A 54,782-nucleotide genomic window follows, 5' to 3' on the forward strand; every position below is an offset into this window, starting at 1 on the left:
GGTGGCGGGTCCGGCGGCGGTGGCTTCAGCGGTGGCGGCGGCAGCTTTGGCGGCGGCGGTTCCTCCGGCGGCTGGTAACTCAAAATAAAAAGCGGAAATCCTACGACATGGCATTACTCAGTGAATACGAACAACGGCAAGTGGCCGAAGCCATTGCCCGGGTGGAGCAGCAGACCGACGCCGAACTGGTGACAGTGCTGGCCGCCCGGGCCGACGACTACGCCTACATCCCGCTGCTCTGGGCCAGCCTGCTGGCGCTGGTGGTGCCGGGGCTGGTGCACTACGCCACCGGCTGGCTGAACATGCACCTGTTGCTGCTGGCGCAATGGACAACCTTTATCGTGCTGTGCCTGGTGTTTCGCCTGCCGCGGATCACTACCCGACTGATCCCGCGCTCGGTACGCCACTGGCGGGCCTCCAACTTGGCCCGGCGCCAGTTCCTCGAACAGAACCTGCACCACACCGTGGGCGGCACCGGGGTGCTGATCTTTGTCAGCGAGGCTGAGCGCTACGTGGAAATCCTCGTGGACGAGGGCATTTCCAAGCGCCTGGATAACAAACAGTGGAGCGGCATCGTGCGCAACTTTACCCGGCAAGTCCGGCAGGGCCAGACCCTGCAGGGCTTCCTCGACTGCATTGAAGCCAGCGGCGAACTGCTCAAGGCCCATGTGCCCCTGACCCAGGTGCGCAACGAATTGCCCAACCGCCTGGTGGTGCTCAACTGAGCCGCCGTAGGAGCCGGCTTGCCGGCGAACAGGCCCTTGAGCCTTGTACCGCCCTCGAGCGACGTTTTTTTACCGTCGGGTGAATAACTTCGTGCCCCGACGGAGCTTGCTCCCTAAAATACCCGCCACTCCCTGATTCACACCCCGCATCGCCCGAGGCACCTGCCCCCCATGTCCGTTACCGCATCTTCCGCCCGCCCCACGCCGGATCATCACGCCCAGTTCCTGCAATTGCTCGACACCAGCCTCGCGCAGAACGCCTTTATCAAGCTGGTACTGGCCAAGCACGTGGGCCCGGAGGCAGAGCTGCAGCGCCTGATCATCAAGCAGCTGACGGTCAAGGAGCAGCCGTGCCTGTCCTTCGTCTATCGCTACAAGACCCGCGACATCACCAAGAACTTCTCTCTGGCCGAGGGCATGGCGAACATTGCCGGCTTGCTGCCGGCCTCGTTCAAGAACGCCCACTTGCTGACCCTGACCGATGAAGTGCAGCTCGAATACAGCAAGAAGGGCAAGAGCTCACTGTTCAAGGGCAAGTCGCAAACCCAGCGCGATGTGCCATCGGCCGAGCACAACCGGGAGAAGAACCGCTTCCTCGATCTCAGCCGGCCGTTTCTTGCCGACCTGGGGGTGACCAACAAGCAGCACGAGCTGATTCCGGCGATGTCGCGCAAATGGAAGCAAATCAACAAGTTCATCGAAGTCTTCAGCCATGCCCTGAGCAGTTCGCCAATCAAGCTCGACCAGCCGGTACGGGTGGCGGACTTCGGTTCCGGCAAGGGCTACCTGACCTTCGCCATCCACGACTACCTGCGCAACACCCTCAAGGCCGAGGGCGAAGTCACCGGCGTCGAATTGCGCGAGGACATGGTGAGCCTGTGCAACGCCGCCGCGCAGCGCCTGGAACACCCGGGCCTGGTGTTCAAGTGCGGTGATGTGCGCAGCGTGGCCCCCAGCCAGCTGGATGTGATGATCGCGCTGCATGCCTGCGACATCGCCACCGACTACGCGATCCACACCGGCATCCGCTCCGGCGCGGCGATCATCATGTGCTCGCCGTGCTGCCACAAGCAGATCCGCCAGCAGATCCAGAGCCCGGCGCTGCTCAAGCCGATGCTGCAGTACGGCCTGCACCTGGGGCAGCAGGCAGAAATGGTCACCGACAGCCTGCGAGCGCTGTTCCTCGAAGCCTGTGGCTATGAAACCAAGGTCTTCGAATTCATCTCCCTGGAGCACACCAACAAGAACAAGATGATCCTGGCGGTCAAGCGCGACGAGCCGGTTGATCCGACGCTATTGCTGGCCAGGATCGAAGAGCTCAAGGCCTTCTACCAGATCAGCGAGCACTGCCTGGAAACCCTGCTCAAGGCAGACCAGCCGTTGTAAGCGACAAGCGACAAGCGACAAGCGACAAGCGACAAGCGGCCAGCCGCCAGCCGCAAGCGAGAAACCTGCAGCCAGCCACTTGCAGCTATCCACTTGCAGCTTGCCGCTGTAGTACCTGGCTATTACCCGGCCCGGTGGAATGGGGCTACCTTGAATAGTCCTTCTGCCCCTGTATTTCCCTGAAAGGAGTCCACTCCATGGCCGCGAAAAAGATCCTCATGCTGGTTGGCGATTACGTCGAAGACTACGAAGTGATGGTGCCGTTCCAGGCCCTGCTGATGGTCGGTCACCAGGTGCACGCGGTGTGCCCCGACAAGAGTGCCGGGCAGACCGTGCGCACGGCGATCCATGACTTCGAGGGTGACCAGACCTACAGCGAGAAACCAGGGCACCTGTTTGCCCTCAACTTCGACTTCGCCCAGGTCAGCTCCGCTGATTACGACGCGCTGCTGATCCCCGGCGGACGTGCTCCGGAATACCTGCGGCTGAACGCCAAGGTGCTGCAACTGGTCAAGGAATTCGACCAGGCCGGCAAGCCGATTGCCGCGGTGTGCCACGGCGCGCAACTGCTGGCGGCGGCGGGCATCCTCGAAGGCCGCGAATGCAGCGCCTACCCGGCCTGTGCCCCGGAAGTGCGGCTCGCCGGCGGCACCTACATCGATATCCCGGTGACGCAGGGCCACGTCCAGGGCAACCTGGCCACTGCTCCGGCCTGGCCGGCGCACCCTAGCTGGCTGGCCGGTTTCCTGGGCCTGCTGGGCACCCAGATCACCCTGTAAGCGAGGACCACGTCATGTGCGAGCTGTACGTCAAGGCCGACCCGATTCTCTACGAGTCCCGCTCTCGTTCGCTGCGCATCTGTGGCGTGGTCACCACCTTGCGCCTGGAAAACCAGTTCTGGGACATCCTCAGCGAGATCGCCGAAGCCGACGGCATGACCACCAACCAGCTGATCGCCAAGCTGTATGAAGAGGTCATGGACTACCGCGGCGAAGTGGTGAACTTCGCTTCCTTCCTGCGGGTCAGTTGCACCCGCTACCTGAGCCAGCGACGGGCCGTCACCGCCGACCTCAGCCTGGTGCGGCGCAACGCACTGTAGCCGCTGCCGCAGGCTGCGAACGGCCCGCAGGGACGCGGGGGTCCGAAGGCCGCCGGAGGTTTGGCGGGCGATCGCCAAGCAAGGTCCTGCGGACCTTTGCGCAGCCTCGCAGGCTCAGCAGCGGCTACAGGGCTCAGCTGATTTTGCTGAGGAAGCCCGGGAGTTCCGGTTCCGGGAGCACCGAGAGCACCTTGAGGCGTTGCAGCATGCGCTGGCCGGCGCGTTGCAGGTGTTCGCGAAGGTTCAGGGCGGCGGCGTCGAAGGCGCCGTGCAGCAACAGTTCGAGGATCAGTCGGTGTTCGGCAAGCATCGCCGGGTCGGCGCCGATGCCCAGCAGACGGTAGAAGATCCGGTTGATGATCATCGGGCTCTGGGCCTGGCGGATCAGCGCCGCCATCTTGCGGTTGTGCAAGCCGCTCAGGCAGTGCTGGTGCAGGTCTTCTTCCAGGCGCTCCAGCACCTGCAGGTCGCAATGCTCGGCCTGTTGTGCCTGGGTTACCCGTTCCAGCATCTGTTCCAGCCATTCACGGCCCAGGCCCTGCGCGCTCTGGCGCAGGGCTTCGGGTTCCAGGCAGGCGCGCAGTTCGTAGTCTTCGGTGACTTCGCGGGCGGTCAGCGGCCCGGCCAGCCATTGGGAGTAGGGCTCCTTTTCCACCAGGCCGCGGTCGCGCAGGCGCATCAGCGCTTCGCGGACCACCGCGCGGCTGACGCCGTAGTGCTCGGCGGCGGCCTGTTCGTCGAGGCGGAAGTGGCCGAAGGCGATGCAGGTGGAGAGGGCGCTGCCCAGTTCTTCGTAGATCCGTTCCCCCAGGGGCCGGGTGTCCACCAGTTCTTCGTCGCTGGCCAGTCCCAGGTGGGCATGGCTGAGGGGCAGGCGCAGCGGTTCGATTTCCAGACCCTGGGGGTTGATCAGGTAGCCGCGACCGTCAAAACGGCTGATCAAGCCTTCGCCATGCAGTAGGTCGAGGGCCTTGCGCACCGGCACCCGGCTGGTGCCGAACAGTTCCGCCAGCGGCGCTTCCAGCAACACCAGGCCCTGCAGGGCGGTGCCCTGGAGGATGGCGTCGCGCAATACCTGACGGATCATGGCGTAGCGCGATGCGGTGCGCGGGTCCTCTGCTGACACTGCTTTCATCGGTTCCTCTAGGGGCTGGGCGGCGATGGCCGGGGATTCTCTCACAGTTGCCGAGTGTCACTGAGTGCCACGTTTGGCTGCCCCGTCCTGGGGCCGTCAGGGCTGAGTTGTTACCTTTCTGCACCAAAATGTACTTTTTAATAAAAGATACATTATTTCATTGATGGAACCAGGCGCGAGGATTTTCTCCGTCGGTCGCCTCGTGGTCTGTGTCAGCAACCCACTCTGGCTCGATATTGCAGAGGGGTTTGCGAGTTTTCAGAGTCGCTGGAGCGGTGCGCGTGCTCCTGAGCTGGCACGGAATCTGCTCTGGATAAAATGTATATTTTAAAAATTAGTACATTTTTAGATTTGCGGAGTGAACCATGCACGCTGATTCGTTGAACGATGCCACGGCCATGGCCCGAGCCTTTGCCCAGGGCCGCACCGATCCGGTCCAGGTTCTGGAGCAGGCCCTGGCGTTGGCCGAGGCGACGCCCCATGTGTTCATTTCCCTGTGTCCGGCCCGGGCCCGGCGCGAGGCCGAGGCGGCTGCCGCCCGTTGGCGCGATGGCCAGCCGCTGAGCCTGCTCGATGGCGTGCCCCTGGCCTGGAAGGACCTGTTCGACCTCGCCGGCAGCATCACCTCCGCCGCCGCTCAGGTGCGTCGCGAGGCACCGCCGGCCAGCATCGATGCGCCCAGCGTGCGGCAGTTGTGCCGCGCCGGGCTGGTCAGCCTGGGCAAGACCAACCTCAGCGAATTCGCCTATTCCGGGCTCGGCCTGAACCCGCACTTCGGCACCCCGATCAACCCCCACAGCGATGCCCAGCCTCGGATTCCCGGTGGCTCCTCGGCAGGCTCCGCGGTGGCGGTGGCCGCGGCTATCGTGCCGATCGCCATGGGCACCGACACTGCCGGTTCGATCCGCATTCCCGCGGCCTTCAATGGCCTGGTGGGCTACCGCGCGACCTCCCGCCGCTATGACCGCGAGGGGGTATTTCCCCTGGCCGAAAGCCTCGACAGCCTCGGGCCGCTGACCCGCAGCGTGCGTGATGCTTGGCTGATCGACGGCTTGTTGCGCGGTGGCGATCCCCGGCAATTGCCGGCGCCCCGCAGCCTGGCCGGGCAACGCTTCTGGGTCGATTCGCAAGTGCTTGACGACAGTCGTACCCAGGCCGCGGTGCGGGCCAATCTGCGGGTGGTCATCGAAAGCCTGCAACAGGCCGGGGCGCTGGTGGAGCAACGGCCGCTGCACAGCCTGCAAGCCACCCTGCAACTGATTCAGGAGCACGGCTGGCTGGGCGCCGCCGAGGCCTTCGCCCTGCACCAGCCGTTGCTCGACAGCGAGTACGCCGAACAGCTCGATCCACGGGTACGCCGGCGCCTGGAAAGCGCCCGGCAGATGCCGGCCAGCCAACTGCTGCGGCTTTACCAGGCGCGGCGCCAGTTGCAGCAGCAAATGCACGACGAACTGGACGGCGCCGTGCTGATCACCCCCACCGTGGCCCATGTGGCGCCGCCCCTGGCGCCCCTGGAGCAGGACGACGAGCTGTTTGCCCGGACCAACCTGGCTACCCTGCGCCTGACCATGCCCGGCAGTTTTCTCGATATGCCCGGGGTGGCCCTGCCCAGCGGCCGTGATGCCCAGGGCCTGCCCACCGGGCTGTTGCTGAGCCTGCCCCAGGGCCATGACCGGCAGTTGCTGAACGCGGCCCTGGCGCTGGAGGCGCTGTTGCCGCGCTAAGCCCCGACGACTTTTTTCCAACAACAAGCAATCACTGGAGGCCGCTCATGGCTAAAGAAATTCTCTGTGCATTTGGTGTCGATGTGGACGCGGTGGCCGGCTGGCTCGGCTCTTACGGCGGCGAGGATTCGCCGGACGACATCTCCCGTGGGCTGTTCGCCGGGGAAGTCGGCGCGCCGCGCCTGCTCAAGCTGTTCGAGCGCTATGGCCTGCGCACGACATGGTTCATCCCCGGGCACTCCATGGAAACCTTTCCCGAGCAGATGAAGGCCGTGGCCGACGCCGGCCACGAGATCGGCGTGCACGGCTACAGCCACGAAAACCCCATCGCCATGACCCCGGAGCAGGAAGAGATCGTCCTCGACAAATCCATCGAGCTGATCACCCAGGTCACCGGCAAGCGCCCCACCGGCTACGTCGCGCCCTGGTGGGAATTCAGCAAGGTAACCAACGAGCTGCTGCTGAAAAAAGGCATCAAGTACGACCACAGCCTGATGCACAACGACTTTCATCCCTACTACGTGCGGGTCGGCGACAGCTGGACCAAGATCGACTACAGCCAGCACCCCGACACCTGGATGAAACCTCTGGTGCGCGGCCAGGAAACCGACCTGGTGGAGATCCCGGCCAACTGGTACCTGGACGACCTGCCGCCAATGATGTTCATCAAGAAAGCGCCCAACAGCCACGGCTTCGTCAACCCGCGGCACCTGGAAGAAATGTGGCGCGACCAGTTCGACTGGGTCTACCGCGAGCACGAACACGCGGTGTTCACCATGACCATCCACCCCGATGTCTCCGGCCGCCCGCAAGTGCTGTTGATGCTCGAACGCCTGATCGAACACATCCAGAGCCATGCCGGCGTGCGTTTCGTCACCTTCGACGAGATCGCCGACGACTTTATCCGCCGCCACCCGCGCAACCGCTGATCCCGGCCACTTCATCGAGGCGTAATTGATGTCTATCTATAACAAGCTCGACCTGACTGGCTGGAAACCCCAGCAACTGACCCCGGACCAGGTGCGCTTCGCCACCTGGATCGCCTTCTTCGCCTGGGTCTTCGCGGTGTATGACTTCATTCTGTTTGGCACCCTGCTGCCGGAGATCGGCCGGCACTTCGGCTGGGGCGAGGTCGAGCAGGCCGAGATCGCCACCTGGGTGGCGGTGGGCACCGCGGTGGTGGCCCTTGCCATCGGGCCGCTGGTGGACAAGCTGGGGCGGCGCATGGGCATCATTTTCACCGTCAGCGGCTCGGCCATCTGCTCGGCGCTGACCGCTATCGGCGGCGCCTGGGGCAAGTCGCCGCTGATTCTGATCCGCTCCCTGGGCGGCCTGGGTTACGCCGAGGAAACGGTGAACGCCACCTACCTTAGCGAGCTGTACGCGGCCTCCGATGATCCGAAGCTGGCCAAGCGCCGGGGCTTTATCTACAGCCTGGTACAGGGCGGCTGGCCGGTGGGGGCGCTGATCGCCGCCGGGCTGACCGCGGTGCTGCTGCCGATCATCGGCTGGCAGGGTTGTTTCATCTTTGCCGCAATCCCGGCCATCGTCATCGCGGTGATGGCGCGCAAGCTCAAGGAGAGCCCGCAGTTCCAGATCCATCAGCGCATCAGCCAACTGCGCAAAAGCGGTTCGGTCAGCGAGGCCCAGGCGGTGGCGCTGACTTACGGCGTGGACTACGACGAGCACAGCAAGGCCGGCCTGGCCGCGGCCTTTCGTGGCCCGGCGCGACGCGCGACCCTGGTGATCGGCGCGGCGATCCTGCTCAACTGGGCGGCGATCCAGGTGTTCAGTGTGCTGGGCACATCGGTGATCGTCAGCGTGCACCACATCTCCTTCGAGAACTCGCTGATCATCCTGGTGCTGTCCAACCTGGTGGGCTATTGCGGCTACCTGAGCCACGGCTGGATGGGCGACAAGATCGGCCGGCGCAATGTCATCGGCCTGGGCTGGATGCTCGGCGGCCTGTCGTTCGCCGGCATGCTCTACGGCCCGAGCAACCTGCCGATGGTGGTGGGCCTCTACAGCCTGGGCCTGTTCTTCCTGATCGGCCCGTATTCGGCGGCGCTGTTTTTCATCAGTGAGAGTTTTCCCACCAGCATCCGCGCCACCGGCGGCGCGATCATCCATGCCATGGGGCCGATTGGCGCGGTGGTGGCGGGTTTCGGCGCCACCCAGGTGCTGTCCGCCGGTGGCGACTGGCAGACCTCGGCCCTGTATTTCGGCGCGCTGCCTTGCTTTCTCTCCGGTGCGCTGATGTTCGCCGCGCGCCATGTGCGTCCTGAAACCGTTCAATAAGGAAAGTGATCCATGACTCAAAAAGTCGCCTTGATCACCGGTGCCGCCAGCGGCATCGGTCAGGCCCTGGCCGTGGCCTATGCGCGAGCCGGTGTGGCGGTGGTGGGCGGTTATTTCCCCGCCGACCCCCATGACCCGCAAGCCACCCGCGAGCTCGTGGCCGAGGCAGGCGGGCACTGCCTGATGCTGTCCCTGGACGTGACCGACAGCGCCTCGGTGGACGCCCTGGCCGAGCAGGCCGTGGCGCACTTTGGCCGCCTCGATTACGCCGTGGCCAATGCCGGCCTGCTGCGCCGTGCGCCGTTGCTGGAGATGACCGACCAAGCCTGGAACGCCATGCTCGATGTCGACCTGACCGGGGTCATGCGCACCTTCCGCGCGGCGGTCAAACACATGGAGGAGGGCGGTGCCCTGGTGGCGATTTCCTCGATTGCCGGCGGCGTCTATGGCTGGCAGGAGCACGCCCACTACGCCGCGGCCAAGGCCGGGGTGCCGGGGCTGTGCCGCTCGCTGGCGGTGGAACTGGCGGCCCGGGGCATTCGCTGCAACGCGGTGATCCCGGGGTTGATCGAGACCCCGCAGTCGCTGGACAGCCAGAACTCCCTGGGCCCGGAAGGCCTGGCCAAGGCGGCCCGGGCGATTCCCCTGGGCCGGGTCGGGCGGGCCGATGAAGTGGCGTCGCTGGTGCGCTTTCTCACCAGCGACGAATCCAGCTACCTGACCGGGCAGAGCATCGTCATCGATGGCGGCCTGACGGTGCGCTGGCCGGACTGAGCTGCGGTTGCGACCTGTAGCTGCCGCCGAGGCTGCTCATCGCTCTACCGCCAAACCTTTAACGTCCGCAAATCAGCCGCGCCCCTTCGGGGGCGTCCAGGGGCTGAGCTTTTTCAGGAGTGCTGCACATGCAACACCTGCACAACCGCCGCGCCGGGACCACGGGTGCCGGCAGCGCCATCGGCGCCGCTATCGCTCGGGCCTATGCCGTCGCTGGCGCTCGCCTGCTGCTGGCCGACCGCGACCCCGCGCGCCTGGCCGAGAGCGCCCAAGCCTGCCGCGAACTGGGTGCCGAAGTCGTCGAATGCCTGGCCGATGTCGGCAGCGTCGAAGGCGCCCAGGCCGGGGTCGATGCCTGCGTCGAGCATTTCGGCGGCATCGATATCCTGGTGAACAACGCCGGCATGCTGACCCAGGCCCGTTGCGTCGACCTCTCCATCGAGATGTGGAACGACATGTTGCGGGTCGATCTGACCAGCGTTTTCGTCGCCAGCCAGCGGGCCCTGCCCCACATGCTGGCGCAGCGTTGGGGGCGGATCATCAACGTCGCCTCGCAACTGGGGATCAAGGGCGGCGCCGAGCTGACCCACTACGCCGCGGCCAAGGCCGGGGTCATCGGTTTCACCAAGTCCCTGGCCCTGGAAGTGGCTAAGAACAACGTACTGGTCAACGCCATTGCCCCGGGGCCGATCGAGACGCCGCTGGTGGCCGGCATCAGCAGTGCCTGGAAAACCGCCAAGGCCGCCGAATTGCCCCTCGGGCGTTTCGGCCTCGCCGATGAGGTGGCGCCCACCGCGGTGCTGCTGGCCAGCGAGCCGGGGGGCAACCTGTTCGTCGGCCAGACCCTGGGCCCGAACTCCGGGGATGTCATGCCATGAAGGAGGACTGAGCATGTGCGGCTTATGCGGGCTGCTGGGCGAAGACGTGCACTGGAGCGATCCGCTGGGGGATCAACTGCCCCGGCGTCGCGAACGCTTGCGCAGAATCGCCGCGATCAATCGGGTACTGGCGCCGTTGCGGCTCAAGGTCGAAGACTTCCAGGGCTCGGCCTACTTGCTGCTCGGCGCCACTGGCCGCCAGGAGCTGGCCAGCGGCCTGGAGCAGCTGTGGAGCCTGGCCGAATCCTTGCTCGGCCGGCCCCTCGATCCTCTCGACCCCGTGCTTCTCAAACACCTGGAGCAACAGCCATGAGCATGCCGCTGAACGTCATCACCGGGTTTCTCGGCAGTGGCAAGACCACCTTGCTCAACCGCCTGTTGCAGGACCAGAGCCTGGGCGACACGGCGTTGCTGATCAACGAGTTCGGCGATATCGGCATCGATCATTTGCTGGTGCAGGAGGTGGCGCCGGACACCGTGCTGCTGCCCAGCGGTTGTGTCTGCTGTTCGGTTCGCGGCGAGTTGAAAGAGGCGCTGCTGGCGCTCCTGGCGCGGCGCAGCCGGGGCGAGGTCCTGGCCTTTCGCCGGGTGCTGCTGGAAACCACCGGGCTGGCCGACCCGGCACCGATCCTGGCCACGGTGAACAACGATCCGCAATTGCGCGGGCGGGTGCACATCGGCCTGCTGGTGACCCTGGTGGATGCCAGCCACGCGGCGTTGCAGGAGCGCCTGCACCCGGAGTGGCTGGCCCAGGTGGCGGCCGCGGATCGCTTGCTGCTGAGCAAGACCGATTGTGTCGACGAGACGACCCAGGCGGTGTTGCGCGAGCATTTGCAGCGGCTCAATCCCGGGGCGCCGCTGTTGTTGACCCAGCAGATCCAGGGCGGTGACCAGCTGTTGCTCGGTGAAGGCCTGCGCGGTGCGACGGCCGAGCGGGAAGTGGCGCGCTGGCAGTTGCAGCGGCCACTCAAAGCGGCTGCGCCACAGCATGGCGCGGCGCGAGTGTGCAGCCTGGAGTTCGAGCAAGCGCTGGATTGGGTGGGCTTCGGGGTCTGGTTGTCGATGCTGCTAAGATGCCACGGCGAACGAATTCTGCGGGTGAAAGGATTGCTCAACATCAACGCCAGCCAGGCCCCCATCGTCATTCATGGCGTGCAGCATTGCCTGCACGCTCCCGTGCATCTGCCGCGCTGGCCCAGTGCCGATCATCGCTCGCGGCTGGTGTTTATCCTGCGCGGGCTGGAGCCTGAGCAACTGCGTCGTTCTTTCGAGGTGTTTGCCCGCAGTTTCGCTCCGCTCGCCGGGGAGAGTGCCTGATGGCGGCGACGCAACCGGTCACCCTGCGGGTACTGGGCACCTCGGTGACCCTGCTCGAATCCCTGCGGCGGCGCGCCGAGCAGGACCTGGGCATTCGCCTGGTGTATCAGGTGCACGATGTGGAACAGGCCCAGCGCATCGCGGTGATGCAGCCGGACAGCTACGACCTCTATGACCAGTGGTTTCACAACGTCGATTTCGTCTGGCCGGCCCAGGCGATTCAGCCCATCGATACCCGGCGCATTGCCCTGTGGCACGAGATCAACGACCTGCCCAAGCGCGGACGTTTGTCGCCCAGCGATCGCCTGGGCAGTGGCAGCGTGCCCAGCGAACGGCTCTATGTGCAGCACGACGGCAGCCTGGGCAGCACGGTCAGCGAGCGCATCAGCATGCTGCCGCTGACCCACAACGCCGACAGTTTCGCCTATCGACCGGAGCGCCTGCCGGCGGGGTTTTCCAGCGCCAACGAGAGCTGGGGCTGGTTGCTGGAACCGGCCTGGAGCGGGCGCATCGCCTTGCAGAGTGACGCCGCGATCGGCGCTCTGGACGCAGCCCTGGCGGTGCAGGGCTGTGGCCTGGAGTCGTTCAAGGACATCGGCAACCTGAGCATCGAGGAGATCGACCGGCTGGCGCAGATCCTGGTGCGCAAGCAGCGCGAAGGGCATTTCGCGGCGTTCTGGTCGGATGACGAAGAAGCTGCGCAACTGATGCTCAGCCCGCGCATCGATATCCAGAGCCTGTGGTCGCCGACCCTGATGCGCTTGCACCGCGCCGGGGTCAAATACCGTCTGGCGGTGCCGCGCGAGGGCTACCGCGCCTGGTTCGGCGGCCTGTCGTTGTCGCGCCATGCCCAGGGTGCGGTGCTGGACGCGGCCTACGCCTATCTCAATTGGTGGCTGTCGGGCTGGCCCGGAGCAGTGATGGCGCGCCAGGGCTACTACATCGGCAACCCGGCGCGTACCCGCGATCACCTGAGCAGCGCCGAATGGGATTACTGGTACGCCGGCAAGCCAGCCCGGGAAGAGTTGCCGGGCAGTGATGGCGCGCCGCTGATCGATATCGGCGAGACTCGCGACGGCGGTTCCTACCCGCAGCGCATGGGGCACATCGCCGTGTGGAACTCGGTGATGGACGAGCACAACTACCTGGTGCGCCGTTGGGGCGACTTCCTGCGGGCGGGCCGTGCGGCGGGCCGCGGCAAAGGCTGAGGGCTAGAGCCCCAGGCGTGCCAGCTGGCGCAGCTCGGCGATCACCGCCGGGTTGCCGCCTTCGAGCACATCCAGGCGCATCTGCGCGATCAGCGATTTGAGCAGTTCGGTCTGGGTCATGCGGGTGGCTTGCAGCAGGCGCGCAAGATCCTCGGCCACATAGTGGTTGACCTTCAACGACAGGCGTTTCATCGCCTGCACGGCAGGCAACTGGCGGGCCTCGGCCTGTTCGGCCAGGTACGCGGCGAAGCCCTCGTGCACCTGCTCCAGGGAAGACGCCGGGGGGGCGCTGAAGTAGTAGCCGAAGAACAGTTTGCGCAGTTGCACTCCGGCATCCGGGGCCACGCAGTGCATCGTCGCATCCAGCACATCGAGGTAGACCGCCGGCAGCCGTGCCTCGATGGAGGTCAATGACTGCTTGCGGGTTTCCTTGATCGCGGGCGTCGACTGGGGCGGGATGGCCACGGTGGTGGCGCATTGGTCGCAGACTCCCACCAGGATGTCCCGGGCCAGGCCGTTGCCGTCGCTGAAGGGGACGTCACGCCGCAGGTAGGTGATGCCGACGATCTGTTGGCAATGCTCACAGAGCGCCTTGCCCCGGTCGCCTTGCAGAAAGAGTTTCATGGGTTGCCCCTCATCGGTGAACGCTGATGAACCACACATCGGGCTCGATAAAGTAGAACTTGATGTACCAGCCGGCCTTTTTCAGCACGTGGACCGCGATGCCCGGGACGCTGTGGTGGGCGCTGCAACTGTGGTCCTGGCCCTTGCAGGCGCCTATGACTTCGATCAGGTGGCCAGCCGAGACCTCGCCGGTGGCCAGCAGGTTCTTGACCTCGATCGAGCCGCGCGCGGCATGCAGATAGTTGCCGTCCTGTAGTGCATTGATCAGGTCCCGCCTGACCTTTCTGAAGCCTCTGTCCATGATGCTTCCTCGTTTGTACGATAGCCGTCGTACAAAATCAATAAGGCGTTGACTGAAAGCGCCCAAAGGCCTTTCAGCGGTTTTCAGGGGGGGGCGTCGATCTTAGCCCGGCAGGTGCGGGCAGGAGGGTTTGGCTAAAGGCTTGCAATACATCGGTGATGGCCAACGGCTGGCCTGCTGCGGTGCGTCCGATGCACCGCAGCCAGGTGCCGTCAGAAGAAGCGGGTCACGCTGATCTTGGCATTGCGTCCGACACTGTAGGCGTTGTCGCCGCTGAGGGCCGGGCGGTAGTCGCGGTTGAACATGTTATCCAGGGTGAAGTTGACTTCGGTGCCTTTGAGGTAGGCCTGCTGGGGCTTCCAGTTGGCGAACAGGCCCTGCACGTTGTAGCGATCATTGCCGTACTGGTCCCAGTAGGAGTCACCCAGGCTGCTGGCCGGGCCACTGGGGTATTTGTCGCTGGGCAGGCGGTCGGTCTGGCGCACCCACTGGCCCTGCCAGCCGACCTGGGCATCCCACTGGGGAATCTTCAGCCCCAGGGTCGCCACCCATTTGCGCGGCGGAATGTCCCGGGCCCAGACGTCCGGCCCCCAGGGGTTGGTGTAGGCACCCTGGTGCTTGCCGGTGATCCACGAGTAGGACAGGGCGCCAAACAGGTAGTTGGAGTCGTAGTAGCTTTCGACTTCGAAGCCCTTGATGGTCAGGTCGCCGATGTTGCGATACACCGACATCGGCGACTCCTTGCACACCTGGGCGATGCTCTTGCCGGTGCTCAATTGCTCCGCGCAGCCGATCCCGGTGGCCTTGAGGATCTCGTCGCTGATCTTGTTCTGGAACACCGTGGTGCGGATCTGCAGGTTGTCGTTGTCGGCCAGCACCTTGGAGAAGTTGTGGAGGGTTCCCGCGCGCAACGCGGTGATGCGCTCCGGATCCAGGTTGCGGCTGGTGGCCGAGCGTGTGCTGCCGGGGGCCTGTACTTCGTACTGTTCGTCGATCACCGGCGCGCGCCAGGTCTTGCTGTAGTCGGCGAACAGCGCCAGGTTCGGATTGAGGTTCCAGAACGCCGACAGCCGTGGCGACCAGCCGGTGTAGGTCTTGTCGCCGTAGTCATGGCCGTCCTTGGGGCTGGTGCTGTTGTACAGCGGGGCGTCGTTTTCCTGGCCACGGTTGCGCACATGGTCATAGCGCAGCGACGGGGTCAGGGTAAAGTCCCCCAGGGTCACCGCGTCCTGGATGTAGAAGGCGTTGTTGTCGACCTTGCCATGGGGCATGAAGCCCGGCTGGTAGTGGCCATAGTTGTACTTGGGCACTTCATAGGTCTTGCCCGGCATCCACATGTCGACCTCGCGGGTGTGCTTGCGGATCTGCGTGCCGAGGGTCAAGGCATGGTCCAGGGGACCGCTGCTGAAGCGGCTGATGTTGGTCACTTCGAGGATCCTGTCCTCGTAGCCCACGGTGATCTTGCGACCGCCGGTGACCGGTTGATAGAAGGCGGTCGGGCCGCGCTCGTCGGTCTGATCGGTCGTGGAGTTGGAGTACTGGACCTTGAGGTCGATCCAGGGGTTGTCCAGCGGCTGGTACTCGTACTTGGTCAGCCAGGTGGTGTCGATGGTGTTGCGCTGGGCCAGGTAGCGCTTGGTGGCACCTTCATAGCCGTACTTGGCGATGTTGGCCTTGCTGGGGGGCGCCGGGTAGCTCTTGGCCGAGAAGGGCGCCCAGATGTCGCTGTCGGAGCGCATGTAGCTCAGGCCCAGGCGCTGCTCATCGGTCAGTTGCATGTTGAACTTGAACAGCTCGCCTTCCAGGTCCTGGGCGGTGTTGGGCTGGCGCTTGGGGTTGATCAGGTACTCATTGCGCGGGTCGGGAACGGAGCTGGCCAGCTTCATGTCGTCGCCGTCGCGCTTGGTCCAGTAGGCCAGGGCGTCGAAACGATGATCGTCGGATCGGCCATACACCGCCGAGGTGTAGGCCTGTTGATGGTCGTTGCTGCTGTAGCCGTACTTGACCATGGCGCCGGTGTTGCGCCCGTCCTGCAACAGGTCCGGGGCATCCTTGGTTTCGGTATGCACGGTGCCGCCGAAACCGCCGTTGCCGGTCTTGGGCGAGTGCGGGCCCTTTTCCACTTCCACCCGCCGGATCAGCTCCGGCTCGATGAAAATCACCCCCTGCTGGTAGCGCTCGAAGCCGCTCTTGGTGGCGCCGTCGACGGTGATCGGCACGTCCTCGGCGTCCCCCAGGCCCCAGATGTTGATGGTCTGGCCACCGGGTTTCAGCGAGCCGCCGAGGCTGACGCCGGGCAGGGTGTCGATCAGGCTGGCGACGTTGTTGGACTGGTGGCGGTCGATTTCCGCCTGGTTCAGGGTCGACCGGCCGACACTGGCGGCGTCGACCTCGGTGCCGGTGCCGATCACGCTCATGGCCCCCAGTTGCAAGGCCGAGCCGCTGCCGACGCTGGTTTCGGCGGGGCGCACGACGTAGGTGTTGTCGACCTTCAGCAGATTGAACGGGCCACCCTGGAGCAGGCTGCGGATTGCTTCTTCGGGGCTGAAATCCCCTTGCAGGGCCGGTGCCTTGGCGTTGCGCAGCAATTGCTCATCGAACAGCAGCTGGATCTTCGCCTGCTGGGCGACCTGGCTCAGGGACGCGGCCAGGGGCTGCGCCGGCAACTGGAAATGCAGCGGCCCGGCCTGGACCTGCAGGCTGAAGGCCAGGCAGGCGGCGAGCAGGGTTGGGCGGGTACGGACTAACGGAACAGGCAAGAACGCGCGAAACATGACTTCCCCCAGTGCGGCTTAAAGGCCAGAAAGACGCTGCGTACAGAGCGCAGACAGGAGGAAGACGCGGTAGTGAAAAAATACCTCATATGCGAATGCAAAATATTCTCATGTATCGCTCAGCGGGCTTCGATCTTCAGCTGACCGTTGGCCTGAACCCGGGTTTTCACCGGAATCAGCGCGGGCAGGGCCTTGACCAGGGCATCCGGGTCGTGGACGTCGAGGTTGCCGGACACCTTGTAGGCGCCGATGGCGCCCTCGGCCAGTTGCACCGGCTGTTGTCGATAGAGGTTCAGCTCGTCCACCAGGCTGGCCAGGTCGCGGTTGCGAAAGGCCAGGCGCCCGCTGCGCCAGTCGGCCACCTCGTCGCGGTCCAGGGACTGTTGGCGCAAGGTGCCTTTTTGCAGGTCGTAGGTGGCTTGCTGGCGGGCGCCGAGCAGAGTCAGATCGCCGGGCCGGCCATCCGGACTGAAGGCCACCTGGCCGTGGGCCACGCTGACCACCAGTTGGCGCTGACCGCGGCGCACATCGAACGCGGTGCCCACCACCCTGACCTTGGCCGCGCCGCTGTGCACCCACAGCGGCCGCTCCCGATCGGCGGCAACCTCCAGGTACAGCTGGCCCTGCTGCAGGTAGATATCCCGTTGCCGGCCGCTGAAATCCACCTTCACCCGAGTATTGGCATTGACGTAGAGCGTGCTGCCGTCCGGCAGCTTGAAGGTTCGCGCGCCCTGTTCCTGGGCTGCGATCTGCTGCCGGTAAGGCGCCTGGGGTGTCCCCAGGTTGAGCGCCAGCACCGCGCACAGCAGCGCGGCCGCCACTGCCAGGGCCGGCCGCCACAGCGGTGTCTTGCGCCGGGGGAGCGGCATTGGGCGGTTCAGTTGCTGCAACTGTGCCAGGTCGACCCACAACTGCTCGAATTCGGCATAGGCCCGGGCATGGGCCGGCTCACTGATCCAGCTGTCGAACGCCTTGCGCGTGGCCCGGTCCGGATCATTGCGGTTACGGGCGAACCAACTGGCGGCCTGGGCATCGATCTGCTCGCTGTCGAGGTCGTCCTGGGGGCCGGTAAAGCGGGTCATTCAGGCTGCTCCTTGCCATTTTCTCGTTGTAGGTGTTGCTTGCAATGCAGCAGGGCAAAGGCGATGTGTTTTTCCACCATGCTCACGGAAATCCCCATGCGCTCGGCGATCTGCGTCTGGCTCAGCCCCTCGAAGCGGTGCAGCATAAGGGCTTCGCGGCGCCGCGGCGAGAGCTGGGCGAGGACTTCTTTCAATTGTTCCAGGCGTTGCAGGCGCTGGGCGGCGGGCAGTGGTTCGTGCCGTTCGTCGGCCAGGGGCTCAGTGTCCAGGCCTGGCTCGGGATAGACCGGGTGATGCACCCTGGAGCGCACCTGCTGACGCCGCCAGTGATCGCGGAGCAGGTTGCGTGCCATCTGGAACAGGAAGGCCCGGGGCTGTTCGACCTGGTCCCGGTCCCGGTAGTCGAGCCATTGGGTGAACACGTCCTGGGTCATGTCCGCCGCGTCGCTGGCGTTATCCGTGCGTTTGCGCAGGAAATGCAGGATGTCCGCATAGAACCCGCGGACAGAGTCCGCCAGCGCAGAGTCGGGCTTGGAGCGAGACATGGATATCCTTCTTGACGACGCGTTGAGCACAAGGTCGCAAATGATATCGATAATTATTGCTATTTGTCACTTGGGCCGATTGGCCGCCTGCCTCTGCCGTCTGCGCGCCTGAGGGCTTTGCTTGGCTGGCTGGCCGATTCGCCGGCAAGCCGGCTCCTACGGAGGCGGCGATCAACCCGGTTTTGTAGGAGCTGGCTTGCCAGCGAAGGCCTCCCCGCAAAGGCTCAGATCACGAAGAAACCATGGGTGCCGTCGCGACGCAGTTGCTCCACCAGGCCGAATTCCCAGTCCAGATAGCCCTGCATGGCCTCCCGGGGATTGTCGGTGCCTTCATAGGGCCGGCGGTAGCGGTCGATCCGCGGCGAGGCCAGTTGCTGGCGGCTTTCCTCGACGGGCAGGCCAGCGTCGATCCAGGCCGTGGTGCCGCCGCTGAGCAGGAACACCGGGCGCTGGGTCAGGGCCTGTAACTGAGGCACCACGAAACGCGCCAGCAGGCTGCTGCCGCAGGTCAGGACATAGCGTTCGGGCTGGGGCAGCCGGGCCAGGGATTCCTGCAACTGGCTGGGCAGCACCCACCAGGCCCCGGGGATGTGACGCTGCACGTAGTTGGCGCTGGCGGTGACATCCAGCACCAGGGTGCCGGGTTGCTCCAGCCAGGCGGCCAGGGTCCGCGGGCTGATTTCTTCGGCCGGCGTGGTGTCCGGCAGCGGCGCCTGCCAGGGCCCGCGCACGCTGAAGTCGCTGGCGCGCAGGCCGTCGAGCACCGCCACTTGCCAGCCCATCTGGGCCAGCCAGGAGGCGCTCATGTTGGCCCGCACACCGTCGTCGTCCACCAGCACCAGGCGCGCGCCGCGCACGCTGGCAAAGTGATCGGTTTCCTGCACCAGTTGCCCACCGGGCGTGGAACGGGCGCCGGGCAGGTGGCCGGCGGCGAATTCTTCCGGAGTACGCACATCGAACAGGTAGTTGGTGCGCCGGGCATCGGCTTGCCAGCGCCGCCACTGGGCCAGGTCGATGCGCGCCACATCGGCCCGGTCCGCGACCGCCCGTGCCGCCGTTTGCGCCTCGGCCCGCTGCTTCTCGTCGACGGCTCGAAAGCGCCGGTTCTGCCCGTGTTCCAGTTTCTGTCCGGCCAGGGTCCAGCCGATGGTGCCGTTGCGCAGGGCCGCCACCGGGTTGGGGATGCCGGCGTTGACCAGGGACTGGGTGCCGATGATGCTGCGGGTGCGTCCGGCGCAATTGACCACCACCTGTGTCCGCGGATCGGGGGCCAGCTCGCGCACCCGCAGCACCAGTTCGGCGCCGGGCACGCTGGTGCTGCCGGGAATGCTCATGGTCTGGTATTCGTCGAAGCGCCGGGCATCGAGCACCACCAGGTCAGCCTGCTGGTCGAGCAGCGCCTGGAGTTCCTCGGCGGCCAGGGACGGGGTATGGCGCTCGGCTTCCACCAGCTCGCCAAAGGATTTGCTCGGTACGTTGACGTCCTTGAACAGCTCGCCACCGGCGGCGCGCCAACCCTCCAGGCCGCCTTCGAGCAGGGCGACATCGCGGTAGCCCAGTTGTACCAGACGGGTCGCGGCGCGCTGTGCCAGCCCTTCGCCCTGGTCATAGAGGGTGATCGGGGTGTCGCGCCGGGGGATGCGCGCATAGACCTCCAGCTCCAGTTTCGACAACGGGATATTGGCCGCGAACAGCGGGTGGGCTTCGGCGAAAGGGGCCTCTTCGCGGACATCGACCAGCGCCAGTTCCTGGCGGTCGAGCAGGGCCTGGCGGATCTGCGCCGGGCTGCGGGTAGGGAAATCGGTCATTGCGGGGGCTCCTTCGACAAGTCCCAGAGGTTAGGCAGCAAGCGGTTGGAATAACCGGAGACAAAGGGCTTCTCGTGACCTTCGGGGCTGTACACGGCCCGGCGTACCGCACCGATATTGGCGCCGTACACATGGATGCTGATGGACACCCGATCGGCGTAGGCATTGCTCACCTGATGGATGTCGCCAATGCGTGGCGATACCGCTTCCACCTGGCCCGGCACCAGGCGCACCGCAGCGCCGGCCGGTTGCAGGCGCCCGTCGGCCAGGCGCTCGAAGCCCTGGCTGTCTTCGGCGCCGCGAAGCATGCCGATCAGGCCCCAGACCCGGTGATCGTGGATCGGCGTGCGCTGCCCCGGACCCCAGACGAAGCTGACGATGGAGAAGCGCTGGCGCGAGTCGGCATGCAGCAAGAATTGCTGATAGTGCTGCGGGTCGGGCTGGGCGAATTCATCGGGCAGCCAGTCGTCCTGGCGCACCAGGCGCCGCAGCAGGTCGGCGCCTTGCTCCAGTACCCGGGCCTCATCGGGATGGCCGTCCAGCAGCTCGGCCAGGGCGGCGATGAAGTCCCGCAGGCGGGCGAAGTTGGGTGTATCGATAGCGACTGTTGCGGCGTTGTGGGGCATGAGCTCCCTCCGTGGATACAAGGCAAATGACGCGAACTACACGGGCGAGCTAAAAGGTATTATTCTTATCGAACATTTTTCCAGTCATTTATTATGCGAAAAAAGAATGAAGATAGATGATCTGAACGCGTTCGTGGCGGTGATCCGCTGCCAGACCATCAGCCAGGCGGCCGATGCCCTGCAGTTGACCCAGCCGGCCATCACCCGCCGGGTGCAGAATTTCGAGGAAGCCCTGGGGGTGGAGTTGCTGGACCGCAATACCAAGCCGCTCAAGCCCACCAGCATGGGCTTGCGGGTTTACGGTCAGTGCCTGGAAGTGCTGCGCAGCATCGATGCCCTGAACGAGTTGGTGGCCAATGACGGCGCCCCCAGCGGCGCGCTGCGCATCGGCGTGCCGCAGACCATCGGCGATGTGGTGCTGCTGGATGCCCTGAGCCAGCTGAAGAACCTCTATCCGCAGTTGCAGACCTCGGTGGCCACCGGTTGGGGCAGCCATCTGCTGAGCAAGGTCGAGAACGGTGAGCTGGACGTGGTGGCCGCGCTGTTTCCCGCCGGCAAGGTGTTCCCCGAAGGGGTGGTGGGGCGCTCCCTGGGCAGCATGAATCTGGTGGTGGTGGCGGCCAAGGACGAGGTGCGCAAACGCTCATGCAAGCTGGCCGACTGTTACCAGCGCGGCTGGGTGCTGAACCCCGACGGTTGTGGTTTTCGCGCCGGCCTGCAACGGGCCTTGAGCGCCCAGGGCCTGACCTTGCAGATCAACCTGGAAACCTTCGGCACCGAGCTGCAACTGGGGCTGATCGCCAATGGCCTGGGCTACGGTCTGGTGCCGCTGCCGCTGCTGGAAAACAGCAGCCACCGGGACAAGTTGGAGATCGTCCCGGTCAGCGACTTCAAGCCGGTGATCGACCTGTGGCTGATCCACCCGCGCTTTCTCGGCAACCTGCAGGAGCCGGTGAGTCTGTTCGGCGAAATGGTCGCCGCCCGCGTCGGCTAGCCACGGGTGCGACGCAAATCGGCGGTAGGAGCTGGCTTGTCAGCGAAGGTGCCGGCAAGGGCGGCACAAGGCTCTACGGCCTTTTCGCCGGCAAGCAGGCTCCTACGGGTTTATCCTTTGTTTGCATATATATCTATTTGATGAATGCATTTTTTGTATATTAAGTTAGAACCAAAACGAATTTCACGGACGTTTTTTATGTAGTTAGCATGGGGCTCGAACGCGCTGAAATAGGGATGTTGAAATGCCTGCACAAGCCCCGCTGTCCTTGTCTGTCCGCTGGACCGAGCGCCCCGGAGTGAAGCTCCTGGGCAATCTGTCGCTGCGCCTGATCAGCCCGCTGGTGCTGTTGTTGCTCTGGGAACTGGCGTCGCGCAGCGGTCTGTTGCCGGCACGGATCATTGCCGCGCCGAGCACCATCGGCGGCACCCTGGGGCAGATGCTCGGCAGCGGCGAATTGGCCGGGCACCTGTGGGTGTCCCTCAAGCGCGCCCTCAGCGGCCTGGCCATCGGCGTCAGCCTGGGCACGCTCCTGGCCCTGCTGGCTGGGCTGTCGCGGCGCGGCGAGATCGCCATCGACTCGCCGATGCAGATGCTGCGCACCCTGCCGTTCCTGGCCATCGTGCCGCTGTTCATTCTCTGGTTCGGCGTGGGCGAGACGCCGAAGATCGCGCTGATCGCCCTGGGCACCACCTTTCCCATCTACCTCACGCTGTTTTCCGGCATCCGCAGCCTGGATCCCAAGTTGCTGGAGGCGGCGACCCTGCTTGGCCTCAAGCGCTGGGAACTGATCGTCCACGTGATCCTGCCGGGGGCCTTGCCGGCGTTCTTCGTCGGCCTGCGCTACGCCTTCGGCATCAGCTGGCTGGGGCTGGTGGTGGTGGAGCAGATCAACGCCAGCGCCGGCATCGGCTACCTGGTCAACGACGCCCGGGACTTCATGCGCACCGACGTGATCGTCATCTGCCTCCTGGTCTACAGCGTGCTCGGCCTGGGTATCGACGGGTTGGTGCGCGGCCTCGAACGTTGCGCCCTGGCCTGGCGCCCGACCTTTATCAGGAACTGACCATGACTGTGTCATTGCCCCAGCCGGGCCCAGTGCGCGCCGCCGTCGAATGCCGCGGGGTAACCCGACGTTTCGCCGGGCAGGCGGTACTCGACAGCCTGGACCTGAACATCGCCCCGGGGGAGTTCGTCGCCCTGCTGGGCAGCAGCGGTTCGGGCAAGACCACCTTGCTCCGGGCCCTGGCCGGGCTGGAACCCATCGATGAGGGCCGGTTGCGGGTGCCTTCGGCCATGGCCGCGGTGTTCCAGGAACCACGGCTGATGCCTTGGAAGCGCGTGTGGCGCAACGTTGCCCTGGGCGTGCGCGGGGCTGGGGTCCGTGAGCGGGCCGAAGCGGCGCTGGCCGAAGTCGGTCTGGCCCATCGCTTGGGCGCCTGGCCCGGCACCCTGTCCGGCGGGGAGGCCCAGCGCGTGGCCCTGGCCCGGGCCCTGGTGCGCGAACCGCAGCTGTTGCTGCTGGATGAACCCTTCGCCGCCCTCGACGCCCTGACCCGGATCCGCATGCATCAATTGATCATCCGCCTGTGGCGGGTGCACACCCCGGCGGTGCTGCTGGTGACCCACGATGTCGACGAGGCGCTGCTGCTGGCCGACCGGGTGCTGGTGCTGGCCAACGGGCAAATCGCCGAACAACTGCCGATCCGCCTGCCGCGTCCGCGTCAGGTGTCCAGCCCGGGGTTCCAGCCGCTGCGTGCGCGGTTGCTGCAGCTGCTGGGTGTGGACACCGAGGCCGAGCCGGCCGTCGACATCTCCCACCCCCTGAGCAGGACTGCCAGCCGATGAGCCTTTCCAGCGTGCAACCGTCTTCGTCCGTGTCCCGTCGCGTCCTCGATCCGGACTCCAGCGAGTTCGCCGACCTGCTGCAGCAGTTGCGCGAGGAGTTCGCCGCCACCGCGGCCCATTACGATCGCCACAGCGAGTTTCCCCACGCCAACCTGCAGCGCCTGCACCAGCATGGCCTGTTGGCCCTGACCGTGCCCCGGGCCCTGGGCGGCAGCGAGGCGACCCTGGCCCAGGCGCGGCGGGTGATCGGCGCCGTGGCCCAGGGCGAACCTTCCACCGCACTGGTGCTGGTGATGCAGTACCTGCAGCACACACGGCTGCAACAGAACACCGCCTGGCCGCTGCACCTGCGCCAGCGCGTGGCGCACGAGGCGGTGCAAGAGGGCGCCCTGATCAATGCGCTGCGGGTCGAGCCGGACCTCGGCACCCCGGCCCGGGGCGGCCTGCCGGCGACCCTGGCGCGGCGGGTCGAGGGTGGCTGGCGGCTCAGCGGACGCAAGATCTACTCCACCGGCATTCCCGGGCTGACCTGGCTGGCGGTCTGGGCCCGCAGCGACGATGCCGAGCCGCAGGTGGGCACCTGGCTGGTGCACCGCGACAGTCCCGGCATCCGCGTCGAGGAAACCTGGGACCACCTGGGCATGCGCGCCACCGGCAGCCACGACGTGATCTTCGACGACGTGTTCGTGCCCCAGGAACAAGCGGTGGACATCCAGCCGGCCGACGTTCCGCGCCCCTCGGAGCTGGACAGCAAGGGCGTGCTCTGGCTGGCGGTGCTGCTGTCGGCGATCTATGACGGCGTCGCCCGCGCCGCCCGTGACTGGCTGCTGGGCTGGCTGGCCCAGCGCGCCCCGGCCAACCTCGGCGCGCCGCTGTCGAGCCTGCCGCGCTTCCAGGAGCTGATCGGGCGTATCGACGCCTTGCTGCTGAACAACCGGGTGCTGCTGGATGCCGCCGCCGAAGGGCGGATCGCCCCGGGCGAGGCGACCCAGATCAAGTACCTGGTGACCAGCAACGCCATCAGCGCGGTGGAGCTGGGCATCGAGGCCATCGGCAATCCCGGGCTGGCCCGGGGCAACCCTATCGAGCGGCACTACCGCGATGTGCTGTGCAGCCGCATTCACACCCCGCAGAACGACGCGATCCTCGGTGCCGTGGGCCGTGCCGCCTTTGCCTTGCCCAGTCGTGGAGCCCAGGTGTGACGCGCATTGCCAGCCAGTTGGATGAAGCCTTCAACCAGCAACTGCGCCAGTGGTTGCCGGGTGTCGACGTCCTGAGCCTGCCCCGGGGCCTGCCACAGGACTTGCCGGCTGATGTCGAAGTGCTGCTGGCCGCGCCCCATGCGGACTTTCGCGACGCGCCGGAGCCGCCCGCGGGCTGGCCCTTCGGTTTGCGCTTCGTGCAACTGGTGACCTCGGGGCTGGACTACTTTCCCCGTTGGCTGTTCCAGGACCTGCCGGTGGCCAGCGCCCGGGGCAGCACCGCCGAGAGCATTGCCGAGTTTGCCCTGGCGGCGATCTTCGCCGCCGCCAAGCAATTGCCAAAGGTGTGGATCGAGCGCGCCGAACACTGGCAGCAACGGCCGCTGGCCTCGGTGGCCGGCAGCACTCTGGGGCTGTTCGGCTTTGGCAGCATCGCCCGGGAACTGGCGCCCAAGGCCCAGGCCCTGGGCATGCAGGTGCTGGCCCTGCGCCGTTCGGCGCAGCCTTTTGAAGTGCCTGGGGTCGAACCGGTGGCCGACCTGCACCAGCTGTTTGCCCGGGCCGATCACCTGCTGCTGGCGGTGCCCCTGACCGAGCAGACCCGGCGGATCATCGATGCCGATGTGTTGGCGTCGGCCAGGCCGGGGCTGCACCTGATCAATATCGCCCGTGGGGCGTTGATCGATCAGCCGGCGTTGTTGCAGGCACTCGACACGGGGCACATCGCCCTGGCCAGCCTGGACGTCGCCGACCCCGAGCCGCTGCCTGCGGGCCACCCTTTCTATAGCCACCCGCGGATCCGCCTGTCGCCCCACACCTCGGCCAATTCGCCGCGGGTCTACCTGAATATCGCCCGCTTGCTGGGGCGCAATTTGCAGCACTGGGGCGCTGGCTTGCCCCTGGAGAATCCGGTGGAGATCCAGCGTGGCTACTGATCTGCGCCGCCTGCATGGACCGGTGCAGGAGATGTGGCGAGTTCAAGGGCGCCAAGCACGGCCCTGCGGGCCTTTGCGCAGATGACAACTTCAAGGAGAGCGGACATGACCGCACATTTTCGTCCCGCGGTGTATGACTTGCCCCGCGATGGCCATACGGTTTTTCGCTGGGAACACCCGCCCCAGCAGGCCACGGTCGAGCTGGAACGCCGGCAGCGCAAGCAAAGCCTGGCCGCTGCCTTCCGGGTGTTCGCCCGGCTGGGCTTCGACATGGGCGGCGCCGGGCATATCACCGTGCGCGACCCGGGACGCCCGGACCATTTCTGGGTCAACCCGGTGGGGGTGTATTTCGGCCATGTGCGGGTGTCCGACCTGCTGCTGGTCAACCCCGAAGGCGCGGTGATCGAAGGCGAGGGGGCGCTGAACCTTGCGGCATTCGCCATTCATGCCGCCTTGCACGAAGCCCATCCCGAAGTGGTGGCCGCAGCCCATGCCCATTCGTTGCACGGCAAGGCCTGGTCGAGCCTGGGGCGCCTGCTGGATCCGCTGACCCAGGACGCCTGCGCCTTTTATGAGAAGCACGGGCTGTTCGACAACTTTTCCGGGGTGGTGCTGGAGGCCAGCGAAGGCGCACGGATCGCCGCCGCGTTGCAGGGGCACAAGGCGCTGATCCTGCAGAACCACGGCCTGCTGACCGTGGGCGAAACCGTTGAGGCGGCGGTGTGGCGCTTCATCGCCATGGACAACGCCGCCCAGGCTCAGTTGCTGGCGGAAGCCGCCGGCACCCCGCGACTGATTCCCCACGAGGTGGCGCGCCACACCGCGCGCCAGGTCGGCACCGAGTTTGGCGGCTGGTTCAGCTTCCAGCCTTACCGCGAGCGGATCGTGCGCGAAGAACCGGACTTTCTCGATTAAGGATCCTTGCCCATGCAACGTCGTCGTCTTCTCCAACTCTCGGCCCTGGCCGGTCTGGCCGCCGTCTTGCCGCGCCTGGGCCTGGGAGCCTCCGTGGACCTATCCGGGGTCACCCTGAATGTCGCTACCTACAAGGGCGCGGCGCCGAGCTTCTTCGCCGAGGCGGGCATCGAGCCGCCACCCTACAAGGTCAGGTACGCCGAGTTCAGCGGCGGCAACCTGAGCTTCGAGGCCCTGGTCAGCGGCACCCTGGACATCTCGCCGATGAGCGAGATCCCGCCGATCTTCGGCATCAAGAACCACGCCCCGGTGAAGCTGATCGCGGTGCTCACCGGCGACGTCAACAACCAGGCCTTCATCGTGCCCAAGGGCTCTGTGGTGCAGTCGGTGGCCGAGCTCAAGGGCAAGCGCATCGGCTACATCCGCTCCACCAGCTCGCATTACTTTCTGCTCAAGGCACTCAAGGAACAGGGCCTGGGCTTTGCCGACATCGTGCCCATGGCGCTGACCCCGCAAGACGGTTTTGCCGCCTTCCAGAACGGCGCCCTGGATGCCTGGGTCAGCTTCGGCTATTTCATCCAGCTGGCGGAACTGCGGGCCGGGGCCCAGGTGTTGAAGACCGGCCAGGGCTACCTGTCCGGCAACTACGTGATCGCCGCCAACCAGAACAGCATTGCCGACCCGCTCAAGCACGCGGCGATCACCGACTACATCCTGCGCGAGTACCGCTCCTGGCAATGGATCGCCAGCCATCCCGAGGAATGGGCGACCAGGAGCGCACAGATCCTCGGCATGCCGCGCGAAGTGTTCCTCGCCCAGTACCGGGCCCAGAGCGGCCCGCGGTTGCTGCAACCGGTGGACGACGCGGCGGTGAAATCCCAGCAGGACGTGGCCGACCTGTTCTTCGAAGCCGGCGTACTGCCCCAGCAACTGGATGTTTCCGGCTTGTGGGACCGCAGCTTCCACTGGTCCTGACCCTGTGGGAGCCGGCTCAAGCCTTGCGGTGCCCGGGAGAGCGCCTTCGCTATCCGCAGGGGCGATTTCCTTGATTGGCCAGGAGGCCCCATGTTGTCTCGAAACTTGCTGTGCCTGGCGCTACTCAGCCCCTGGGCGCTGGCCGCCAGCCCGGCGCAATCGCTGCACCAGCGCCTGACGGTGCTCGACAGCCACCTCGACACGCCGATGCAACTGGCCCGCCCCGGGTGGGACATCACCCAGCGTCATGACTATCGGGACGATCTGTCCCAGGTCGATCTGCCTCGGATGAAAGAGGGCGGGCTGGACGGCGGGTTCTGGGCCATCTTCACCCCACAGGGCCCGCTCAACGCCGAGGGCCGGACCCTGGCCAGCGAACATGGGCTGGCGGTGCTGGCGCGGATCCGCGACCTGATCGCCGCCCACCCCGATGACTTCGCCCTGGCCCTGCAGGCCAGCGATGTTCCGGCCATCGTCGCCCGTGGCCAGCGGGTGGTCTTCATCAGCATGGAGAACGCCGAGCCCCTGGCCGCCGACCCGGCGCGCTTGCACACCTATTATCGCCAGGGCCTGCGCATGCTCGGCCTGGTGCACTCGGCCAACAACGACTTCGCCGATTCGGCCACCGCCCTGCCGCAGTGGCACGGCCTGAGCCCGGCGGGGCGCGAGCTGGTGGCCGAGGCCAATCGCCTGGGCATCCTGCTGGACGTGTCCCATGCCTCGGATCAGGTCTTCGACCAGGTCCTGGCCCTGTCCCGCGCGCCGATCATTGCCTCGCATTCCAGCAGCCGGGCGATCACTGCCCATCCGCGCAACCTGGATGACCAGCGCCTGCGCCAGCTGGCGGCCAGGGGCGGGGTGGTGCAGGTCAACAGTTTCCCCAGCGACCTGATCAACAGCCTGCCCAACCCCGAACGCGACAAGGCCCTGGGGCCGTTGTACCGCGAGTTTCGCCTGGCCGCGAGCCTGAGCCCCGGGCAGGTGGCGGACCTGGCCGAGCGGATTCGTCAGGTCGAGGCTCGTTACCCGCAGCCCAGGGCCAGCCTGGACGACTACATGCGCCACCTGCTGCACATCCTTGAGGTGGTGGGCCCGGACCATGTGGGCATCGGTGCCGACTGGGATGGCGGCGGCGGAGTGCAGGGGCTGGAGGATGTGGCGCAGCTACCGCGAATCACCGAGCGCCTTTTGGCGGCGGGTTACAGCGAAGCGGACCTGGCGAAGATCTGGAGTGGGAATCTGCTGCGGGTGCTGGCTGCGGCGCAGGCCGATACCGCTCGTTAGGAGGTTGACTGCTCAGGCCAGATGAAAGGCTTGCCTGATCCGCAAAATCAGCTGTTGCAGGCTTTCTGTCAGCCCAATAGCGGCAGGATCCACGGCTTGTTCAGCCAGTTGCAGCAGGAACTGCTGCAGATCTTCAGCTATTGGGTCGGGCAGGTGGGTTGAGTGAGGTGCAAGCAGGACTGAGAGGCTCAAGACATCGTTACGGTGTTTGCGAATGTTCTTGCTGTCGATCTGCTCCCCCTTGCCCTGGCGCTCGGTGAGGTTCAGCCAGGCATGGGCCTTGAGGGGAATCAGCCGATCCGCCCCAATGTAGGTGATCGCGTCGATCCGCTGCATGCCGGCGAGTAAAAAGTCGTAGTACTGCTCGTTGAGCAAGATGGCCGACAAGCTTGAGACGGCTTCGTCGACAGGAATAGGACTCAAGGTCGCGCCCTCGGCCAGATCGATGCCTTGCGGGCTACGCGAGAACAGTTCGATCTGTACAGGGAAGCTGGTATCGGTCGGCGCCATGAAGCGATAGAAAATCGGCCTTTCGTTATTGCGTTGCTTGATCTGATAACCGCCGGTTCGTATGAACTCCCAGAACCGAGCGACAAACGAAGGGTCCAGCGCTTCGATGATCAGGACGATGTCCAAGTCTCGGGTGGCTCTGAACGCCTGGCCGGCTTCTTCCATGCTCAGGTAGGCGGCCACGCCTCCGATCATCACGTAGCGGTCGGCGTAGTCGGTGAAGTACTCACGGAAGCGGTCCAGCCCCCTTACCATTTCAAGTTTCCTTCCACTTGGCTCAAGCCGATCTGTATCCGTTCATCCTTGCTGTCCTGCAGGCTCAGGAGCAGCGAGAAAGGATCGACACAGCCATCCTTTGTCCGAGCATAGACGGTGGGTTCGTAGGACCAGATCTGCAATGCGCAGGCGGCCTCCTCGGGGGCGACTTCGCTCAGCGCCGGGGAATCCTTCAGGAGAGTGGCCAGGGTTTCGCTGGAGCAGGCGTAAACCGGCAGCCGGGGTTCCATCAGCAGGCTGTGCTTGTTCAGCGCCGACTCGCCGGCGAACAGCAATGGAGTGTTATTCAAGTGCGGGATCTGGTTCAGCCACAGGGTCTTTTTCACTGGAGAGCGCATGTGCTTCCTGGCGCCTTCCCAGAGTTGATGCGACGAAATCTGGATCTCGATATGGGCTTGCCGGTCGCTGTGTACCACGATCAGCCCCAGGTCCTTCAGCTCCTTGACGGCGCGGGAAACGGTCATCTTGGAGTACTTGAACGGGTAGCCCAGCGTCGCTTGGGACAACTGCAACGAGGGCGGCGAGGGATTCATCAACAGGTGGATCAGCATGGCCTGGGTGGCCGGACTCATGAGCGTGATTTTTTCCTGCCGGGCGCGGAAGTACTCCCTCAGATCAAGCCCCAGTTCGGGGATGAACAGCTGGTTGCCGGGGACGATGAACTGTACGCCTTTGTCAATCAGGCGCTTGCGCTCATAGGAGGCCAGGGCCTCGGCCACGAAGATCAGGGGGGCCTGGGTCAGTTTGCGCAGCGTATCCATGTGCTTTTTCACGTCCGGCAAGCTGGCCGATTGCTGCGGGTTCTCCAGCAAGACCACGCAGGTTTCTCCGAGCAAGGCCATGTGCAGAAGGCAATAGTGGCTGTTGAGGTAGTAGGGAAGGCTGGGGGCCTGATCCCAGGCACTGAAGCTTGGGGTATAGCCGAGCACCGTCTCGATGTAGGAGGCGAGCGCAGGCAGTTGGGGGGCGGCGTTCTGGAGTTCGGAGTTCATGGTAGGTGTCCTTTTAACATGTTTTATGAACGGTAACATTGTAAGAGTTACCGTTCAATAAATATGTTACGAACGGTTTTTCCTGTGTAGGCCCGCTGGCCAAGGTGGATTGTCTGGCGACTGGCTAGTCACTGTTGTTCATGCGTCTTGTGCAGTATTTGTGTGTCTGAATATGAAACAAAGTAATATTTGCATATGCTTAAAATGTATTTCTCTTATTAAATGAGCGCCCCTAGGATGGCTTCCCATAGACCCAAGTGACTGCATAAGTCCGCAGGCTATAACCGAACGCACTATCCATTCGCCGCAGGGAGCGCTGGCATGCCACTGACCAGAAGACAATTGATCGCCCGTATCGCCGCTGTCGGCGGGGTCCAGGCGGCGAGCGCGGTCATGGGCCTGTTCGGTGGCTCGGGCAATGCCGAGGCCCTGGAGGAGAACTATGCGTCGCTGCCCAGCGCGGCGGTGGGCAAGGGCGCTTCGGTGGTGGTGATCGGCGCCGGGATCGGTGGCCTGGTCAGCGCCTATGAGCTGAACAAGGCCGGCTTCAAGGTCACGCTGCTCGAAGCCCGGGAGCGGGTCGGCGGGCGCAACTGGACGGTGCGCGGCGGCGACCGGGTGGAGTACAGCGACGGCAGTGTGCAGGTCGCCGAGTTCGACGACGGCTTCTACCTCAACGCCGGGGCCGGTCGCCTGCCCAGCCACCACCAGTTGATGCTCGGCTACTGCCGCGAGCTGGGGGTGGAGCTGGAGGTGCTGGTCAACACCAGCCGCAATGCCCTGGTGCGTCCGGACCTCAATCAGCCAGCGTTGCAGATCCGTCAGGCGGTCAATGACAGCCGCGGGCATTTTTCCGAACTGCTGGCCAAGGCGGTCAACCGGCATGCCCTGGACCAGGAGCTGACGGCGGCCGATCGCAGCAACTTGCTGAGCTTTCTGAAAACCTGGGGCGACCTTTCCGACAAGCTCGAATACCTGGGCTCGGCGCGCTCCGGCTACAAGGTCTGGCCCGGTGCCGGCGACCAGTTGGCGCAGAAGAACGACCCGTTGCCGTTGCAGACCCTGCTCAACCCGGCGTTGACCACGGCGCTGATGATCGATGAATACCCGGAATTCTCGCCCACCATGTTCCAGCCGGTGGGCGGCATGGACCGCATCCCCCAGGCGTTTGCCCGGCGTCTGCAAGGGCAGTTGCGGCTGCACAGCGAGGTGCGTTCCATCACCAACCGGGCCGACGGTGCCGAGGTGGTCTACCTGGATCGCCGCAGCGGCCGCACCCAGAGTCTCAAGGCCGACTACGTGATCAGTTCCCTGCCCTTGCCGCTGCTGGCCAAGGTCGAGAACAACTTCAGCGCCCCGGTGCGTCAGGCCATCGGCGCGGTGCAGTTCGGCTACGCCAACAAGGTGGCCTGGCAGTCGCGGCGCTTCTGGGAAAGCCAGTACCAGATCTACGGCGGGCTGTCGTTCATCAACCAGGAGGCCTCCGGGCTCTGGTACCCCAGCGGTGGTTTCAACCAGGCCGAGGGGGTGCTGGTGGCGGCCTACAACAACGGTGAAACCGCCCGCAGGTTCGGGGAGAAAAGCCTGGCCCAGCAGATCGAGATTTCCCGCCAGGCGGTGGAGCTGCTGCACCCCGGCCATGGCCATGAACTGCGCAAGCCGCTGGCGATTGCCTGGGGCAAGATCCCCTACAACCTCGGCCCCTGGATCAGCCATGAAGTGGTCGAGCCGGACTACAGCCTGCTCAACCAGCCCCAGGGCCGGGTCTACCTGACCAGCGACGGCCTGGCCCACAGCGGCGTGGGCATCTGGCAGGAAGCCGCCGCCGGCGCCGCGCGGCGAGTGGTGCGCCATCTCTTTGAACGGGCGCAAGGCTCGTCGCTACAGCAAACGGCCTGAAAAAGCCGAGCACTCATAAAACAGCAGTCACCCATTGCCGGGTAGCGGACCTCCGAAGCTGGCAAACACAACCTTGGAGCGTCTTTGCATGTCTTTGAAAAACACCGTCGTAGGGCTGGGGCTGTTGTGCGCCGCCAGCAGCAGCTGGGCCGCGGGGATCCAGCGTGTGCCGTCCAGCTATCCCCATTCGCCGATCCTGCAATCGGTGACCTTGCCCGCCAACAGCGAGGTGACCTACCTCTCCGGCCTGCTGCCGGACCCGGTGGACCCCAAGGCGCCCAAGGAACAGATCCACGCTGCCGGCAACACCGAAAGCCAGGCCCGCGAGGTGCTGCGCAAGGTGCAGACGATCCTCGCCGGCCAGGGCTTGAGCCTGGGGGATGTGGTGCAACTGCGGATCTACCTGGTGGGCGATCCGGCCCTGGGCGGCAAGCTGGATTTCGATGGCCTGCAAGTGGCCTTCCGCGAGTTCTTCGGCACCGAGAAACAGCCGCTCAAACCCGCCCGGACCACGGTGCAAGTGGCGGGGCTGGTACTGCCCGGCGCCCTGATCGAAGTCGAAACCGTCGCCGCCCGAGCGCGCTGAGGCGCCTGTCAAAGGATCTGAAGCCATGAGTATGTCCTTGCATAAAATCGTCCTCGGCGCCGCGCCCCTGAGCCTTGGCCTGCTGAGCCTGGCAACCCCGGTGGAACTGCTGGCCGCCGATGAAACCCTCGGCACCGTAGTGGTCACCGGCGTGCGCGGCAGCCAGCAGCGCACCGTCACCAACAGCCCGGCGCCGATCGATGTGATCGACAGCGAACAGCTGCGCAGCATCGGCCAGAACGGCCTGAAAGAAATGCTCGGGCGCCTGTTGCCGTCGTTCAACGTACCCACCATCAACGGCGGTGGCACCGCCTTCCTGGTGCGCGGGGTGAGCATGCGCGGCCTGGGCGGCGATCAGGTGCTGGTGCTGATCAACGGCAAGCGCCGGCACAACTCGGCGCTGATCAACAACGGTGCGCGGGTCGGCAACGCCTCGGTGCCGGTGGACCTGGACCTGATTCCAACCGCCGCCATCGAGCGCATCGAAGTGCTGCGCGACGGCGCCGCCGCGCAGTACGGCTCCGACGCGATTGCCGGGGTGATCAACATCATCCTCAAGCGCAACTCCGAGGGCCTGACTTCGGACACCACCCTGGGCCAGTACTACGACGGCGACGGCACCACCGGCCACGAGGCCTTCAACTGGGGCAACAAGCTGGGGGAGGACGGCGGCTTCTTCAACCTGTCCTGGGACGCCAAGCTCCAGGAACCTTACGAGCGCTCCAGCGCCGCCAGCGGCCAGCTGTACTTCAAGCAGGCCGACGGCTCGCCGGACCCGCGGGAAAGCAATCGCCAGGGCTGGGGCACCGAGTACGGCCTGGGCCGCGACCGCACCACCAGCCTGGCCTACAACGCCGAGCTGCCCCTGGCCGACGACCTCAAGCTGTATTCGTTCTCGACCCTGAGCTATCGCAACAGCAACAAGAACCTGGGCCATCGCAAGCCCACCGACATCACCAGCCTGGCGGGGGTGCCCAATGCGCCGTACCCCAACGGCGGCCAGGCGCGACGGGAAATCCGCGAGACCGACTTCCAGGTCGCCGGCGGGGCCAAGGGCCTCGCCGGCGGTTGGGACTGGGACCTGTCGAGCACCTACGGCAAGGACCGTGGGGTGCTGGACACTGCCAACAACCTGAACATTTCCAACGGTCCCTACACTCAGCATGACTTTCACCTGGGCAACCTGGTGTTCGACCAGTGGACCAACAACCTGGACTTCTCCCGGGCCCTGGACATCGGCTGGAGCAGCCCGCTGGAAACCTCCTTCGGGGTGGAATACCGCTGGGAGAAATACGCGCTGGAGGAGGGCGAGCCCAACTCCTACAACCAGGGTAGCTATGTCCCGGCCACCGGCCCCTTTGCCGGCGTGGTGCCGGACCCGGGGCTGTTCTCGGTCAACGGCACCACCCCGGAAGACGCCTACAGCCTCAAGCGTCACAGCGAGGCGGCCTATGTGGACCTGGGCCTGAACATCACCCCCAACTGGTACGTCGGCGCGGCGGCGCGCTATGAGAAGTACAACCTCGGGGTGGGCGATACCACCAGCGGCAAGCTGACCACGCGCTACGAGTTCCTCCCTGGCTACGCGGTACGCGCGGCGGTGAGCAACGGTTTCCGCGCGCCGTCCCTGGCCCAGAGCGTGTTCTCCACCACCAGCACCGTGACCCAGTTCGGCGCCGGTGGCACCACCAGCTCGGTGCGCACCAAGCAGATGCGCCCCAACTCGCCGGAAGCCATTGCCCTGGGGGCCAAGGACCTGGAGCCGGAAACCTCGCGCAACTACAGCCTGGGCTTCACCGCCGAACCCACCGAACGGCTGCGTCTGACCGCCGACTTCTACCTGATCGACATCGACAAGCGCATTCTCCAGACCGGCATCCTCAAGGGCCCGGCGGTGTCGCAGATCCTGGTGGAGAACGGCCTGTCGCCGAACCTCGCCGGGCAGTACTACACCAACGCCGCCGATACCCGGACCAAGGGCGTCGACCTGGTGGCGGACTACAGCCAGTCGTTCGGCGAGTACGGCACGGCCAAATGGAGCGTGGCCTACAACCACAACAAGACCACCATCCGCGATCTGGCGGACACCCCGTCGGCCCTGTCGCGCCTGGGGACCGGCTATGTGCTGTTCGACCGCCAGCAGCAGATCGACCTGACCAAGTCCACGCCCAAGGACAAGTGGATCCTCTCCACCAACTACAAGGTCGGCGACTGGACCACCAACCTGCAGCTGACCCGCTTTGGCGAGTACACCGAAGGCTCGAACCTCCCGGCCAACGACCGCACCTACAGCGCCAAGTGGATCACCGACCTGGACGTGGCCTACGACGTGACCCAGAACCTCACCGTGGCGGTGGGCGCCAACAACCTGTTCGACGTGTACCCGGACAAGATCGGCCTCAAGGCCTGGGCGGGGACCTATGAATACGGGATGTTCTCGCCTTATGGACTGGGTGGCGGCTACTACTACAGCCGCGTCAGCCTGGCGTTCTGAGCATGACCACGATGACTCTCGCAGGAGCTGGCTTGCCAGCGCAGGCGGTCGCATGACTGGCGCATGGTTCGGGGGCCATTCGCCGGCAAGCCGGCTCCTACAAGGGCTGGTGTTGTGTTTGTGGCTGGGCACTGCGCTGGCGCAGCCGGTGCTGCGGGTGTCCAGCCAGAAGCAGTCGCTGAAGATCCTGCTCGAAGCCGCCGGCGAGTTGGAGCAGGTGCCGTATCCCATCGAATTCGCCTCTTTCGCTGCCGCCGCGCCCACCGCCGAGGCCCTGGCCGCGGGGGCGGTGGATATCGGCAGCCTGGGGGACGCGCCCTTTGTGTTCGCCGCCGCTGCCGGGGCGCCGATCAAGACCGTGGGGGTGATCAAGCTCAAGGTCACGCCCACGGCGGTGGCGATGCTGGTCAGGGAGGACTCGCCGCTACGGGATGCCGCCGACCTCAAGGGCCGGCGCATCACCACCACGCGCGGCTCCATCGGTCACTTCCTGGCCCTGGCCGCCCTGCGTTCGGTGGGCCTGCACGGCGCGGATGCGCAGTTCATCTTTCTTCAGCCGGCCGAGTCCCGCAGCCTGCTGAGCAATGCTCAGGCCGACGTCTGGTCGACCTGGGACCCCTACACCAGCATGGTGCAGATGGAGGGCGGCACCCGGGTGCTGGTCAGTGGCGAGGGGCTGTTCGCCGGTCACATGCTGCTGGTGGCCAATGATCAGGCGATTCGCGACAAGCCGCGGCAGATCGCCGATTTCCTCCGGCGCCTGGACCGCGCCTATGCCTGGGCCAACCAGCATCTGGAGGCGTTTGCAAAGATCCAGGCCGGCTACAGCGGCCTGCCATTGGAGGTGCATGAACGTTCCAATCGCTACTCGCTGCCCCGGCGTATCGCCGTGGGCCCGGCCGTGGTCGAGGACGTGCAGCACACCGCGGATCTGTACCGTGAAGAAGGCATCATCCACAAGTCGTTCGATGCGGCGGCTTATATGGATTCTTCATTCAATGAAGTTGAATGAATTCATGGCGGTTTTATTAATAAGACTCGGGAGCTTTTGAATAAATAAAGAGTAATGATGTTTATCTTTTAACTTAACTATCAGCGAATTTCATAATTCTCCGCCAACACTTGTGAAAGTGTTGGCGGTGGCCGCTATTTGCCTGATTTTCTATACGTTTTTAAGTTTGGAGATTAGAGATAAAGGGTATTTCACAAGACCTTCTCAACTGCCTAATGTGGCCCTGAAACAAATTATTACGCTCTGCCAGTGTTGTACTTCGTCGCTACTTCCAGGGAATAAGGGAGCTTGCATGTTCACAGTCACTACTGCCGACAAACTTGAAGCGCGGCATATCCTCGATGTTGTGGAAAAACGCTCTTACGGCGTTCAGCTCAAAGGTTTCTGCCCAGCGGATACCTTGCAGGTGGCGCGGGATCATCTGTACCAGCAGGAACTGCGCAGTGCCTTCAGCCAGCAGCAGGAATTCGTCCGGATCGGCAAGGCCTATATCGAGATCCAGGATGAGCAGAGCCGGGCCGAATACCACGCCCTGGCCCTGCCCAACATTCGCAAGATCCGCAATCTGTTCCGGCCCCTGGCCTCGCCCATCGACGAGCTGCGCTTGCTGCTGGACGAGGTCTGGCCTCAAGGCGCGCACCTGCTGCAGGTGGACGGGCAGAAGTGCTTCGTCGGCATCGCCCGCTTCCAGGGTTCGGGGGTCGATCTCACGCCCCACACCGACAAGCTCGAACGCAATGCGCCCGAGGGCCACAGCCCGCAATTGCTGACCCAACTGTCGACCAACATCTACCTGGAGATCCCCGAGGACGGCGGTGAACTGGAGATCTGGGGCATCGAGCCGGACGAAGAGGAGTACAACCGCCTCAAGGGCGAGCGGGCCTATGGCATCGAGCGCCACCTGTTGCCGCCGCCGGACTTTGTGGTCAAGCCCGAGCCCGGCGACCTGATCCTGCTCAATCCGCGGCTGATCCACGCGGTCCGCCCTTCGGCCAGCAGCACCCGGGTCACCCTCGGGGTCTTTATCGGTTACTACGGCGAACACCAGCCTTTGGCCTACTGGAGCTGAACTCATGAGCAAGGTGCAGGAAATCAACCTCAAGGCCTACTTCAACAAGGGCGGCGAGGAGCACGAATTCGACGGCAAGCGCGTGGTCCTGGCGGTCAGCGTCGGCCAGGAATACCACGAGGACCAGAAGCTGCGGTCCACCATCCACTTGATCAACCAGTCCGGCTTCAGCCACGTCAAGGTGGTGGTGGCCGACACCCTGCAACGCCACAACAAGCACGGCAAATCCCCCGGCGAGGCGCTGTCGGCATCGATCCGCGACGGCGATGCCTGGCTGGCGCGCAACCAGAGCATTCTCGACGGCCTGCGGGTGCCGTACCACATCACCCGCTGGAACCAGGAATTGGCCAGCGACCGTTACGCCGAACTGCGCCAGCAACTGGACCAGATCTATCAGCAGCGCGAGGAGTTGCGCCAGGCCATCGACAGCACCATCGGCGTGTTCACTGAGCGCCTGCGCCTGCGCGATGAACAGGCGGACATCGAGCGGGCGGCGGCCCAGTGCCGGGAATACATCCTTGAGGAGATCCCCATCATCCTGCCGCTGTGGGCCGACGAGGGTTACCACTACGTGCTCTATCCGCAGCAGATGACCACGGCCATGGCCACCAGTCGCGAGCTGCTGATCGAGCCCCACAGCCCGGACCGGGTGCGCTGGCTGCCGCTGAAGTTCAAGAAGCGCGGGATTCCGATTCCGTTCACCTTGCCTGGCGCCATTCACCCCAACTGGACCAGCGGCGCCATCGCCATCTGACCCGCTCGGATCCGCCGTTCTCGCTGACCTTTGCAGGAGCTGGCTTGCCAGCGAAGGCGTCCCTGGGGCGATACAGGACTCAAGGGCCTGCCCGCTGGCAAGGCTCCTACGGCTAACGGTTTTTCTATGACTGACAAGGAGTTTCCATGAGCGTTTTTGCGCAACAGCAACGCAAGTGGTGGGCATTGCTCGGGGTGAGCATCGCCAGTTTTCTCGGCTGTGTGGATTTCACCATCGTCAACACCGCGCTACCGGCGCTGCAGGCCGATCTCGGGGCTTCGGTGGACAGCCTGCAGTGGGTGATCAATGGCTTCATCCTGACGCTGTCGAGTTTCATGGTGCTGGTGGGGCGCCTGGCCGACCTGCATGGACGCAAGCGGGTGCTGTTCATCGGCTTGAGCGTGTTCGGCCTGGCCTCGCTGGCGGCCGGACTGGCGACGCAGATCGACACCCTGATCGGCGCCCGGGTGCTTCAGGGGCTGGCCTGTGCGGTGCTCTACACCGCCTCCGGGGCGATTGTCTCCAGCACCTTCGACAGCGCCGAACAGGGCAAGGCCTTTGGCGTGCTGTTCGGGGTCAACGGCGTGGGGCTGGCGATCGGGCCGGTGCTGGGCGGGTTGATCACCAGTGGTTTTGGCTGGCAATGGATCTTCCTGATCAACGTGCCTTTCGTGCTGCTGAGCCTGGGTATCTGCAGCTTCAGCGTGCAGGAGTCACGCTCGGCAGAGAGCGGCGCGCGGCTGGATGGCTGGGGCGCTTTGCTGTTGCTGATCGGCCTGCCGAGCCTGGTGCTGGTGATCGTCCAGGGTGGTGCCTGGGGCTGGGGTTCACGCTTGACCCTGAGCCTGATCGCCCTGGCGCTGCTGGCCCTGGTGGCGTTCCTGGCGGTGGAGAAACGGGTCGCGGCGCCGATCATCGATCTCAAGCTGTTCGCCAACCGGCGCTTTGTCGCCGGGGTGGCGGCCAGTTTCGGCCTGGCGCTGTTCTACTGCGTGGCGTTTTTCGTCATGCCGCTGTACCTGGCGCAGATCCGTGGCGCGTCGGTGCAGGCCAGCGGCCTGCTGTTACTGCCCACCACCTTGGGCGTGGCGCTGCTGTCGCCGCTGGTGGGGCGGCTGGTGGACCGCAAAGGCCCGGCGCTGCTGATCAAGGCCGGGTTGCTGCTGTTCGTGCTCTCGGCGCTGCTGCAGGCCGGCTTCGACCGCCAGACCTCGCTGGCTTATCTGCTGGCGGCCTTCGTCATCATGGGCCTGGGCTGGGCGAGCATTCTCGGGCCGTCGACGGTACTGGGCATTTCCTCGGTGCCCCAGGCCGTGGGCTCGGTGGCCATGGGCTCGCTGATGACCCTGCACAACGTTGGCGGTGGCATCGGGCTGGCGGTCGGGGTGGGCTTGTTCCACCACTTTTCCGCCACGCCGCTGGATGACGCCCAGGGCGCTTTCCTCAATGGTTATCGCGGGGTGATGCTGTTCCTGGCCCTGGCGACGCTGCTGGTCTGGGCTTCGGTCAGCCTGTTGCTGCGCGCCGCGCCGCTGCTGGGGGCGGCGGCCGAGGAGGGCGCCAGCCATGGCTGAGCGCGGCGGGCAGATGGGGCTGGGGGCCTTTCTCTCCGGCTCCGGTGCCCACGTCGGCAGTTGGCGTCATCCCCGGGCGGATGCTGATGCCTCGTTGAATTTCCAGCGCTACCGGGACTACGCCCAGACCCTGGAGCGGGGCTGCTTCGACGCGCTGTTTCTCAATGACAACGTGGCGGTAGGGGACCTCGATCCGCGGGTGCTGGCCCGCAGTTCCCACAGCTTGCGCTGGGACCCGCTGACCCTGCTGCCGGCCCTGGCGGTGGTGACCCGGCACATTGGCCTGATCGCCACCGCCAGCACCACCTACAACGAGCCTTACAACCTGGCGCGCAAGTTCGCCTCGCTCGATCACTTGAGCGAGGGCCGAGCGGGCTGGAACCTGGTGACCGGGCTGATCGGCGGCGAGAACTTCAATCAGCCCGAGCCCATGAGCCACGCCCAGCGTTATGCCCGGGCCGAGGAATTTTTCGAGGTGGTCAGTGGCCTGTGGGACAGCTGGGCCGATGACGCCTTTCCCCGGGACCAGGCCAGCGGCCAGTGGCTGCGGCCGGAGCGGATGCACCTGTTGCAGCACCGTGGCCAGCACTTCCAGGTGCAGGGGCCATTGAACGCGCCACGGCCCTTGCAGGGCTGGCCGGTGATCGCCCAGGCTGGCTCGTCCGGGCCGGGGTGCGAGCTGGCGGCGCGGTGCGCCGAGCTGGTGTTCACCGCCCAGACCGACCTGCAGCAGGCCAAGGCGTTCTACGCCGGACTCAAGGAACGCCTTCCCGCTTACGGCCGCCATGCCGGGCAGTTGAAAATCTTCCCGGGCATCGCTCCCACGGTGGGCCGCAGCCTCAACGAGGCCGAGGAAAAGTACCAGCAGTTGCAGGAATTGCAGGACCCACAGGCCCAGCTCAAGGCGCTGTCCTACCTGCTGGACCTGGGCATCGACCTGTCGCGCCTGCCCCTGGACGCCCAGGTGCCGCTGTTGGCGGATGCGCCGCCCACCGAACGGCACAAGAGCCGTCGGCAACTGGTGGTGGAACTGGTCCGCCGGGAACGGCCGACCCTGGCGCAGTTGCTGCGCAGCCTGTCCGCCAGTGGGCACAAGGTGCTGGTGGGCACTCCGGGGCAGATCGTCGACGAGATGGCGAGCTGGTACGAGGAATACGCCGCCGATGGCTTCAATGTGCTGTTTACCCACCTGCCGGGGGCCATCGACGACTTTGTGCAATTGATCACCCCGGAGCTGCAACGCCGGGGCCTGTTTCGCCAGCGCTACACGGGGCACAGCCTGCGCGAGCACCTGGGGCTGGCGCGGGTGGAAAACCGATTCTTCAGCCACCGGGGCAATGGCTGAATCGCCGAAAGGGGCTTTACTCCCAAGGCGCAACGCCCATCGATCGAGGTCCATTGATCAACACAAGGAGCAACAGCATGTCCGGATGGTATGAGTTGAAGAAAAGCAGCAGCGGCCAGTTTCGTTTCGCGCTCAAGGCGGCCAACGCCGAGATCATTCTCACCAGCGAGCTGTACACCACGCGCGCGGCCGCGGAGAACGGCATTGCCTCGGTGCAGGCCAACAGCCCCCTGGAGGAGCGCTACGAGCGCAAGAGCGCCAAGGACGGCAAGCCCTATTTCAATCTCAAGGCGGCCAATCAGCAAATCATCGGCAGCAGTGAAACCTATTCCTCGGAGGCGGCCCGGGACAAGGGCATCGCCAGCGTCAAGGCCAACGGTCCGAGCCACAACATCAAGGACCTGACCGCCGTCTGACCCGGCTCGGCACTCTGAACCGCTTTGCCCGGCCAGGGGCAAGGCGGTGTCGCCGCGCGGGGCGTGCCCGGCTGAAACGCGGCGCCGACGTTGGTGGCGAACAGGGGGGGCAATCCACTGACGTTCGTCAGCCGATTGACGACGTAATTCTGGCTAAATGCCATCACTTGCATTAGGCTGCGCGCCCGTCACGGGGTGGTCGGCGTACCTGGCGCTCTGGTTGACGTAATCGATCATTGTCCAAGGGATCTGCGACCTCATGATTCGCCCTCTCGTATTGCTCGCCACGCTGCTGGCGCTGAGTGGCTGCTACAGCCTGCCGTCCACGAAAATCGCCGAGAGCATGCGCCCCGACCCGCAGTCGGGTGTGGCCTACGTGGTGGGGGTGGTGGGCATCTGGCCCAAGGCGGTGCACACCGCCAATGAACAGATGCTGCTGATTCGCCCACGGGGCGGCGAGGGATTCGCCTCGGCGCGCTTGTACAACCAGATCTACGGCCGCACGCCACGGGATGTCCGCGAGACCTGGCACGGCATCGGCAGCCTGTTCGTGATGCCGCTCAAACCCGGGCGCTACGAGATCTACAACCTGCACTTCGACCGCGGCAACGCCACCGCCTGGAGCCGCGAAGACTTCTCCATCCCCCTGGAACTGGAAGCCGGCAAGGCCTATTACATTGGTGATTTCCGCGCTGGCTGCCTGTCGGCGGCGGGGGCCAAATGCGTGTTCCTGCACAGCGACCACCTGGAGCGCGACGCCGCCCTGGTGCGCGCCAAGTACCCGCAGGTGCCGAGCCTGCAACGGGTCGATCTGGAGCAGATGGAACAAGTCACCTCGCTGATCGTCAAGGAGCAGGGACCCAAGGCGTCGATGCTCAAGGCCATGCTCTCGGGGGATCTGTAATGGGCGCTCGGTTGTGGTGGTTGCTGGTGCTGATGCTGGGACTTGGCGGTTGCCAGACCAGCCATAGTCTCAAGCCGGCCGAGGTGGATTATCAGCAGCGGTTGCCGGCGATCAGCGTCAGTGTGATGGGAGCCATCCCTGCCGGCCTGATCCGTGACAACCTGCGTCGTCGCGGCACCTTCGAGCAGGTGCAGTCGGGGTTCAGTGCCGATGGCTACAACGTGATCGTGATGGCCAACAGTGATTACTTTGGTTGGCAGAACATTCCCATGGGGCTACTCAGTGCGATGACCTTGTTTATCGTGCCGGGCCGGGCCACCTGGGACAGCCAGGTGATGTTCCACGTCAGCCGTGGCGACCAGCCTCTGGCCAAGTACCGGGTCAGCAACCACACCCGTTCCTGGCGCGGTTGGGCCAATCCCGATGGCGGCCAATACCAGCATGTGCAGCGCATCACCGACGAGTTCATTGTGCAGATGCTGCAGGACCCGCAGTTCAAGGCCCAGGCCCCGGTGGCGCTGAACAGCCACTGAGCCACGCGTGAACGCGGCCCATGCCAAAGCCCGGACGGTGTCAGCCGCCCGGGCTTTTTTGTCAGGGCTTCAACCCAGGGTCTGCAGCAGCGTGTGCAACTGTTGGCGACCGCCCTCGTTCAGGGCAAACACTGGCCGGCGCGGCTCGCCGGCGTTCAGCCCGGTCAGTTCCAGCCCGGCCTTGACCGTGGCCGGCAAGCCGCCCTTGAGGATGAAGTCCAGCAGCGGCAACTGGTGGTAGAACAGCGCCCGGGCCCGTTGCAGGTCATGCTCCAGCACGGCCTGATACAGCTCGAGGTTGAGCTGCGGGATCAGGTTCGCCGCCGCCGTGCACCAGCCGCTGGCGCCGGCGGTGAAGGCTTCCAGGGCCAGGGGGTTGCAGCCGTTGTAGAACGGCACCTGGCCTTCACCGAGCAGGTGCAGCTTGTGCATGCGCTGGATGTCGCCGGTGCTTTCCTTGACCAGGGTGACGTTTTCCACGGCGTGGAAAATCTTCAGGATCAGTTCCACCGACATGTCGGTGCCGCTGGTGGCCGGGTTGTTGTAGAGCATGATCGGCACGCCGATGCTGGCGCCGATGGCCTGGTAGTGGGCGAGGATCTCGGCTTCGCTGAGCTTCCAGTAGGAGGTCGGCAGCACCATCACCACGTCGGCACCCTGGGCTTCGGCAAAGCGCGCGCGGCGGATGGCCTTGGCGGTGGTCAGGTCGGAGACGCTGACGATGGTCGGCACGCGCTTGGCCACGTGGCGGATGCTGAACTCGGCGACCTGGTCCCATTCCGCGTCGCTCAAGTAGGCGCCTTCGCCGGTGCTGCCCAGGGGCGCGATGGCATGGACGCCGGCGTCGAGCATGCGGTCGATGGAGCGTCCGAGGGCGTCCAGGTCCAGGCCTTCGCCGTTGGCGCCGAAGGGGGTGACGGTGTAGCCGATGATGCCGTGGATCTTGGTGGTAGGCATGGTGCAACTCCTGCAAGGCATAAAGGGTGGATCAGTTCAGGCAGTCGGCGTGTTTTTTCAGGTTCTGCCGAGCGTAATAGTTGAAGGCGGCGCCGTGGCGCTTGGGCTTGGAGATCCAGTCGTGGGCTTCGCGACCCAGCTCCGGGAGGATCGGCTTGATGGTGCCGGCGGCCATGGCCAGCAGTTGCAGCCTGGCCGCGCGCTCGATCAGTTGGGCGATCACGCAGGCCTCCTCGATGCTCGCGCCAGTGGACAGCTGGCCGTGGTGGGAAAGCAGGATCGCGCGCTTGTCGCCCAGGGCCGCGGCGATGATTTCGCCTTCTTCGTTGCCCACTGGCACCCCTGGCCAGGCTTCGAGAAAGGCGCAGTCCTCGTACAGCGGGCAGAGGTCCATGTGCGACACCGCAAGCGGTACTTCGAGCATCGACAGCGCGGCAACGTGGGTCGGGTGGGTGTGGATGATGCAGTTCACGTCCGGCCGGGCGCGGTACACCCAGCTGTGGAAGCGGTTGGCCGGGTTGGGCATGCCGTGGCCTTCGAGGACTTCCAGGTCTTCGTTGACCAGCAGCAGGTTGCTGGCGCTGATTTCATCGAAGCCCAGGCCCAGCTGCTGGGTGTAGTAGGTGCCCGGTTGCGGGCCGCGGGCGGTGATCTGCCCGGCCAGGCCCGAGTCATGGCCGTTCTCGAACAGTATGCGGCAGGTCAGGGCCAGCTTTTGCCGGTCGGTCCACGTATTATCCGCCAGGGTATTTTGCATCTGGGTCAGGGCTTGCTTGACCAGTTGGTCTTTGGGCAGTGCTAATGTCTTGGCCATGTCGAAGGTCCTTTGAGAAGTGCAATGGACGTCGGATCTGCGCTTCACCTGCTGCTTGCGAGGTCGTTGGGTGAGTCGCGATGACACTTAAAAGGCTATATGACACTTTGTGTCATTGGCAAGCGCCAATCGTTGTTTCCTAGATGGATTAACCGCTCCACATGTCTATCCGTTTGAAATTACTCAGAAAAAAACTTGGCGTGACCCTGGAGGCCCTGGCCGAAAAATCCGGGATGACCAAGAGTTATCTGTCGAAAGTCGAGCGCGGGTTGAATACCCCGTCGATCGCGGCGGCGTTGAAACTGGCCAAGGCGCTGAACGTCAAGGTCGAGGAGCTGTTCGCCGAGGACAGCCTCAGCCTCGACAGCTACAGCCTGGTGCGCAGTGACCAGCGCCAGTCGCTGGCGGCCAACGACCAGGCCCCGGGCTATGCGGTGCTGGCTCATCAGGTCAGCGAGCGCAACCTGCTGCCGTTCATCATCTACCCGGCCAAGGAGTTCAGTGACAAGACCTTCAAGGAACACCTGGGGGAGGAGTTCCTGTTCGTCCACGAAGGCCAGGTGGAAGTGGACTTCATGAACGAGCGGGTGATTCTCAACCGTGGCGATGCGCTGCATTTCAATGCGCAGAAACCCCATCGCATCCGTTCCCTGGGGGACGAGCAGGCGCAGTTGCTGGTGGTGGTGCACAGCAGCGAGGACTGAAGGCGTTCATCCGCCAGGAGCTGGCCGGGCGCTGGAGCCTTGTGTTGTTTCTGCGGCCGCCTTCGCTGGCAAGCCAGCTCCTACGCCAGTCGTGAGATCTGCGGGGTTGGTCAGTGTTCGACGGGCACCGACAGCGCTGGGTTGCCCAGGGCGTGGGTCTTGGAATCGAAGAAGCGCAGGCTCAGGTCCTGGCCCTCGAACAGCTTGGCGTAATGACGCTTCTGGTGCTGGATGAACGCCGCGCTGCGCGGGTAGATGGAGATCGCCAGGGTCGTGACCGCCGACTGGCGGATCGCCTGTGCCAGGTGCTGGTCCTGGGGCCCGAGGTTGTGCCCGAAGATGCACAGGGCGCCGCTGTGATCCTGCAGTTGCTGATAGCAGAACGACAGGTAGTCCGAGCTGCGGATGGTCTTGAGCTTGTCCGCCAGCGGCCCTTCGCTGACGAACAGCGGTACGTCGTCCAGGGTCTTGAGGGTGTTGTTGATGGCGAAGCTGCCCAGCAGCGTGCCTTCGGTGGCGGTCAGCTTGCGCGCGCTGCCGTCCAGGTTGCGCACCAGGTGCAGGCCACCGTGCAGGTAGAGGAGGCGGGTCGCGGCGTCCGGGGCGGTGCCCAGTTCGAAGGCCGGATCGGCGCCGCGAAACAGGTCGTCGATGCCTTGGCTGTCATGTTGCACGGCCCAGTAGTTGAGCAGGTCGTAGTTGCTGGTGAACACCGTGGGATAACGTCGTAGTTCCTGGTTGATCGCCGCCAGGCTCTGCTCCTGGATCAGGCGCCAGGGAATGTGCACCGCGTGCACGGTGTTGATCAGCGCTTCCTTGATCGCGTAGTAGCGATTGCGCGGCGCCGCCGAGCTGACCGCCAGGGCCTTGTTGACCCGGCTGGTGGTTTTCAGGGCGCCCAGCACCTGCTCGAAACTGCGGGTCTGCAGGGCTTCGAACACGCTGAGTTCGGATGGGCTGAGGGGCTTTTCTTCCACCGTGCGGGCGTTTTCGAACAACGAGTCGTAGGCAAAGTCTTCCCACACGGCGCGGCTGGCGCCGTTGCCGATCAGCAAGCCGCTGAACGGGGTGCTTGCACGCAGGGCGTTCCAGTCTTCTAGTTCGGCATCAAATTCCTGGAAATCCATCATCGCGGTCATCGGTCTCAAGGCTGGAGGTATTTCGGCCGCCGACTTTATCACGACCGACCCTTGAGCCAGATCAACAACGCCGGTGACCGATGAGTCGATCCTGTTACGCATAACCGCATCGACACCCGAATTGGGCCTTCGCCCGGAGACTTCCTGATGAGCAGCACCTTCTTTATTCCCGCCGTCAACATCATGGGTATCAACTGCCTGGACGAAGCCATGGAGGCCATTCGCAACTATGGCTTTCGCAAGGCGCTGATCGTCACCGACGCCGGCCTGGCCAAGGCCGGGGTCGCCGGGATGATTGCCGAGAAGCTGGCCATGCAGGACATCGATTCGGTGATCTTCGACGGCGCCAAGCCCAATCCGAGCATCGCCAACGTCGAGCAGGGGCTGGCGCAGTTGCAGCAGTCGCAGTGCGACTTCGTCATCTCCCTGGGCGGCGGTTCGCCCCATGACTGCGCCAAGGGCATTGCCCTGTGTGCCACCAATGGCGGACAGATTGCCGACTACGAAGGCGTCGACCGGTCGGCCAAGCCGCAACTGCCGCTGATCGCCATCAACACCACCGCCGGCACCGCCAGCGAGATGACCCGTTTCTGCATCATCACCGACGAGTCGCGCCACGTGAAAATGGCCATCGTCGACCGCAACGTCACGCCGTTGCTGTCGGTCAACGACCCGGCGCTGATGGTAGCGATGCCCAAGGGCCTGACCGCCGCCACCGGCATGGACGCCTTGACCCATGCCGTTGAAGCCTATGTGTCCACCGCCGCCAACCCGATCACCGATGCCTGTGCGCTCAAGGCCGTCAGCATGATCAGCGCCAACCTGCGTCAGGCAGTGCACGACGGCAATGACCTGGTGGCGCGGGAGAACATGGCCTATGCGCAGTTCCTGGCCGGCATGGCCTTCAACAACGCGTCCCTGGGGTTCGTGCATGCCATGGCCCACCAGTTGGGCGGTTTCTACGACTTGCCTCACGGGGTGTGCAACGCGGTGCTGCTGCCCCACGTGCAGAGCTTCAATGCGACGGTCTGCGCCCAGCGTCTGACCGATGTGGCCCATGCCCTGGGCGCGGACATTCGCGGTTTCAGCCCGGAAGAGGGCGCTCAGGCGGCCATCGCGGCGATTCGTGCCTTGGCTCGGGACGTGGAGATTCCCGCCGGTTTGCGTGAGCTGGGGGCCAAGTTGCAGGACATTCCGCTGCTGGCGGCCAACGCCCTGAAAGACGCCTGCGGCCTGACCAACCCGCGGCCGGCGGATCAACGGCAGATCGAGGAGATCTTCCGTAGCGCGTTCTGAGCCAGGGGGCGGTTCGCGGGCGAAGCGTTCACCAGCGCTGTGGCGGCTGCCGGCGAGTGTGGAATATTCGCAATATCTGTAGTCGATCCCCCCGTACCCGGTAGGGAACCAGGCAGGGCCAGCCCGGGACTACCCACTCCCGGGTGCCGGGCAGGCGGCCTTCGCGGCCGCTTGAGGGGAACCGGGCCAGTTGCTCGATACTGGCCAATAGCGTCCTGACGAATTCCGCTGCGGCCCGGGGATCGTCCTGGGCGATATGACGCGCTTCAGCATCCAGGTTGTTCAAGGCGCTGCGCAGCCATTCAATGCGCATTGTCGGTCCAGTTGCCGGCGATGGCCGCCACTTCTTCGGCACTGGCGAAGTCACCCGCGTCGGCCTCGTTCAGGGCCTTCTGGATTTCCTCTATCTGCCAGGCTTCCCGCGCCAGGTATTCCCGCAGGGCATCCACGGCGAGAAACGACTTGCTGCGCCCGGTAGCCTTTGCCAGCAGGGCCAGGGTTTCAGCGAGCTCATCGGGCAAGCGCAGGGACATGATGGACATGGCGATCTCGTTGTAGTGATGTGTAATACAAAATACTACCTCGTCATTCCCTAGCCCGGCCCCGGCCATTCGTCAGGTCTGGAGTTGTCACAAGGCAAGGCCACTCCCGAGCACCAGCTCCCGGCGTTGAAAGCGCCCGCGTGGCAGAGGATAGTGCGACCTGAAATCGCGCTGTATCCGCCTGTCACAAGGAGTCGTGAATGTTCCCTCGCTCTTCTCTGATCCTGCTGCTGGGCAGCCTGGGGTTGCTGGCCGGCGCCACCTCGGTGGCGGCCCAGTGCCTGCCGCCACCGCGCAATGCCGAGGTCCCGGGCTTTTCCTTGTGCAAGGACTGGCCGGCGTTTGCCGACCAGAGCATCAGCCTGCTGTCGGAGATGGTCCCGGACCCCAGCGACAGCGGCAACGGTGACGGCACCTACAACCTGCAACTGGCCGTGCTGGAGCGCAACAGCGGACAGGTCCTGGCTCGCTATGCGCAGCCTGCGGCTTTTGTTTCCGACGCGGTTCGCCTGGAGAGCGTGAAGCTCGACACCGGGCGCTTCCAGTTGACGCCCCAGGTGCGGGCGTTCGGGGTCCGGGCCGGGTTCGAAGGCTCGTCCCGGGTCAACCCTTTCAGTCAGGTCTGGCTCAGCCTGTATGTGCGCGAGGGCAGCACCTTGCGCCCGGTGCTGGAGAAGTTCCTGGCCCATTCCTACAACGGCGAATGGGATGGCCAGTGTGCCGGGGAGGGGACCAAAACCACCCGTACCCTGGAGATCGCCAAGACCCGCAGCCACGGTTATGCCGACCTGATCGTACGTTCGGTCAGCGTCAGTACCCGCAGCGAGCAAGTCGGCGACCAGTGCCAGTCCAAGTCGCTGACCGCCAAGCCGGTGCTCGTCACTTTGCACTACGACGGCCAGCGTTATGTCCTGCCCAATGGCTACAGCGGGATCTGAGGGCGTTTTGATGAAGTGGCTGGAATCATGTGGCCTCGGCCTGGCCCTTTGTGCCGGGTTGGGGGGCGTTACGGCGGCGCAGGCGGGGTGCGACAACACGACGGATATCCCCGGAGAGTTGCATGTCTGCAAGCCCTGGCCCGCGGAGCCGGAGCTGAGCATCAGTGCCCGGGCGACGCCCAGGAACACGCTGGCGACCCTGCATTATGACGGCCAGCGCCATGTACTGAGCACCGCCCTGAAAGGACAGTAATCGATGCTTACCGGCCTCAATCACCTGACTCTGGCGGTCAGCGACTTGCCCCTCAGCCTGGCCTTCTACCACGCGCTGTTGCAACTGCGTCTGGAGGCCACTTGGGACGGCGGAGCCTACCTGTCGTTGCCGGGGCTGTGGTTGTGCCTGTCCCTGGACCCGCAACGGCAGGCGCCGGCCGTTGCCGATTACACCCACTACGCCTTTGGCGTCGGCGCTGCGGATTTTCCACTGCTGGTCCAGCGCCTGCGGGAGGCGCCGGTGCAGGAGTGGCGCGACAACCGCAGCGAGGGCGCGTCGTTTTATTTTCTCGATCCCGATGGCCATCGACTGGAGATCCATGTCGGTGACCTGGCCTCGCGATTACGCGCCTGTCGCGAACACCCTTATGCGGGAATGCGCTTTTACCCCAGCAACTGAGGTGGCGCTGCCCGGAAGCAGCTGACGAAAGTCGCTGGTGGCAAGGTGCCTTGATCGTGCAGAATCCGCCAGATTCGTTCTGTGCCTGGCGTTCCCGTGAGGTGCATCCGTTCTGGAGTCTTGCCGATGACCTCATCGCTGTTGCTGGCCGTTATCGCCTCGGGTTTCATTTATGCCATCACCCCCGGACCCGGGGTCCTGGCGGTGTTCGGTATCGGTGCCTCCCGAGGCCGGAAGGCCGGTGCCGGGTTTCTCGGCGGGCACATGCTGGGGGATGTGCTCTGGTGCAGCACGGCGCTGATTGCCATTGTCGGCGCCCGGGAAATCGGCAGCGACGCTTTCAATATCCTCGGCCTGTTCAGTGGCCTGTATCTGTTCTGGCTGGGCGTGCGCGCGATCCGCGCCCGTCGCGGCAACGGCGCTGAGCCCCAGGGCGCCGCGCGCCATCCGTTCTGGCACGGCGTGCTCTTCGGCCTGACCAATCCCAAGGCCTACCCGGTGGCCGTGGCCACCTTCACCGCGCTGCTGTCCAGCCGCGCCGAACTGCTCACCTGGTCGATGCTGCCCGGTCTGATTGCCCTGAGCTTCCTCGGGGGCCTGGCGGCATACGCTATTCTCATCGGCGTTGTCGGCGCGCGTCGGGTGCGCAACGGCTACCAGCGCCACGAACTGGCGATCACCCGGATCTGCGGGGTGATGTTCATCGGTTTCGCGATCAATGCCCTGCTGCATGCGGTACCGGGGCTGATCGGCAACAAGGCATAACGCCGCTCGCGGGTTGCGAGGGTGTAAGGCCGGTGCTCGACACTGGCCGAACAGGCTCAAGGGATGGGTACTCAGTGCATTTTTCATGGGTAGTAGCTTTCTCTGATGGCAACCAACAACTCCGCGCCTCTGGCCAGTTTCATCGACCTGCTCCTGGATGCCGTGTGCGCCGTGGATGGCGAGGGTCGCTTCGTGTTTGTCAGCGCTGCCTGCGAGCGGGTTTTCGGCTACACCGCCGATGAGCTGATCGGTCGGCGGATGATCGAGCTGGTGCACCCCGACGATCGTGAACGTACCTTGCAGGCTGCCCGGGAAATCATGGGCGGCGTGCCCAAGCCCAACTTCGAGAATCGCTACCTGCGCAAGGACGGGCGCGTGGCCCATATCCTCTGGTCGGCGCGCTGGTCGGAGGTGGACCAGTTGCGCATTGCCGTGGCCCGGGACATCACCGAGCGCAAACTGGCCGAGTCGAAACAGGCCGCGCTGTATGCCATCTCCGAGGCGGCCCATGCCACCGAAGACCTGCTGGGGCTGTTCAAGCGGGTGCACCGGATCATCGGCGAGTGGCTGCCGGCGCTCAATTTCGCCCTGGCGCTGTACGACGAACGCAGCGACAGCCTGAGCTTTCCCTACCATGTCGACGACTGCGAAAGCAGCCCGGAACGGCCCGGAACCCTGATCGGACGTTTTTGCGCCCAGGTGCTGCACCATGGCCAGTCCCTGCTGCTGGCGCCCTCTTGCCCGTTGAGCCGGGACCTGTGGAACGAGTTCGCGGTCATTCAAGGCCCCCGTTGCTGGCTGGGAGTGCCGCTGAATTCGCAGAAGGGCACCATCGGCGTGCTCATGGTCAAGAGCGCCCCTGGCGCGCAAGGCTACGGCGAGGCAGAGCTGGAACTGCTGCAGTACGTCAGTGCCCAGCTGGCGGCGGCCATCGAACGCGCGCAATTGCATGCGCGCCTGCACTACATGGCCGAGTACGACCAATTGACCCATCTGCCCAACCGCGAGCTGCTGCGCGAGCGCTTGCGTTCGGCCCTGGCCCGGGCCCGGCGCGACTCGGGACGCATGGCCCTGCTGTACGTCGACCTGGACAAGTTCAAGGAGGTCAATGACACCTGCGGGCACGCCGTGGGCGACATGCTGCTGCAAGCGGTGGCCAACCGCCTCAAGGGCTGCGTGCGGGAAACCGACACCGTGGCACGGATGGGCGGCGATGAGTTCGTGGTGCTGCTGGAAAGCGTGCAACACAGCGACGATGCCCAGCAGGTGGCGGAAAAAATTCGCCATGCGCTGAACGAGCCACTGCGCCTGGACGGCCATTGGCTGAACATCCTGCCGAGCATCGGTATCGGCCTGTACCCCGAACATGGCCTGGAAGAAAAACAGCTGTTCAAGCACGCCGACGAGGCCATGTATGCGGTCAAGCGCGAGCGCAAGAGCCGTTCCAGCGCCTGAGGCCGGCGTGCCGATCCGGCCCCCGGACCACGCCGGGGAGCGCCGCCGTTCGTCGTCTCGGCGCCGCTCCCGGTAAACCTTTGGCGCTCAGGGTTTTCCCAATGCAGGCGGGGGCGCTGGCTCCCGCCTGCATTGATTGGCAAGAGGAGAACCCACCCATGAACTTGATGGCCACTGTCCTTGGCCGCGCCGGCCTGGCCCTGTTGCTGGGCCTTGGTGCCGGCAGCGCCCTGGCCCAATCCCCTGCGGCCTTCATCGACGATGCTTCGGCCCGGGCCATGGCCGATATCGAAGCCAGTCGCCAGGCGCACCGGCTGACCTCATCCAAGGCACTCAAGGAATACACCATCCAGGTGATCAACGATCGCACCACCGCCAATCAGCATCTGGCGAAGATTGCCAGGCAACTGGACCTGCCGGTGGCCCCCCGGGAACAGCTGCTGGACCAGGCCAAGGGCCTGGTGCCGGCACTTCCCGAAGGCGAGGATAGCGACCGCATCTACGCCACGAACCAGATCAAGGCCACCGAGGCGGCGATCCGGCAGATCCGGCAACAGGCGCAAAGCAGCGAGCTTCCCGAGCTCAAGGCGTTCGCCGAGGAAACCCTGCCGAAACTGGAAAACCACCTGCAAATGGCCCGGGCGATCCGCTCCGGACGCCCGATCGATCGGCTGGAGGGGTGAACCGCGAGCGAGCAGCGGCGCCTGCTTACACCTGCAGTACATGGCTTCGCACAATAAAACAGGATGGTGCTGGAACTGCCGGGGCTGTGGGCTTAACGTGGCCCGCAGTCGGCGTCGCTCCTGGCGCCGCGAGGCTCAAGGAGGCAGGACATGGCGCAGGCACCGCGCGCTGCGATCAGCGATCTGTACCATCGGGCAGAGGACTATTTCTTCCTGTCCATCTCGCAGTTCCATCGACGCTTTGGCGATGAGGTGAACGCCTATTGCACCGGCGTCGCAGCCAGCAGCCTGAACCTGCTGCTGATGCAGGGCAGTGAACGCGACAACGCCGAGCCTCTGGCCGAGGGCGTGGCGTTTCTCCAGCGCGCCGGCGTGCCGTTCTGTGTGGTGATGCCCCAGGCCCAGGCGGCGCGCTACAGCCAGCAGTTGCGCCAGCTGCAGATGGTGGCGGCGGACCAGACCCGGTGCATGGCCCTCGATCTGGCCACCTACGTTTCGCGCCAGGCCGCGCCGGGGCTGATGGAGGTGCGCTGCACCGATCGGCATCTGCAGGATTGGGCGGGGCCGGTGGCGAGTGCCTTCGAGTCGGGGGACGCGGCCATCGAGCAGTACCTGGCGCGGCATCGGGCGGCGTTGCAGGCCGGCCGGGCCTTGCAGCATTTCAGCCTGTACGTCGACCGGCGTCCGGTGAGCGCCTTGACCCTGTCCCTGGGCCCGGAGGTGGCGCGGCTGGACGATATCGGCACGCTACAGGGCTTCCAGGGGCGGGGGTACGCCACTGCGCTGATCCACGCGGTGCTCGGCTTCGCCCAGGCCCGGGGCGCCAGGTGGTGCGTGCTGGAGGCCTCGCTCGACGGTCTGTCGATCTATCGCAAGGCCGGCTTCAATGTCCTGTTCGACTACCGCACTTTCTGTCAGGCATGAGCGGGGCCGCGGCGTTCTGCCGGAACTGCCGCGGGCTGAGCCCGGTGAGGGCCTTGAACTGCCGGCTGAAGGCGCTGTGGTCGGTGTAGCCGCATTGCAGGGCCACTTCGGTGATGGGCTCCTGGGTCAGCAGCAGTTGTGAGGCATGTTCCAGGCGCACCTTGTGGATCATCTGCCGTGGCGTGAGGTGGAAGATGCGCTTGCAGTAGCGCTCCAGCTGGGCCGTGGACAGCTTGGCGATGCGGGTCAGGTCCTGCAGGCGGATGGCTTCGCTGTAGTGCTCGCGGATGTGCCGGTCCACCGCCGCCAGGCGTGCGTAGGCCGGATGGGTGTCATGGGCTGCCTGCAGGTCCAGGGAGATGCCGGCCATGCCGATGATCCGGGCGTCGCGACCATACAGCGGCAGTTTGTGGGTCAGGCACCAGCCCGGCTCGCGGCTGCCGTACAGGTGCAATTCCAGCTGGCCCTTGATGGTCACGCCCTGCTGCAGCACGCGCTGGTCCTGCTCGGTGTAGACCGGGCCGAGCACCGCGGGAAAGACCTCGGCGGAGGTTTTGCCCAGCAAGGGGCGGATGCTCTTGAAGCCGCAGCGCTGGGCCAGGGTCAGGTTGGCGATCAGGTAGCGGGCCTGCAGATCCTTGATGAAGAACACTGCGCTGGGAATGCAGTCCAGCAGCGGTGCGAGGGGCGCCATGTTGGCCAGCAGGCTGTCGATGTCTCCGGGGGATTGGGCGGCGATGGCCCTGGGCAAGTGGTGGAGCTGTGCGCTATCGATCATCGTCGGCCTCTCTCTGTGGGGGGCTTGGGGGATGGATCTGTGTCGATAAAGCCAGGGTCTGCAAAGGGCTTGGGTCAGGGGGCCGACCAGGGCCGGCGGCGGTTTTCAGTCTGCCGCGTCCGGCGGGCAGGCGTCGAGCATCAGGGTAGCGACCCGGGCCGGCACCAGGGGCGAACGGGGCGCCACCTCGGGCCAGTCGAACAGGCGCCGGGCGGCGCTGGCGCAGACCCGGCCCTGGCAGGCGCCCATGCCGCAGCGGCTGTGCAGCTTGGCGCTGCTCCAGTCCGCTGCGC

General features: G+C 65.1%; 57 protein-coding genes (1 of these 57 running past the window's edge). 40 read left to right on the plus strand and 17 right to left on the minus strand.

Features of this window, described 5'->3' with window-relative positions; translation table 11 throughout:
* Positions 1–107 precede the first annotated feature (107 nt).
* The 4 genes from DNK59_RS14860 to DNK59_RS14875 all read left to right on the plus strand — a co-directional run bounded on the left by DNK59_RS14860 (position 108) and on the right by DNK59_RS14875 (position 3,210).
* Positions 108–725 (plus strand): TPM domain-containing protein, encoded by a 618-nt coding sequence (locus DNK59_RS14860; protein ID WP_092320268.1) that lies wholly within the window; start codon positions 108–110, stop codon positions 723–725.
* A 171-nt stretch (positions 726–896) separates the two neighbouring features.
* On the plus strand, positions 897–2,111 hold the full coding sequence (locus DNK59_RS14865) for an SAM-dependent methyltransferase (protein ID WP_110723668.1): 1,215 nt from the start codon (positions 897–899) through the stop codon (positions 2,109–2,111).
* 197 nt (positions 2,112–2,308) lie between these two features.
* A complete protein-coding gene (locus tag DNK59_RS14870; protein ID WP_110723669.1) occupies positions 2,309–2,890 on the plus strand; it encodes a DJ-1/PfpI family protein in 582 nt (193 codons plus the stop codon).
* A 14-nt stretch (positions 2,891–2,904) separates the two neighbouring features.
* Positions 2,905–3,210: a ribbon-helix-helix domain-containing protein gene (locus tag DNK59_RS14875; RefSeq protein WP_110723670.1), complete on the plus strand. Its 306-nt coding sequence runs from the start codon at positions 2,905–2,907 to the stop codon at positions 3,208–3,210.
* Between the two features lie 133 nt (positions 3,211–3,343).
* Here the strand turns inward: DNK59_RS14875 and DNK59_RS14880 are convergent, their stop codons facing one another.
* Positions 3,344–4,345: a GntR family transcriptional regulator gene (locus DNK59_RS14880; RefSeq protein WP_110723671.1), complete on the minus strand. Its 1,002-nt coding sequence runs from the start codon at positions 4,343–4,345 to the stop codon at positions 3,344–3,346.
* 365 nt (positions 4,346–4,710) lie between these two features.
* Between DNK59_RS14880 and DNK59_RS14885 the strand changes: the two genes are divergently transcribed.
* From DNK59_RS14885 to DNK59_RS14920, 8 genes are all read left to right on the plus strand, one after another.
* The gene (locus DNK59_RS14885; protein WP_110723672.1) at positions 4,711–6,069 is read left to right on the plus strand and encodes an amidase; all 1,359 of its coding nucleotides are present in this window, start codon (positions 4,711–4,713) and stop codon (positions 6,067–6,069) included.
* Between the two features lie 47 nt (positions 6,070–6,116).
* On the plus strand, positions 6,117–6,998 hold the full coding sequence (locus DNK59_RS14890; RefSeq protein WP_110723673.1) for a polysaccharide deacetylase: 882 nt from the start codon (positions 6,117–6,119) through the stop codon (positions 6,996–6,998).
* A gap of 28 nt (positions 6,999–7,026) precedes the next feature.
* Positions 7,027–8,367 (plus strand): MFS transporter, encoded by a 1,341-nt coding sequence (locus DNK59_RS14895; protein WP_060837915.1) that lies wholly within the window; start codon positions 7,027–7,029, stop codon positions 8,365–8,367.
* 12 nt (positions 8,368–8,379) lie between these two features.
* Complete coding sequence (locus DNK59_RS14900; RefSeq protein WP_110723674.1) at positions 8,380–9,141, plus strand: SDR family NAD(P)-dependent oxidoreductase; 762 nt, start codon at positions 8,380–8,382, stop codon at positions 9,139–9,141.
* Positions 9,142–9,269: 128 nt separating this feature from the next.
* Complete coding sequence (locus DNK59_RS14905) at positions 9,270–10,019, plus strand: SDR family NAD(P)-dependent oxidoreductase (RefSeq protein WP_110723675.1); 750 nt, start codon at positions 9,270–9,272, stop codon at positions 10,017–10,019.
* Between the two features lie 13 nt (positions 10,020–10,032).
* Positions 10,033–10,332 carry a hypothetical protein gene (locus DNK59_RS14910; RefSeq protein WP_110723676.1) on the plus strand — a complete coding sequence of 100 codons (300 nt, stop codon included), beginning with the start codon at positions 10,033–10,035 and terminating at the stop codon, positions 10,330–10,332.
* Positions 10,329–11,336 (plus strand): GTP-binding protein, encoded by a 1,008-nt coding sequence (locus DNK59_RS14915; RefSeq protein WP_110723677.1) that lies wholly within the window; start codon positions 10,329–10,331, stop codon positions 11,334–11,336. Before DNK59_RS14910 ends, DNK59_RS14915 begins: the two co-directional genes overlap by 4 nt.
* Entirely contained in the window at positions 11,336–12,544 is a 1,209-nt protein-coding gene (locus DNK59_RS14920) for a PotD/PotF family extracellular solute-binding protein (protein ID WP_110723678.1), read from the plus strand. Before DNK59_RS14915 ends, DNK59_RS14920 begins: the two co-directional genes overlap by 1 nt.
* 3 nt (positions 12,545–12,547) lie before the next feature.
* On the opposite strand, the gene DNK59_RS14925 is transcribed toward DNK59_RS14920, so the two are convergent.
* The 7 genes from DNK59_RS14925 to DNK59_RS14955 all read right to left on the minus strand — a co-directional run bounded on the left by DNK59_RS14925 (position 12,548) and on the right by DNK59_RS14955 (position 20,304).
* Entirely contained in the window at positions 12,548–13,168 is a 621-nt protein-coding gene (locus DNK59_RS14925) for a hypothetical protein (RefSeq protein WP_110723679.1), read from the minus strand.
* Positions 13,169–13,178: 10 nt separating this feature from the next.
* Positions 13,179–13,469, minus strand: coding sequence for a hypothetical protein (locus DNK59_RS14930; protein ID WP_256596378.1), 291 nt, complete (start codon positions 13,467–13,469; stop codon positions 13,179–13,181).
* 212 nt (positions 13,470–13,681) lie between these two features.
* Entirely contained in the window at positions 13,682–16,243 is a 2,562-nt protein-coding gene (locus DNK59_RS14935) for a TonB-dependent receptor (protein WP_092320275.1), read from the minus strand.
* Positions 16,244–16,362: 119 nt separating this feature from the next.
* The gene (locus tag DNK59_RS14940) at positions 16,363–17,325 is read right to left on the minus strand and encodes a FecR domain-containing protein (protein ID WP_110723681.1); all 963 of its coding nucleotides are present in this window, start codon (positions 17,323–17,325) and stop codon (positions 16,363–16,365) included.
* Entirely contained in the window at positions 17,322–17,870 is a 549-nt protein-coding gene (locus DNK59_RS14945) for an RNA polymerase sigma factor (RefSeq protein ID WP_092320277.1), read from the minus strand. Before DNK59_RS14945 ends, DNK59_RS14940 begins: the two co-directional genes overlap by 4 nt.
* Positions 17,871–18,094: 224 nt before the next feature.
* Complete coding sequence (locus DNK59_RS14950) at positions 18,095–19,678, minus strand: rhodanese-related sulfurtransferase (RefSeq protein WP_110723682.1); 1,584 nt, start codon at positions 19,676–19,678, stop codon at positions 18,095–18,097.
* Positions 19,675–20,304, minus strand: a complete 630-nt coding sequence (locus DNK59_RS14955) for a cysteine dioxygenase (protein ID WP_110723683.1) — start codon at positions 20,302–20,304, stop codon at positions 19,675–19,677. The genes DNK59_RS14950 and DNK59_RS14955 overlap by 4 nt, the downstream gene beginning before the upstream one ends.
* A 106-nt stretch (positions 20,305–20,410) precedes the next feature.
* Between DNK59_RS14955 and DNK59_RS14960 the strand changes: the two genes are divergently transcribed.
* The 8 genes from DNK59_RS14960 (at position 20,411) to DNK59_RS14995 (ending at position 28,457) form a co-directional block, all read left to right on the plus strand.
* A complete protein-coding gene (locus DNK59_RS14960) occupies positions 20,411–21,298 on the plus strand; it encodes a LysR family transcriptional regulator (RefSeq protein WP_110723684.1) in 888 nt (295 codons plus the stop codon).
* A 244-nt stretch (positions 21,299–21,542) separates the two neighbouring features.
* Entirely contained in the window at positions 21,543–22,364 is an 822-nt protein-coding gene (locus tag DNK59_RS14965; RefSeq protein ID WP_110723685.1) for an ABC transporter permease, read from the plus strand.
* 2 nt (positions 22,365–22,366) lie between these two features.
* Positions 22,367–23,146, plus strand: a complete 780-nt coding sequence (locus tag DNK59_RS14970; protein WP_092320282.1) for an ABC transporter ATP-binding protein — start codon at positions 22,367–22,369, stop codon at positions 23,144–23,146.
* Positions 23,143–24,348 carry an acyl-CoA dehydrogenase family protein gene (locus tag DNK59_RS14975; RefSeq protein ID WP_110723686.1) on the plus strand — a complete coding sequence of 402 codons (1,206 nt, stop codon included), beginning with the start codon at positions 23,143–23,145 and terminating at the stop codon, positions 24,346–24,348. The genes DNK59_RS14970 and DNK59_RS14975 overlap by 4 nt, the downstream gene beginning before the upstream one ends.
* The gene (locus DNK59_RS14980; protein ID WP_092320284.1) at positions 24,345–25,283 is read left to right on the plus strand and encodes a D-isomer specific 2-hydroxyacid dehydrogenase family protein; all 939 of its coding nucleotides are present in this window, start codon (positions 24,345–24,347) and stop codon (positions 25,281–25,283) included. The genes DNK59_RS14975 and DNK59_RS14980 overlap by 4 nt, the downstream gene beginning before the upstream one ends.
* A 105-nt stretch (positions 25,284–25,388) precedes the next feature.
* Positions 25,389–26,198, plus strand: coding sequence for a class II aldolase/adducin family protein (locus DNK59_RS14985; RefSeq protein ID WP_060837933.1), 810 nt, complete (start codon positions 25,389–25,391; stop codon positions 26,196–26,198).
* 12 nt (positions 26,199–26,210) lie between these two features.
* Positions 26,211–27,173 (plus strand): ABC transporter substrate-binding protein, encoded by a 963-nt coding sequence (locus DNK59_RS14990; protein ID WP_110723687.1) that lies wholly within the window; start codon positions 26,211–26,213, stop codon positions 27,171–27,173.
* Between the two features lie 90 nt (positions 27,174–27,263).
* On the plus strand, positions 27,264–28,457 hold the full coding sequence (locus tag DNK59_RS14995) for a dipeptidase (protein ID WP_110723688.1): 1,194 nt from the start codon (positions 27,264–27,266) through the stop codon (positions 28,455–28,457).
* Between the two features lie 12 nt (positions 28,458–28,469).
* On the opposite strand, the gene DNK59_RS15000 is transcribed toward DNK59_RS14995, so the two are convergent.
* Both DNK59_RS15000 and DNK59_RS15005 read right to left on the minus strand, forming a co-directional pair.
* Complete coding sequence (locus DNK59_RS15000; protein ID WP_256596379.1) at positions 28,470–29,150, minus strand: hypothetical protein; 681 nt, start codon at positions 29,148–29,150, stop codon at positions 28,470–28,472.
* A gap of 65 nt (positions 29,151–29,215) precedes the next feature.
* Positions 29,216–30,235 (minus strand): MarR family transcriptional regulator, encoded by a 1,020-nt coding sequence (locus DNK59_RS15005; RefSeq protein WP_110723690.1) that lies wholly within the window; start codon positions 30,233–30,235, stop codon positions 29,216–29,218.
* Between the two features lie 321 nt (positions 30,236–30,556).
* Here DNK59_RS15005 and DNK59_RS15010 point away from each other — a divergent pair, with 321 nt between their 5' ends.
* From DNK59_RS15010 to DNK59_RS15060, 11 genes are all read left to right on the plus strand, one after another.
* A complete protein-coding gene (locus DNK59_RS15010) occupies positions 30,557–32,134 on the plus strand; it encodes an FAD-dependent oxidoreductase (protein WP_110723691.1) in 1,578 nt (525 codons plus the stop codon).
* An 88-nt stretch (positions 32,135–32,222) separates the two neighbouring features.
* Positions 32,223–32,720 carry a RidA family protein gene (locus DNK59_RS15015; RefSeq protein ID WP_110723692.1) on the plus strand — a complete coding sequence of 166 codons (498 nt, stop codon included), beginning with the start codon at positions 32,223–32,225 and terminating at the stop codon, positions 32,718–32,720.
* Between the two features lie 25 nt (positions 32,721–32,745).
* The gene (locus tag DNK59_RS15020; RefSeq protein ID WP_110723693.1) at positions 32,746–35,214 is read left to right on the plus strand and encodes a TonB-dependent siderophore receptor; all 2,469 of its coding nucleotides are present in this window, start codon (positions 32,746–32,748) and stop codon (positions 35,212–35,214) included.
* Between the two features lie 52 nt (positions 35,215–35,266).
* Complete coding sequence (locus tag DNK59_RS15025; protein ID WP_371920287.1) at positions 35,267–36,226, plus strand: aliphatic sulfonate ABC transporter substrate-binding protein; 960 nt, start codon at positions 35,267–35,269, stop codon at positions 36,224–36,226.
* A gap of 292 nt (positions 36,227–36,518) precedes the next feature.
* A complete protein-coding gene (locus DNK59_RS15030; RefSeq protein ID WP_110723694.1) occupies positions 36,519–37,295 on the plus strand; it encodes a 2OG-Fe(II) oxygenase in 777 nt (258 codons plus the stop codon).
* Positions 37,296–37,299: 4 nt separating this feature from the next.
* Complete coding sequence (locus tag DNK59_RS15035; protein WP_110723695.1) at positions 37,300–38,049, plus strand: tRNA-dependent cyclodipeptide synthase; 750 nt, start codon at positions 37,300–37,302, stop codon at positions 38,047–38,049.
* A gap of 146 nt (positions 38,050–38,195) precedes the next feature.
* On the plus strand, positions 38,196–39,623 hold the full coding sequence (locus tag DNK59_RS15040; protein WP_110723696.1) for an MFS transporter: 1,428 nt from the start codon (positions 38,196–38,198) through the stop codon (positions 39,621–39,623).
* The gene (locus DNK59_RS15045) at positions 39,616–40,968 is read left to right on the plus strand and encodes an LLM class flavin-dependent oxidoreductase (protein WP_177431254.1); all 1,353 of its coding nucleotides are present in this window, start codon (positions 39,616–39,618) and stop codon (positions 40,966–40,968) included. Before DNK59_RS15040 ends, DNK59_RS15045 begins: the two co-directional genes overlap by 8 nt.
* A gap of 77 nt (positions 40,969–41,045) precedes the next feature.
* Positions 41,046–41,384 (plus strand): YegP family protein, encoded by a 339-nt coding sequence (locus DNK59_RS15050; protein WP_110723697.1) that lies wholly within the window; start codon positions 41,046–41,048, stop codon positions 41,382–41,384.
* 259 nt (positions 41,385–41,643) lie between these two features.
* Complete coding sequence (locus tag DNK59_RS15055; protein ID WP_110723698.1) at positions 41,644–42,288, plus strand: hypothetical protein; 645 nt, start codon at positions 41,644–41,646, stop codon at positions 42,286–42,288.
* A complete protein-coding gene (locus DNK59_RS15060; protein WP_110723699.1) occupies positions 42,288–42,821 on the plus strand; it encodes a hypothetical protein in 534 nt (177 codons plus the stop codon). The genes DNK59_RS15055 and DNK59_RS15060 overlap by 1 nt, the downstream gene beginning before the upstream one ends.
* A gap of 69 nt (positions 42,822–42,890) precedes the next feature.
* Here the strand turns inward: DNK59_RS15060 and DNK59_RS15065 are convergent, their stop codons facing one another.
* Positions 42,891–43,778, minus strand: a complete 888-nt coding sequence (locus tag DNK59_RS15065) for a dihydrodipicolinate synthase family protein (RefSeq protein ID WP_110723700.1) — start codon at positions 43,776–43,778, stop codon at positions 42,891–42,893.
* Between the two features lie 31 nt (positions 43,779–43,809).
* Positions 43,810–44,592: an aldolase gene (locus DNK59_RS15070; RefSeq protein ID WP_110723701.1), complete on the minus strand. Its 783-nt coding sequence runs from the start codon at positions 44,590–44,592 to the stop codon at positions 43,810–43,812.
* Positions 44,593–44,753: 161 nt separating this feature from the next.
* Here DNK59_RS15070 and DNK59_RS15075 point away from each other — a divergent pair, with 161 nt between their 5' ends.
* Positions 44,754–45,296, plus strand: coding sequence for a helix-turn-helix domain-containing protein (locus DNK59_RS15075; protein WP_092320298.1), 543 nt, complete (start codon positions 44,754–44,756; stop codon positions 45,294–45,296).
* Positions 45,297–45,406: 110 nt separating this feature from the next.
* Here DNK59_RS15075 and DNK59_RS15080 read toward each other — a convergent pair whose 3' ends face one another.
* On the minus strand, positions 45,407–46,426 hold the full coding sequence (locus DNK59_RS15080; RefSeq protein WP_110723808.1) for a DUF4917 family protein: 1,020 nt from the start codon (positions 46,424–46,426) through the stop codon (positions 45,407–45,409).
* Between the two features lie 156 nt (positions 46,427–46,582).
* Between DNK59_RS15080 and yiaY the strand changes: the two genes are divergently transcribed.
* The gene (yiaY, locus tag DNK59_RS15085; protein ID WP_092320299.1) at positions 46,583–47,731 is read left to right on the plus strand and encodes an L-threonine dehydrogenase; all 1,149 of its coding nucleotides are present in this window, start codon (positions 46,583–46,585) and stop codon (positions 47,729–47,731) included.
* Between the two features lie 28 nt (positions 47,732–47,759).
* On the opposite strand, the gene DNK59_RS15090 is transcribed toward yiaY, so the two are convergent.
* Together DNK59_RS15090 and DNK59_RS15095 are read right to left on the minus strand one after the other, a co-directional pair.
* The gene (locus tag DNK59_RS15090; RefSeq protein ID WP_110723702.1) at positions 47,760–48,044 is read right to left on the minus strand and encodes a type II toxin-antitoxin system RelE/ParE family toxin; all 285 of its coding nucleotides are present in this window, start codon (positions 48,042–48,044) and stop codon (positions 47,760–47,762) included.
* The gene (locus tag DNK59_RS15095; protein WP_110723703.1) at positions 48,034–48,273 is read right to left on the minus strand and encodes a CopG family ribbon-helix-helix protein; all 240 of its coding nucleotides are present in this window, start codon (positions 48,271–48,273) and stop codon (positions 48,034–48,036) included. Before DNK59_RS15095 ends, DNK59_RS15090 begins: the two co-directional genes overlap by 11 nt.
* Positions 48,274–48,473: 200 nt before the next feature.
* Here DNK59_RS15095 and DNK59_RS15100 point away from each other — a divergent pair, with 200 nt between their 5' ends.
* The 7 genes from DNK59_RS15100 (at position 48,474) to DNK59_RS15130 (ending at position 53,711) form a co-directional block, all read left to right on the plus strand.
* Positions 48,474–49,211, plus strand: coding sequence for a hypothetical protein (locus DNK59_RS15100; RefSeq protein WP_110723704.1), 738 nt, complete (start codon positions 48,474–48,476; stop codon positions 49,209–49,211).
* Positions 49,212–49,221: 10 nt separating this feature from the next.
* Positions 49,222–49,464, plus strand: coding sequence for a hypothetical protein (locus DNK59_RS15105; RefSeq protein WP_110723705.1), 243 nt, complete (start codon positions 49,222–49,224; stop codon positions 49,462–49,464).
* Between the two features lie 3 nt (positions 49,465–49,467).
* Positions 49,468–49,884 carry a fosfomycin resistance glutathione transferase gene (fos, locus tag DNK59_RS15110; RefSeq protein WP_110723706.1) on the plus strand — a complete coding sequence of 139 codons (417 nt, stop codon included), beginning with the start codon at positions 49,468–49,470 and terminating at the stop codon, positions 49,882–49,884.
* A gap of 126 nt (positions 49,885–50,010) precedes the next feature.
* A complete protein-coding gene (locus tag DNK59_RS15115) occupies positions 50,011–50,649 on the plus strand; it encodes a LysE family translocator (RefSeq protein ID WP_110723707.1) in 639 nt (212 codons plus the stop codon).
* Between the two features lie 105 nt (positions 50,650–50,754).
* Entirely contained in the window at positions 50,755–52,104 is a 1,350-nt protein-coding gene (locus tag DNK59_RS15120) for a GGDEF domain-containing protein (RefSeq protein WP_110723708.1), read from the plus strand.
* Positions 52,105–52,262: 158 nt separating this feature from the next.
* The gene (locus tag DNK59_RS15125; protein WP_110723709.1) at positions 52,263–52,787 is read left to right on the plus strand and encodes a DUF4142 domain-containing protein; all 525 of its coding nucleotides are present in this window, start codon (positions 52,263–52,265) and stop codon (positions 52,785–52,787) included.
* A 150-nt stretch (positions 52,788–52,937) separates the two neighbouring features.
* Entirely contained in the window at positions 52,938–53,711 is a 774-nt protein-coding gene (locus tag DNK59_RS15130; RefSeq protein ID WP_110723710.1) for a GNAT family N-acetyltransferase, read from the plus strand.
* Here DNK59_RS15130 and DNK59_RS15135 read toward each other — a convergent pair.
* Entirely contained in the window at positions 53,671–54,489 is an 819-nt protein-coding gene (locus tag DNK59_RS15135; protein WP_092320310.1) for an AraC family transcriptional regulator, read from the minus strand. The two genes, DNK59_RS15130 and DNK59_RS15135, sit on opposite strands and share 41 nt — an antisense overlap.
* Positions 54,490–54,594: 105 nt before the next feature.
* Positions 54,595–54,782 carry the final stretch of an FAD/NAD(P)-binding oxidoreductase gene (locus DNK59_RS15140; protein WP_110723711.1) on the minus strand. Its footprint extends 1,072 nt past the window's final position, so the window shows 188 of its 1,260 coding nt (coding positions 1,073–1,260); the start codon falls outside the window, past its right edge — the gene reads right to left on this strand; it ends in the stop codon at positions 54,595–54,597.

Origin of the sequence: Pseudomonas sp. TKO26, assembly GCF_003225665.1 — a bacterium.
Lineage (GTDB): Bacteria > Pseudomonadota > Gammaproteobacteria > Pseudomonadales > Pseudomonadaceae > Aquipseudomonas > Aquipseudomonas saponiphila.

Bases quoted from the DNA above. Each gene is read 5' to 3' on its own strand.
- DNK59_RS14860 (WP_092320268.1), top strand. From the start codon at position 108: ATGGCATTACTCAGTGAATACGAACAACGGCAAGTGGCCGAAGCCATT.
- DNK59_RS14865 (WP_110723668.1), top strand. From the start codon at position 897: ATGTCCGTTACCGCATCTTCCGCCCGCCCCACGCCGGATCATCACGCC.
- DNK59_RS14870 (WP_110723669.1), top strand. From the start codon at position 2,309: ATGGCCGCGAAAAAGATCCTCATGCTGGTTGGCGATTACGTCGAAGAC.
- DNK59_RS14875 (WP_110723670.1), top strand. From the start codon at position 2,905: ATGTGCGAGCTGTACGTCAAGGCCGACCCGATTCTCTACGAGTCCCGC.
- DNK59_RS14880 (WP_110723671.1), bottom strand. From the start codon at position 4,345: ATGAAAGCAGTGTCAGCAGAGGACCCGCGCACCGCATCGCGCTACGCC.
- DNK59_RS14885 (WP_110723672.1), top strand. From the start codon at position 4,711: ATGCACGCTGATTCGTTGAACGATGCCACGGCCATGGCCCGAGCCTTT.
- DNK59_RS14890 (WP_110723673.1), top strand. From the start codon at position 6,117: ATGGCTAAAGAAATTCTCTGTGCATTTGGTGTCGATGTGGACGCGGTG.
- DNK59_RS14895 (WP_060837915.1), top strand. From the start codon at position 7,027: ATGTCTATCTATAACAAGCTCGACCTGACTGGCTGGAAACCCCAGCAA.
- DNK59_RS14900 (WP_110723674.1), top strand. From the start codon at position 8,380: ATGACTCAAAAAGTCGCCTTGATCACCGGTGCCGCCAGCGGCATCGGT.
- DNK59_RS14905 (WP_110723675.1), top strand. From the start codon at position 9,270: ATGCAACACCTGCACAACCGCCGCGCCGGGACCACGGGTGCCGGCAGC.
- DNK59_RS14910 (WP_110723676.1), top strand. From the start codon at position 10,033: ATGTGCGGCTTATGCGGGCTGCTGGGCGAAGACGTGCACTGGAGCGAT.
- DNK59_RS14915 (WP_110723677.1), top strand. From the start codon at position 10,329: ATGAGCATGCCGCTGAACGTCATCACCGGGTTTCTCGGCAGTGGCAAG.
- DNK59_RS14920 (WP_110723678.1), top strand. From the start codon at position 11,336: ATGGCGGCGACGCAACCGGTCACCCTGCGGGTACTGGGCACCTCGGTG.
- DNK59_RS14925 (WP_110723679.1), bottom strand. From the start codon at position 13,168: ATGAAACTCTTTCTGCAAGGCGACCGGGGCAAGGCGCTCTGTGAGCAT.
- DNK59_RS14930 (WP_256596378.1), bottom strand. From the start codon at position 13,469: ATGGACAGAGGCTTCAGAAAGGTCAGGCGGGACCTGATCAATGCACTA.
- DNK59_RS14935 (WP_092320275.1), bottom strand. From the start codon at position 16,243: ATGTTTCGCGCGTTCTTGCCTGTTCCGTTAGTCCGTACCCGCCCAACC.
- DNK59_RS14940 (WP_110723681.1), bottom strand. From the start codon at position 17,325: ATGACCCGCTTTACCGGCCCCCAGGACGACCTCGACAGCGAGCAGATC.
- DNK59_RS14945 (WP_092320277.1), bottom strand. From the start codon at position 17,870: ATGTCTCGCTCCAAGCCCGACTCTGCGCTGGCGGACTCTGTCCGCGGG.
- DNK59_RS14950 (WP_110723682.1), bottom strand. From the start codon at position 19,678: ATGACCGATTTCCCTACCCGCAGCCCGGCGCAGATCCGCCAGGCCCTG.
- DNK59_RS14955 (WP_110723683.1), bottom strand. From the start codon at position 20,304: ATGCCCCACAACGCCGCAACAGTCGCTATCGATACACCCAACTTCGCC.
- DNK59_RS14960 (WP_110723684.1), top strand. From the start codon at position 20,411: ATGAAGATAGATGATCTGAACGCGTTCGTGGCGGTGATCCGCTGCCAG.
- DNK59_RS14965 (WP_110723685.1), top strand. From the start codon at position 21,543: ATGCCTGCACAAGCCCCGCTGTCCTTGTCTGTCCGCTGGACCGAGCGC.
- DNK59_RS14970 (WP_092320282.1), top strand. From the start codon at position 22,367: ATGACTGTGTCATTGCCCCAGCCGGGCCCAGTGCGCGCCGCCGTCGAA.
- DNK59_RS14975 (WP_110723686.1), top strand. From the start codon at position 23,143: ATGAGCCTTTCCAGCGTGCAACCGTCTTCGTCCGTGTCCCGTCGCGTC.
- DNK59_RS14985 (WP_060837933.1), top strand. From the start codon at position 25,389: ATGACCGCACATTTTCGTCCCGCGGTGTATGACTTGCCCCGCGATGGC.
- DNK59_RS14990 (WP_110723687.1), top strand. From the start codon at position 26,211: ATGCAACGTCGTCGTCTTCTCCAACTCTCGGCCCTGGCCGGTCTGGCC.
- DNK59_RS14995 (WP_110723688.1), top strand. From the start codon at position 27,264: ATGTTGTCTCGAAACTTGCTGTGCCTGGCGCTACTCAGCCCCTGGGCG.
- DNK59_RS15005 (WP_110723690.1), bottom strand. From the start codon at position 30,235: ATGAACTCCGAACTCCAGAACGCCGCCCCCCAACTGCCTGCGCTCGCC.
- DNK59_RS15010 (WP_110723691.1), top strand. From the start codon at position 30,557: ATGCCACTGACCAGAAGACAATTGATCGCCCGTATCGCCGCTGTCGGC.
- DNK59_RS15015 (WP_110723692.1), top strand. From the start codon at position 32,223: ATGTCTTTGAAAAACACCGTCGTAGGGCTGGGGCTGTTGTGCGCCGCC.
- DNK59_RS15020 (WP_110723693.1), top strand. From the start codon at position 32,746: ATGAGTATGTCCTTGCATAAAATCGTCCTCGGCGCCGCGCCCCTGAGC.
- DNK59_RS15025 (WP_371920287.1), top strand. From the start codon at position 35,267: ATGACTGGCGCATGGTTCGGGGGCCATTCGCCGGCAAGCCGGCTCCTA.
- DNK59_RS15030 (WP_110723694.1), top strand. From the start codon at position 36,519: ATGTTCACAGTCACTACTGCCGACAAACTTGAAGCGCGGCATATCCTC.
- DNK59_RS15035 (WP_110723695.1), top strand. From the start codon at position 37,300: ATGAGCAAGGTGCAGGAAATCAACCTCAAGGCCTACTTCAACAAGGGC.
- DNK59_RS15040 (WP_110723696.1), top strand. From the start codon at position 38,196: ATGAGCGTTTTTGCGCAACAGCAACGCAAGTGGTGGGCATTGCTCGGG.
- DNK59_RS15045 (WP_177431254.1), top strand. From the start codon at position 39,616: ATGGCTGAGCGCGGCGGGCAGATGGGGCTGGGGGCCTTTCTCTCCGGC.
- DNK59_RS15050 (WP_110723697.1), top strand. From the start codon at position 41,046: ATGTCCGGATGGTATGAGTTGAAGAAAAGCAGCAGCGGCCAGTTTCGT.
- DNK59_RS15055 (WP_110723698.1), top strand. From the start codon at position 41,644: ATGATTCGCCCTCTCGTATTGCTCGCCACGCTGCTGGCGCTGAGTGGC.
- DNK59_RS15060 (WP_110723699.1), top strand. From the start codon at position 42,288: ATGGGCGCTCGGTTGTGGTGGTTGCTGGTGCTGATGCTGGGACTTGGC.
- DNK59_RS15065 (WP_110723700.1), bottom strand. From the start codon at position 43,778: ATGCCTACCACCAAGATCCACGGCATCATCGGCTACACCGTCACCCCC.
- DNK59_RS15070 (WP_110723701.1), bottom strand. From the start codon at position 44,592: ATGGCCAAGACATTAGCACTGCCCAAAGACCAACTGGTCAAGCAAGCC.
- DNK59_RS15075 (WP_092320298.1), top strand. From the start codon at position 44,754: ATGTCTATCCGTTTGAAATTACTCAGAAAAAAACTTGGCGTGACCCTG.
- DNK59_RS15080 (WP_110723808.1), bottom strand. From the start codon at position 46,426: ATGATGGATTTCCAGGAATTTGATGCCGAACTAGAAGACTGGAACGCC.
- yiaY (WP_092320299.1), top strand. From the start codon at position 46,583: ATGAGCAGCACCTTCTTTATTCCCGCCGTCAACATCATGGGTATCAAC.
- DNK59_RS15090 (WP_110723702.1), bottom strand. From the start codon at position 48,044: ATGCGCATTGAATGGCTGCGCAGCGCCTTGAACAACCTGGATGCTGAA.
- DNK59_RS15095 (WP_110723703.1), bottom strand. From the start codon at position 48,273: ATGTCCATCATGTCCCTGCGCTTGCCCGATGAGCTCGCTGAAACCCTG.
- DNK59_RS15100 (WP_110723704.1), top strand. From the start codon at position 48,474: ATGTTCCCTCGCTCTTCTCTGATCCTGCTGCTGGGCAGCCTGGGGTTG.
- DNK59_RS15105 (WP_110723705.1), top strand. From the start codon at position 49,222: ATGAAGTGGCTGGAATCATGTGGCCTCGGCCTGGCCCTTTGTGCCGGG.
- fos (WP_110723706.1), top strand. From the start codon at position 49,468: ATGCTTACCGGCCTCAATCACCTGACTCTGGCGGTCAGCGACTTGCCC.
- DNK59_RS15115 (WP_110723707.1), top strand. From the start codon at position 50,011: ATGACCTCATCGCTGTTGCTGGCCGTTATCGCCTCGGGTTTCATTTAT.
- DNK59_RS15120 (WP_110723708.1), top strand. From the start codon at position 50,755: ATGGCAACCAACAACTCCGCGCCTCTGGCCAGTTTCATCGACCTGCTC.
- DNK59_RS15125 (WP_110723709.1), top strand. From the start codon at position 52,263: ATGAACTTGATGGCCACTGTCCTTGGCCGCGCCGGCCTGGCCCTGTTG.
- DNK59_RS15130 (WP_110723710.1), top strand. From the start codon at position 52,938: ATGGCGCAGGCACCGCGCGCTGCGATCAGCGATCTGTACCATCGGGCA.
- DNK59_RS15135 (WP_092320310.1), bottom strand. From the start codon at position 54,489: ATGATCGATAGCGCACAGCTCCACCACTTGCCCAGGGCCATCGCCGCC.